The sequence below is a fragment of the Martinezella lusitana genome (genome assembly GCF_014207095.1).
Classification (GTDB): Bacteria; Pseudomonadota; Alphaproteobacteria; order Rhizobiales; family Rhizobiaceae; genus Rhizobium; species Rhizobium lusitanum_B.
Genome location: NZ_JACHBG010000002.1, coordinates 1 through 56006, shown reverse-complemented (window position 1 = coordinate 56006; position 56006 = coordinate 1). Strand labels below are relative to the sequence as shown.

57 protein-coding genes and 2 tRNA genes (1 of these 59 running past the window's edge) are annotated in these 56006 nt (G+C 60.1%); 21 read left to right on the top strand and 38 right to left on the bottom strand.

Annotated features, from left to right (window positions below; translation table 11 throughout):
* From GGD46_RS04860 to GGD46_RS04825, 8 genes are all read right to left on the bottom strand, one after another.
* On the bottom strand, positions 1-109 hold the beginning of the coding sequence (locus GGD46_RS04860; protein ID WP_184702358.1) for a MaoC/PaaZ C-terminal domain-containing protein. Its footprint begins 353 nt before the window's first position; the window shows 109 of its 462 coding nt (coding positions 1-109); the start codon lies at positions 107-109; its stop codon lies off the left edge, out of view.
* Between the two features lie 3 nt (positions 110-112).
* Positions 113-1186, bottom strand: a complete 1074-nt coding sequence (locus GGD46_RS04855; RefSeq protein ID WP_184702356.1) for a Gfo/Idh/MocA family protein — start codon at positions 1184-1186, stop codon at positions 113-115.
* Between the two features lie 174 nt (positions 1187-1360).
* The gene (locus GGD46_RS04850; RefSeq protein WP_184702354.1) at positions 1361-1690 is read right to left on the bottom strand and encodes an L-rhamnose mutarotase; all 330 of its coding nucleotides are present in this window, start codon (positions 1688-1690) and stop codon (positions 1361-1363) included.
* A 12-nt stretch (positions 1691-1702) separates the two neighbouring features.
* Positions 1703-2815: a mandelate racemase/muconate lactonizing enzyme family protein gene (locus GGD46_RS04845; RefSeq protein ID WP_184702352.1), complete on the bottom strand. Its 1113-nt coding sequence runs from the start codon at positions 2813-2815 to the stop codon at positions 1703-1705.
* An 11-nt stretch (positions 2816-2826) separates the two neighbouring features.
* Positions 2827-3924, bottom strand: a complete 1098-nt coding sequence (locus tag GGD46_RS04840; protein ID WP_184702350.1) for an ABC transporter ATP-binding protein — start codon at positions 3922-3924, stop codon at positions 2827-2829.
* Between the two features lie 5 nt (positions 3925-3929).
* Positions 3930-4796 (bottom strand): carbohydrate ABC transporter permease, encoded by an 867-nt coding sequence (locus GGD46_RS04835; RefSeq protein WP_184702348.1) that lies wholly within the window; start codon positions 4794-4796, stop codon positions 3930-3932.
* Positions 4797-4798: 2 nt separating this feature from the next.
* Complete coding sequence (locus GGD46_RS04830) at positions 4799-5692, bottom strand: carbohydrate ABC transporter permease (protein ID WP_184702345.1); 894 nt, start codon at positions 5690-5692, stop codon at positions 4799-4801.
* Positions 5693-5878: 186 nt separating this feature from the next.
* Positions 5879-7162, bottom strand: coding sequence for a sugar ABC transporter substrate-binding protein (locus tag GGD46_RS04825; protein WP_409527664.1), 1284 nt, complete (start codon positions 7160-7162; stop codon positions 5879-5881).
* A gap of 213 nt (positions 7163-7375) precedes the next feature.
* Here GGD46_RS04825 and GGD46_RS04820 point away from each other — a divergent pair, with 213 nt between their 5' ends.
* The 4 genes from GGD46_RS04820 to GGD46_RS04805 all read left to right on the top strand — a co-directional run bounded on the left by GGD46_RS04820 (position 7376) and on the right by GGD46_RS04805 (position 10805).
* Positions 7376-8167, top strand: a complete 792-nt coding sequence (locus GGD46_RS04820; RefSeq protein ID WP_184702341.1) for an IclR family transcriptional regulator — start codon at positions 7376-7378, stop codon at positions 8165-8167.
* 65 nt (positions 8168-8232) lie between these two features.
* The gene (locus tag GGD46_RS04815) at positions 8233-9069 is read left to right on the top strand and encodes an amidohydrolase family protein (RefSeq protein WP_184702339.1); all 837 of its coding nucleotides are present in this window, start codon (positions 8233-8235) and stop codon (positions 9067-9069) included.
* A gap of 31 nt (positions 9070-9100) precedes the next feature.
* Positions 9101-9646, top strand: coding sequence for a MaoC family dehydratase (locus GGD46_RS04810; protein ID WP_184702337.1), 546 nt, complete (start codon positions 9101-9103; stop codon positions 9644-9646).
* Position 9647: 1 nt separating this feature from the next.
* Positions 9648-10805: a CaiB/BaiF CoA transferase family protein gene (locus tag GGD46_RS04805; RefSeq protein WP_184702335.1), complete on the top strand. Its 1158-nt coding sequence runs from the start codon at positions 9648-9650 to the stop codon at positions 10803-10805.
* A gap of 100 nt (positions 10806-10905) precedes the next feature.
* Here the strand turns inward: GGD46_RS04805 and tal are convergent, their stop codons facing one another.
* Positions 10906-11871, bottom strand: a complete 966-nt coding sequence (tal, locus tag GGD46_RS04800; protein WP_184702333.1) for a transaldolase — start codon at positions 11869-11871, stop codon at positions 10906-10908.
* Positions 11872-12375: 504 nt separating this feature from the next.
* Here tal and GGD46_RS04795 point away from each other — a divergent pair.
* Positions 12376-13365, top strand: coding sequence for a sugar-binding transcriptional regulator (locus tag GGD46_RS04795; protein WP_184702331.1), 990 nt, complete (start codon positions 12376-12378; stop codon positions 13363-13365).
* A gap of 50 nt (positions 13366-13415) precedes the next feature.
* On the opposite strand, the gene GGD46_RS04790 is transcribed toward GGD46_RS04795, so the two are convergent.
* Positions 13416-14288 carry a bifunctional helix-turn-helix domain-containing protein/methylated-DNA--[protein]-cysteine S-methyltransferase gene (locus tag GGD46_RS04790; protein WP_184702329.1) on the bottom strand — a complete coding sequence of 291 codons (873 nt, stop codon included), beginning with the start codon at positions 14286-14288 and terminating at the stop codon, positions 13416-13418.
* A gap of 111 nt (positions 14289-14399) precedes the next feature.
* Entirely contained in the window at positions 14400-14903 is a 504-nt protein-coding gene (locus GGD46_RS04785) for a DUF2244 domain-containing protein (RefSeq protein ID WP_184703213.1), read from the bottom strand.
* A 22-nt stretch (positions 14904-14925) separates the two neighbouring features.
* Here GGD46_RS04785 and nth point away from each other — a divergent pair, with 22 nt between their 5' ends.
* Complete coding sequence (gene nth / locus GGD46_RS04780; RefSeq protein ID WP_184702328.1) at positions 14926-15705, top strand: endonuclease III; 780 nt, start codon at positions 14926-14928, stop codon at positions 15703-15705.
* Here nth and GGD46_RS04775 read toward each other — a convergent pair.
* Positions 15702-16424, bottom strand: a complete 723-nt coding sequence (locus tag GGD46_RS04775) for a sulfate transporter family protein (RefSeq protein WP_184702326.1) — start codon at positions 16422-16424, stop codon at positions 15702-15704. The two genes, nth and GGD46_RS04775, sit on opposite strands and share 4 nt — an antisense overlap.
* Before the next feature lie 254 nt (positions 16425-16678).
* Here GGD46_RS04775 and GGD46_RS04770 point away from each other — a divergent pair, with 254 nt between their 5' ends.
* Positions 16679-17530, top strand: a complete 852-nt coding sequence (locus tag GGD46_RS04770; RefSeq protein ID WP_246806229.1) for a MurR/RpiR family transcriptional regulator — start codon at positions 16679-16681, stop codon at positions 17528-17530.
* Between the two features lie 18 nt (positions 17531-17548).
* On the opposite strand, the gene GGD46_RS04765 is transcribed toward GGD46_RS04770, so the two are convergent.
* From GGD46_RS04765 to GGD46_RS04725, 9 genes are all read right to left on the bottom strand, one after another.
* Positions 17549-19132 carry an FGGY-family carbohydrate kinase gene (locus tag GGD46_RS04765; RefSeq protein ID WP_184702324.1) on the bottom strand — a complete coding sequence of 528 codons (1584 nt, stop codon included), beginning with the start codon at positions 19130-19132 and terminating at the stop codon, positions 17549-17551.
* A gap of 20 nt (positions 19133-19152) precedes the next feature.
* A complete protein-coding gene (locus GGD46_RS04760) occupies positions 19153-19827 on the bottom strand; it encodes an HAD family hydrolase (RefSeq protein ID WP_184702322.1) in 675 nt (224 codons plus the stop codon).
* 99 nt (positions 19828-19926) lie between these two features.
* Positions 19927-21408: a mannitol dehydrogenase family protein gene (locus GGD46_RS04755; protein ID WP_184702320.1), complete on the bottom strand. Its 1482-nt coding sequence runs from the start codon at positions 21406-21408 to the stop codon at positions 19927-19929.
* Positions 21409-21559: 151 nt separating this feature from the next.
* Positions 21560-22558, bottom strand: coding sequence for an ABC transporter ATP-binding protein (locus GGD46_RS04750; protein WP_184702318.1), 999 nt, complete (start codon positions 22556-22558; stop codon positions 21560-21562).
* A gap of 11 nt (positions 22559-22569) precedes the next feature.
* Positions 22570-23412 (bottom strand): carbohydrate ABC transporter permease, encoded by an 843-nt coding sequence (locus GGD46_RS04745; RefSeq protein ID WP_184702316.1) that lies wholly within the window; start codon positions 23410-23412, stop codon positions 22570-22572.
* A gap of 1 nt (position 23413) precedes the next feature.
* Positions 23414-24286, bottom strand: a complete 873-nt coding sequence (locus GGD46_RS04740) for a carbohydrate ABC transporter permease (RefSeq protein WP_184702314.1) — start codon at positions 24284-24286, stop codon at positions 23414-23416.
* 147 nt (positions 24287-24433) lie between these two features.
* Entirely contained in the window at positions 24434-25750 is a 1317-nt protein-coding gene (locus GGD46_RS04735) for a sugar ABC transporter substrate-binding protein (RefSeq protein WP_184702312.1), read from the bottom strand.
* A 145-nt stretch (positions 25751-25895) separates the two neighbouring features.
* A complete protein-coding gene (locus GGD46_RS04730) occupies positions 25896-26849 on the bottom strand; it encodes a sugar-binding transcriptional regulator (protein ID WP_184702310.1) in 954 nt (317 codons plus the stop codon).
* 42 nt (positions 26850-26891) lie between these two features.
* Positions 26892-27347, bottom strand: coding sequence for an RbsD/FucU family protein (locus tag GGD46_RS04725; RefSeq protein ID WP_184702308.1), 456 nt, complete (start codon positions 27345-27347; stop codon positions 26892-26894).
* Positions 27348-27573: 226 nt separating this feature from the next.
* Between GGD46_RS04725 and GGD46_RS04720 the strand changes: the two genes are divergently transcribed.
* The 6 genes from GGD46_RS04720 (at position 27574) to GGD46_RS04695 (ending at position 34018) form a co-directional block, all read left to right on the top strand.
* Positions 27574-28233, top strand: coding sequence for a response regulator transcription factor (locus tag GGD46_RS04720; protein ID WP_184702306.1), 660 nt, complete (start codon positions 27574-27576; stop codon positions 28231-28233).
* A complete protein-coding gene (locus tag GGD46_RS04715) occupies positions 28230-29582 on the top strand; it encodes an ATP-binding protein (RefSeq protein WP_184702304.1) in 1353 nt (450 codons plus the stop codon). Before GGD46_RS04720 ends, GGD46_RS04715 begins: the two co-directional genes overlap by 4 nt.
* A gap of 77 nt (positions 29583-29659) precedes the next feature.
* The gene (locus GGD46_RS04710) at positions 29660-30586 is read left to right on the top strand and encodes an ROK family protein (protein WP_184702302.1); all 927 of its coding nucleotides are present in this window, start codon (positions 29660-29662) and stop codon (positions 30584-30586) included.
* Positions 30576-31286: a copper homeostasis protein CutC gene (locus tag GGD46_RS04705; RefSeq protein ID WP_184703211.1), complete on the top strand. Its 711-nt coding sequence runs from the start codon at positions 30576-30578 to the stop codon at positions 31284-31286. The genes GGD46_RS04710 and GGD46_RS04705 overlap by 11 nt, the downstream gene beginning before the upstream one ends.
* A gap of 238 nt (positions 31287-31524) precedes the next feature.
* Entirely contained in the window at positions 31525-32442 is a 918-nt protein-coding gene (locus GGD46_RS04700; RefSeq protein WP_184702300.1) for a DUF6030 family protein, read from the top strand.
* Between the two features lie 124 nt (positions 32443-32566).
* Entirely contained in the window at positions 32567-34018 is a 1452-nt protein-coding gene (locus tag GGD46_RS04695) for a DHA2 family efflux MFS transporter permease subunit (protein ID WP_184702298.1), read from the top strand.
* A 27-nt stretch (positions 34019-34045) separates the two neighbouring features.
* Here the strand turns inward: GGD46_RS04695 and GGD46_RS04690 are convergent, their stop codons facing one another.
* From GGD46_RS04690 to GGD46_RS04630, 13 genes are all read right to left on the bottom strand, one after another.
* Positions 34046-35593: a SpoVR family protein gene (locus GGD46_RS04690; protein ID WP_184702296.1), complete on the bottom strand. Its 1548-nt coding sequence runs from the start codon at positions 35591-35593 to the stop codon at positions 34046-34048.
* Positions 35593-36864, bottom strand: a complete 1272-nt coding sequence (locus GGD46_RS04685) for a YeaH/YhbH family protein (protein ID WP_184702294.1) — start codon at positions 36862-36864, stop codon at positions 35593-35595. The genes GGD46_RS04690 and GGD46_RS04685 overlap by 1 nt, the downstream gene beginning before the upstream one ends.
* A gap of 18 nt (positions 36865-36882) precedes the next feature.
* Positions 36883-38829 carry a PrkA family serine protein kinase gene (locus GGD46_RS04680; RefSeq protein WP_184702292.1) on the bottom strand — a complete coding sequence of 649 codons (1947 nt, stop codon included), beginning with the start codon at positions 38827-38829 and terminating at the stop codon, positions 36883-36885.
* 339 nt (positions 38830-39168) lie between these two features.
* A tRNA-Phe gene (locus GGD46_RS04675) sits at positions 39169-39244 on the bottom strand.
* Positions 39245-39440: 196 nt separating this feature from the next.
* A complete protein-coding gene (yacG, locus tag GGD46_RS04670) occupies positions 39441-39656 on the bottom strand; it encodes a DNA gyrase inhibitor YacG (RefSeq protein ID WP_184702290.1) in 216 nt (71 codons plus the stop codon).
* Positions 39657-39660: 4 nt separating this feature from the next.
* Positions 39661-40281, bottom strand: a complete 621-nt coding sequence (locus tag GGD46_RS04665) for a Maf-like protein (protein WP_184702289.1) — start codon at positions 40279-40281, stop codon at positions 39661-39663.
* Positions 40282-40395: 114 nt separating this feature from the next.
* Positions 40396-40614 (bottom strand): translation initiation factor IF-1, encoded by a 219-nt coding sequence (infA, locus tag GGD46_RS04660; RefSeq protein ID WP_004117876.1) that lies wholly within the window; start codon positions 40612-40614, stop codon positions 40396-40398.
* Positions 40615-40756: 142 nt separating this feature from the next.
* A complete protein-coding gene (locus tag GGD46_RS04655; RefSeq protein ID WP_184702286.1) occupies positions 40757-41236 on the bottom strand; it encodes a low molecular weight phosphatase family protein in 480 nt (159 codons plus the stop codon).
* A 5-nt stretch (positions 41237-41241) separates the two neighbouring features.
* Positions 41242-41715 carry a UPF0262 family protein gene (locus tag GGD46_RS04650; protein ID WP_184702284.1) on the bottom strand — a complete coding sequence of 158 codons (474 nt, stop codon included), beginning with the start codon at positions 41713-41715 and terminating at the stop codon, positions 41242-41244.
* Positions 41716-41718: 3 nt separating this feature from the next.
* The gene (hisD, locus tag GGD46_RS04645) at positions 41719-43017 is read right to left on the bottom strand and encodes a histidinol dehydrogenase (RefSeq protein ID WP_184702282.1); all 1299 of its coding nucleotides are present in this window, start codon (positions 43015-43017) and stop codon (positions 41719-41721) included.
* 59 nt (positions 43018-43076) lie between these two features.
* Entirely contained in the window at positions 43077-43520 is a 444-nt protein-coding gene (locus GGD46_RS04640; RefSeq protein ID WP_184702279.1) for a DUF2948 family protein, read from the bottom strand.
* A 221-nt stretch (positions 43521-43741) separates the two neighbouring features.
* The gene (murA, locus tag GGD46_RS04635) at positions 43742-45034 is read right to left on the bottom strand and encodes a UDP-N-acetylglucosamine 1-carboxyvinyltransferase (RefSeq protein WP_184702277.1); all 1293 of its coding nucleotides are present in this window, start codon (positions 45032-45034) and stop codon (positions 43742-43744) included.
* Positions 45035-45195: 161 nt separating this feature from the next.
* Positions 45196-45429 carry a hypothetical protein gene (locus GGD46_RS04630; RefSeq protein WP_246806213.1) on the bottom strand — a complete coding sequence of 78 codons (234 nt, stop codon included), beginning with the start codon at positions 45427-45429 and terminating at the stop codon, positions 45196-45198.
* 156 nt (positions 45430-45585) lie between these two features.
* Between GGD46_RS04630 and GGD46_RS04625 the strand changes: the two genes are divergently transcribed.
* A tRNA-Thr gene (locus tag GGD46_RS04625) sits at positions 45586-45660 on the top strand.
* Here GGD46_RS04625 and GGD46_RS04620 read toward each other — a convergent pair.
* Entirely contained in the window at positions 45639-46025 is a 387-nt protein-coding gene (locus GGD46_RS04620; protein ID WP_184702275.1) for a hypothetical protein, read from the bottom strand. The two genes, GGD46_RS04625 and GGD46_RS04620, sit on opposite strands and share 22 nt — an antisense overlap.
* Before the next feature lie 390 nt (positions 46026-46415).
* Between GGD46_RS04620 and GGD46_RS04615 the strand changes: the two genes are divergently transcribed.
* On the top strand, positions 46416-47150 hold the full coding sequence (locus tag GGD46_RS04615) for a tetratricopeptide repeat protein (RefSeq protein WP_184702273.1): 735 nt from the start codon (positions 46416-46418) through the stop codon (positions 47148-47150).
* A 459-nt stretch (positions 47151-47609) separates the two neighbouring features.
* Here GGD46_RS04615 and GGD46_RS04610 read toward each other — a convergent pair whose 3' ends face one another.
* Complete coding sequence (locus tag GGD46_RS04610; RefSeq protein WP_184702271.1) at positions 47610-48248, bottom strand: outer membrane protein; 639 nt, start codon at positions 48246-48248, stop codon at positions 47610-47612.
* Positions 48249-48591: 343 nt separating this feature from the next.
* Between GGD46_RS04610 and GGD46_RS04605 the strand changes: the two genes are divergently transcribed.
* The gene (locus GGD46_RS04605) at positions 48592-49656 is read left to right on the top strand and encodes a D-alanine--D-alanine ligase family protein (protein ID WP_184702269.1); all 1065 of its coding nucleotides are present in this window, start codon (positions 48592-48594) and stop codon (positions 49654-49656) included.
* A gap of 39 nt (positions 49657-49695) precedes the next feature.
* Here GGD46_RS04605 and GGD46_RS04600 read toward each other — a convergent pair whose 3' ends face one another.
* Positions 49696-50043, bottom strand: coding sequence for a CAP-Gly domain protein (locus tag GGD46_RS04600; RefSeq protein WP_184702267.1), 348 nt, complete (start codon positions 50041-50043; stop codon positions 49696-49698).
* Between the two features lie 243 nt (positions 50044-50286).
* On the opposite strand from GGD46_RS04600, the gene GGD46_RS04595 reads away from it, so the two are divergent.
* Both GGD46_RS04595 and pdxA read left to right on the top strand, forming a co-directional pair.
* On the top strand, positions 50287-51468 hold the full coding sequence (locus tag GGD46_RS04595; protein ID WP_184702265.1) for a four-carbon acid sugar kinase family protein: 1182 nt from the start codon (positions 50287-50289) through the stop codon (positions 51466-51468).
* Positions 51465-52481 (top strand): 4-hydroxythreonine-4-phosphate dehydrogenase PdxA, encoded by a 1017-nt coding sequence (pdxA, locus tag GGD46_RS04590; protein ID WP_184702263.1) that lies wholly within the window; start codon positions 51465-51467, stop codon positions 52479-52481. Before GGD46_RS04595 ends, pdxA begins: the two co-directional genes overlap by 4 nt.
* On the opposite strand, the gene GGD46_RS04585 is transcribed toward pdxA, so the two are convergent.
* The gene (locus GGD46_RS04585; protein WP_184702261.1) at positions 52478-53398 is read right to left on the bottom strand and encodes a LysR family transcriptional regulator; all 921 of its coding nucleotides are present in this window, start codon (positions 53396-53398) and stop codon (positions 52478-52480) included. The two genes, pdxA and GGD46_RS04585, sit on opposite strands and share 4 nt — an antisense overlap.
* Positions 53399-53510: 112 nt before the next feature.
* On the opposite strand from GGD46_RS04585, the gene GGD46_RS04580 reads away from it, so the two are divergent.
* The 3 genes from GGD46_RS04580 (at position 53511) to GGD46_RS04570 (ending at position 55812) form a co-directional block, all read left to right on the top strand.
* Positions 53511-54257, top strand: a complete 747-nt coding sequence (locus GGD46_RS04580) for an SDR family oxidoreductase (RefSeq protein WP_184702259.1) — start codon at positions 53511-53513, stop codon at positions 54255-54257.
* A gap of 102 nt (positions 54258-54359) precedes the next feature.
* Entirely contained in the window at positions 54360-54833 is a 474-nt protein-coding gene (locus GGD46_RS04575; RefSeq protein ID WP_184702257.1) for a VOC family protein, read from the top strand.
* Positions 54834-55065: 232 nt separating this feature from the next.
* The gene (locus GGD46_RS04570) at positions 55066-55812 is read left to right on the top strand and encodes a metallophosphoesterase family protein (protein ID WP_184702255.1); all 747 of its coding nucleotides are present in this window, start codon (positions 55066-55068) and stop codon (positions 55810-55812) included.
* The last annotated feature ends 194 nt before the right edge of the window (positions 55813-56006 follow it).

Here is a 56006-nt window from a genome sequence, read left to right as displayed (position 1 = left end):
CTGTGTGACCGGCATGAACGACGAAATCGGTCTCGGTGATCGTCCGTCCGGTGGTCACCCTGACATGGCCGAGTTCGTAGTCTTCGAAATAGATGGTCTGTTCTGCCATTCCTCAAGCCTTCGGAAGTTCTGCAATCGGCGTCGCCGGCGCGGCGCTCGACCGATAAGCGGCCTCGACGAGGGCCATGGTCTGCCAGGCATCCTCAACGGAGCCGATCAACTCCTGATCTTCGCCGGATGCGAAACGCTGCAGGTTTGCCATGCGGTTGACGAAGGCGTCCGGGAACCAGGCGCCTTCCAACTTGACCTCGACCCAATCGCTGCCGCCTTCGGGGCGGATCCAGAGCTCGTCCGGCTCGCCACGCGGATAGTCGAGATTGACGCCGAGCTTGATATAGGCGGCGCCCTTGGTGCCGGCGATGCGAAACTCGCAGGCCTGGAACTTGCGGCCGAAATCATGGTCGTGATTGACCGAGAGCACGCAGCGCACCTTGTCGCCATAGTCGAGGATCGCCGCCGTCCGGGTCTGGGCGACTTCGTGATTGGGATGGCCGATGGTCTTGGCATGAACCCCTTGAGGATTGCCGAGCAGTCCGCGAACGAAATCGAGATAATGGATCGAGTGCATGGCGATCTCGATCCGCGGCAAGCCTTTCAGGAAGGGCCACACCCCCCAGGGTGTGGCAAGCGCCAACCAGGCATCGAAATCGACGACCTCGCCGAGATAGCCCTTCTTAACGGCATCGTAGAGCGCCAGCATCATCGGCGCGAAGCGGAGCTGGAAATTGACGGCCGCCTTGATGTCTCGCTCGCGGCAGACCCGCAGAATGTCGGAGGCGCCGGCGAGATCGCTGCCCATCGGTTTCTGGATCAGCGCGAACGAGCCGCGCGGCAATTTCGACAGGATCGGCGCATGGGCAGCCGGTGGTGTCGCGAGATCGAAAATGGCGTTCTCGACTGCCAATGCCTCAGCCTCGGAGGCAAAGGCGCGAATACCCCATTGAGCAGCCAGCGCCGCCGCTTTTTCAACATTCGGATCGTAGAGACCGGCAACCGGGAAGCCAGCTTGCTTGTAGGCCGGAAGATGCGCGTCGCCGACGATACTGCCGGCACCGAAGATTACGATCGGGCGGGGATTTGATGGCTTGGGCCACCATTGGCGAAGGGATGTGGGATCGAAGGTCATGACACCCTCCCCTTGAGGGGGAGGGTCGGACTAAAGGTCCGGGGTGGGGTGATCCCTCCTCGCGCGAAAACGGCAGCGCTATGCGCTGAGGTGGCCACCCCCACCCGCACATTCCGCGCGACCTCCCCCCTCAAGGGGGAGGTGAATGCTCCGCAGTCCGCCCTATTCCAATCTCTAGTCAAGGTGAAACACCTCCTCCATCATGGCCCACCACTCGCCCTCCTTGCGGGTCTCGAGCGGTTTCTGGCAGGGTATACAAACCGACCACCATTCCTGGTTCTTCGGGCTTGCGGCCATCTTGCGCATGTCGGCCTCGAAATCCGTGCCGACATATTCCCAATAGCCGAAGAGCAGGTTTTCCGGCTCTTTCAGGAAGATCGAATAGTTGGTGATGTTGCACTCGGAGATCAGCGCCAGGATCTCGGGCCACACCGCCGCATGAAGCGCCTTGTACTCCGCGATCTTGGCCGGCTCCAGGCCGATCACCATTCCCATCCGCTGCATGGTTAGTCCTCCTCAGTCGTGGATTTCCCGGGTGAATTCGCCGATCGAGCGCGCCTTCACCGCTTCCCAATCCCAGGCGATGCCGATGCCGGGCTCGGAGGGCGCAAGCGCCTTACCGTCGACGATCTCCATGCCCTTGGTGGTGAGGTCATCGAGCTGCGGGATATATTCGACATATTTGCCGTTCGGCACCGCGCAGGTGAGGCTGACATGCAGCTCCATCAGGAAGTGCGGGCAAACCGGAATATCGAAAGCTTCGGCCGCATGCGCCACCTTCAGCCAGGGTGTGATGCCGCCGATGCGGGCGACGTCGACCTGCACGATCGAGCAAGCGCCCTTCTGCATATATTCACGGAAATGCCGGATCGAATACATGGATTCGCCGACCGCGATCGGCGTCGGCGTCGACCGCGTCAACCGGATATGGCCATCGAGATCGTCGGCCGGCAGCGGCTCCTCGATCCAGGCGAGATCCAGTTCCTTCAGCCGTGCCGCCCGGCGGATCGCCTCATCGACGGTAAAGCCTTGATTGCAGTCAGTCATGATCTCGAAGCCGGAGCCGAGCGCCAGACGCATCGCCGCAAGCCGGTCGTAATCTTCCGAGCCGTGCGGCTTGCCGATCTTCACCTTCGAGCCGGAAAAGCCTTTGGCCTTCGCCTGCAAGGCGTCCTCGACCAAAGCTTCCTTCTCGATATGCAGCCAACCGCCCTCTGTCGTGTAGAGCGGGCAGCGATCCCTAGCGCCGCCGGCCAGCTTCCAGAGCGGCAGGCCCTGCTTCTTGGCCCGCAGGTCCCACAATGCCGTGTCGACGGCAGCGAGCGCCAATGCGGTGATCGGCCCGATGGTCGTCGCATGGGTGGCGAATTCGAGTTTATGCCAGATCGCTTCGATGCGATCTGCGTCCTCACCGATCAGAAGCGGCACCAGATGGTCGGAGAGCAACCGCATGACAGACGAGCCGCCGGTGCCGATGGTGTAACTGTAGCCGGTGCCGACGGCGCCGTCGCTATCGGTGATGGTGACGATCGGCGTTTCCTGGCTAACGAAGCTTTGGATCGCATCCGTCCGCTTCACCTTCGGCGGCAGGTCGACCATGCGCAGTTCTATTTTCTCGATACGTGCCACGGGTCGGATCCTTAATTTGCCAGGCTCTTGCCGGTTTCGACGGAGAAGAGGTGCGCCTGACTGAGGTCGAAGCTCATTTTCAGCTGTTCCCCGCTCTTCAGAGAGCGCGGATTGAGCATGCGCGACACCCATTCCCGTCCCGCGAATTCGACGAAGACGAGCGTTTCGTTGCCGAGTGGCTCGGTGATGGCGACCGGCAATGTCAGCTCGTAAACGGCCGATTCCGCGCCCGAATGCAGGCCGTGTCCTGTCGGGAAGATATCGTCGGGCCGCAGGCCGAAGGCGACCGTTTCGCCTTCATTGACCTTGCCGGCAAATTGGCCGGGCAATGGCAGCCGGTCGCCGTTCTTGAACACCAGTTCTCCCGCCTTCAGCGTCGCTTCTTCGATATTCATCGGCGGCGAGCCGATAAAGCCGGCGACAAAGCGCGTGGCAGGGCGCTTGAACACTTCATCCGGCGTGCCGACCTGCTCGATATGTCCGTCGCGCATGATGACGATACGGTCCGCCAGCGTCATGGCTTCCACCTGGTCGTGCGTGACGTAGACCACCGTCGACTGCACCTTGGCATGCAGTTTCTTGATTTCGGTGCGCATCTGCGTACGCAGCTTGGCATCGAGGTTCGACAGCGGCTCGTCAAAGAGGAAGACTTCCGGCTGGCGCACGATGGCGCGGCCCATGGCGACGCGCTGGCGCTGACCGCCGGAAAGCTGTGCCGGGCGACGATCCATGAGGGCTTCGAGGCTGAGGATGGCGGCGGCCTCGTTGACGCGCTTGTCGATCTCCGCCTGCGGCTGCTTGGCGATCTTCAGGGAGAAGCCCATGTTCTCGCGCACGGTCATATGCGGATAGAGCGCATAGGACTGGAACACCATGGAGATGTTGCGGTCGCGCGGCGGCAGGTCGTTGACGACGGTATCGCCGATCTCGATCGTGCCGCCGGAAACCTCTTCCAGGCCGGCGATCATGCGTAACGTCGTCGACTTGCCGCAGCCCGAGGGACCGACGAGTGCAATGAACTCCTTGTCCGCGATGTCGAGATCGATCCCGTGGACGATTTCCAGGGCGCCATAGCGCTTGACGAGTTTTTTGAGGGAAACCTGAGCCATAGAGATCAACCTTTGACCGCACCGAATGTCAGACCCGACACCAGATGCTTCTGAATGATGAAAGTGAGAGCGAGTGCCGGAATGATCATCACGACCGCCAGTGCGCACATGCCGCGCCAATCGATGGTGAACTCAGCCGTATAGTCGAGCAAGCCGACGGGCAGCGTCTTCGAATCGACGGAGCGCGTCAGCTGCGAGGCCAAGGCATATTCATTCCAGCAGGTGAGAAAGGCGAAGATGCCGGCGGAGGCGATGCCGGGGCCGGCAAGCGGGAATTCCACCTGCCAGAAGGCCTGCCAGCGCGTGCAGCCGTCGATCTGCGCGGCTTCGGCGAGATCCTTCGGCACCTGCCGGAAGAAGCCATCGATCAGCCAGATCGTGAAAGGCACGTTGAGCGCGACATAGGTGAGGATGAGACCGAAGTGCGTGTCGATGATCCCGAGCCGTGCATAGACCATGAACAGCGGCAATGAGAGCGCAACGCCGGGTACGGAGCGCGTCAGCATCAGCCCGAGGAACACGGCTGATTTACCACGGAACCGGAAGCGGGCGAAGGCATAGCCGCCGGACATGCCGATGACGAGCGCAATCGCGGTCGAGGTGATGGAGATGATCAGCGAATTGCGGAAATAATCCCAGACGGGAATACCACCCTGCCCCACGCCGCTGAACATGGCGCGATAGGCTTCCAGCGAAAGCTCCTGCGGAATCCAGACCGGCGGCTTCGCCATGATCTCCACGGTGGGACGAAGTGAGCTGATGATGATCCAGAAGCCGGGCAGGCAGATGATGAGCATCGCGAGGAAGAGGCCTATGAGATAGGCGATTTTCCACAAGCGGCGGTGCAGGCGTTGTTGAGCGTTGCGATCCATGATTACCACTCCGCTCCGATCTGGGTGCGGGCAAGCGCCAGCTTGCGGAAGAAATAGACGGTGAAGGCGATGGACAAGAAGATCGAGACATAGGCCATGGCATTGGCGAGCCCCATCTGCGCGTCCGCGTAAGCGGTGCGTCCGACCAGCGTCCAGATCAGCTCCGTGCGCCGCGCCGGCCCGCCATCCGTCATGATCTTGACGATGTCATAGGCACGGGCGACGTCGAGCGAACGGATGGTCATAGCGATGAAGGCGAAGGGCATCAGGAACGGCCAGGTGACGTAGCGGAAGGTCTGCCAGCTGGTGCAGCCATCGACCTTGGCCGCCTCGACCGGCTCCTGCGGCATGGCGAGCAAGCCGGCAAGGATGAGGATCGCGAAGACCGATGTGGACGACCAGACTTCGGCAATGACGATGGAGAGCAGTGCCAGATTGCCGTCGATGAGCCATGGTATGGCATCATGGGTAATGCTTAGCGACTGCAGCGCATTGTTGATGATGCCGACATTGTCGTTGAACATGAATTTGAACTGGAAGCCGACGAGAACAGGCGAAAACATCATCGGGAACATCATCAGCGTGCGCAGCGCGCGCTTGCCGTGGGTCGCCTTGTTGACCAGGAGAGCCAATCCGAGACCGAGCAGCATTTCCAGATTGAGCGCGATCGTCAAAAGCACCACGGTGCGCACGAAAGCAGCCAGAAACACCGGGTCCGTCAGGATGCGGATGTAGTTGCGCAGGCCGATGAAGGTGAAGAGCGTTGCCGGCCGCGTCAGGCGAAATGGCGTGAAGCTGGAATAGAATGAGAGAAGTAGCGGAAACAGTACCACCGCGACAAGGACGATAATCGCCGGAAGAAGAAGCAGGACCGGTGGAGATATTCTTTTGAGCATGGTTTGCACCTGTCGGCATTCCTCGGCAGCGTGGCCCGGACTGCGTGGAATGGATTGCTGGGGACGAGACCCGGCGCGAAACCGGCGGCACGGAGCAGTCCCTTGCGGCACCGACCAAAAGCCATTCTCAAAGTTAGATTGCGGAAGTCCCGCACTCTCCGGAGCGCGGGACTTCGATTGCATCGCTTAAAGTGCGCCGGCGTCCTTCAGGACATCGGTCGCTTTCTGGGCAGCAGCATCGAGCGCCTGCTTGGAGGTCTTGTCGCCGAGGATGGCGGCCTGAAGCTCAGGATAGACGACGTTGGAGATCTCGATCCATTGCGGCGTGCGCGGGACCGGGAAAGCGTATTTCATCGATTCCTGGAAGGTGCTCAGCACTTCCTTCTTGTAAGGGTCGGAAGCAGCCTGCTGGATGTCCCAGTCCCAAACCGCCTTGCGGGTCGGCAGTGTGCCGTTGGCAGCTTCGAGCTTCTGCGAGTCGTCGTTGGTCAGGAACCAGACGAGCGAAGCGGCCGCATCCTTGTGGGCGCAGGCTTCGGTGACCGAGAAGCCATGATGACCGGACCAGCCGGTGTGTTTGCCGGAGGAGCCGACGGGCTGCACGACGACGCCGACATTGCCGGCGATCTTCGAGGACTTCGCATCGTTGAAGTAAGTTGCCCAGCCCGGCCAATCGAGATCGAGCGCGATGGAGCCTGAAGCAAAGCCGGCGCCGAGGTCGTCCCACAGATAATTGGTCGTGCCGGCCGGAACGGCCTTGGCCTTGTACATGTTGACGAACCAGTCGAGCGCACGAACGCCAGCTTCGGAATTGAAGGCGGGCTTGCCGTCCTTGTCGAGATAGTCGCCACCTTCGGCCACCAGCATTTCAAAGAAGCGGCCGTTGATCGCCTCTTCCTTGCCCGGGAATTGCGTGCCGAAGAAGTTCGGCGGGTTCGAGAAGAAGATCGACTGGTCGGACACTTCCTTCCAGGTCTTCGGCGGCGCCAGATCGTAGCCATATTTCGCCTTGAAGGCCGTCTTTTTGGCTTCGTCGTTATAGAGGCTCTTCTGGTAATAGAGCGCCGAAACGTCGAACTGGGCGCGCGGCAGCATGATCAGGCGGCCGTCGATGGTCGAAGCCTGAATGGTGGAATCGACGAACTCGCCGATCTCTTCCTTGGGCAGAAGCTTGGCGAGATCGGTGTAGAGATCGGGATACTGAGGCGCGAAGGACGAGTGGTTTGAGCCGACGCACCAGGAGATACTGCCCGATGCCATGTCGGACTTGATTTCCTTGTCGAGCTCGAAGTGGTTCTTCTTGGACAGAATGTTGACCTTGGCGCCCGTTGTCTTCTCCCACTCGGCAATGCGCGCATAAAGCGGCTCATACTGCTGGCCGCCGATGAGCTTGGCATCGATCGTCACGCCCGAGAACTTGCCGGGCAGATCGGCAGCGAAGACCGAAGTGCCCGCAAGCAATGCCATCATGCCGGCAGCGAGACCGGCCCTCCAATTCCTCATCGAAATTCCTCCCAATAAGATCGGACCTCTTGTCCAATCGCCCTCTCGACCCAAATATGGATCAATGATTTATAAGTAAACATCTTATTCATTGACCGTCAAGCCGAGATCGCGCCCTTGAAAAGGTCGTTCATTCATATATGAATGATGAATCAGTTTCTTCGCATGGGGGACTTGCTGATGAGTGTAGAAGACGACAGTGATCGCTATCGCGCGCCGGCCCTGGACAAGGGGCTGGACATATTGGAACTGCTGGCGACGATCGACGGTGGTCTCACGCAGGCGGAAATCGCCAAGGCGCTCAATAAGAGCCCTAACGAATTCTATCGCATGCTCGATCGCCTTGTGCGGCGCGGCTATGTGCAGAGGCAGGACGGCGACCGCTTCTATCTGACGCTGAAGCTCTTTGGACTAGCGCATTATCATGCGCCGGTGCGCCGCCTCGTTTCCTTTGCAACACCGCTGATGCGCGAGTTCTCCAACCGCGCCGAGCAGGCCTGTCATCTGGCGATTTACGATCGCGGTTCGGTCGCCGTCATCGCTCAACAGGATTCGCCGACCTATTGGGGCATATCCATACGCGTCGGGGCGCAGATCAATCTCTACAATACCGGTTCCGGCCATATTCTCCTGGCATTCCGCGATGAAAAGCAGCGCCAGATGATGATCAACGAGCAAAGGCGCCAGGAGCAAGACCCGGAAGAGCCGCCTGCCGATCTCGAGGAGAAGCTGCTGGCCATCCGCGACAAGGGCTTCGAGACAATGAACAGCCTTCAGACCAGCGGTGTGTACAATATCTCTGCTCCCGTGCTCGCGATGGACGGCAACGCATTGGCGGCCCTCACCTGCCCCTATATCGAACCTGTGAACCCGAAGGCGCCGACGCGCGAACAGGTGGTCGAATATGTGCGGGAAGCGGCAAAGCAGATCTCCGAAACCGTGGCCGGCACCGTGGACAAGGCTGAGCTGTAATTTTTATTTGAATAAACTATTCTTCTGTGAGTATATGTTGAGCAAGCAGGTATGGGAGGAACGCCATGCTTTTCGACAGCCATTTGCACATCGTCGACCGGAAACGCCTCGCCTACCCCTGGCTGGCTGAAGCAGGTGCGCTCAACCGCGACAGCCTCTACGAAGACTATGCGCGCGAAGCCAAGCGGCTTGGAATCACCGACACGATTCACATGGAAGTCGATGTCGCCGAAGACAATATCGAGCGGGAGACGGATTACGTCAAAGAGCTGAGCCGCCAGCCCGGCAGCCTCTTGAGGGGCGCGATTGCCGCTTGCCGTCCTGAAAGCGCAAGCTTTCCAGCCTACCTGGAACGCGTGCTCGCAGACCCGTTCGTCAAGGGCTTTCGCCGGGTGCTGCATGTGGTGCCTGATGACGTCTCCGAGGGCGCACTTTTTCGCGAAAATCTGAATCGGCTCAGCAATACGCGGCTCACCTTCGATCTCTGCGTTCTGCCGCATCAGATAGCCAAGGCGATTGCGCTGATCGACCTCAATCCCGATGTCCGCTTCATTCTTGATCATTGCGGCGTCCCGGCGGTGAAGGATGGGCTTAGCGAAAGCTGGTCGTCCGGCATCAAGGAAGTTGCGAAACGACCGAATGTCATCGTGAAGATCTCAGGCGTCGTTGCCTATGCCGATCCGGACAACTGGTCGCCGGAAACGCTGCGTCCCTTCGTCGAACATTGCATCGCGAGCTTCGGCTGGGATCGCGTCATCTGGGGCAGCGATTGGCCAGTCTGCACGCTCGGCGGCAATCTCTCCACCTGGGTCGCCGCCACTCATGCCCTGATGCAAGGCGTAAGCGCTGACGAACGCAACGGGCTCTATCACCTCAATGCCAAGCGCCTCTGGTCTCTCTGAGGCCAGAGGCTTTCCACCGAAAGTGAATGCCATGACCGCCACCGTCGGCGTATCCAGCACCCATCCGAAAACTATGCCGGCCGATCACGCCGAGATCCCCGTCTGGAATTCGGAAAACTGGTTCTATGAGGATTTCGAGGTCGGCCACAAGATCCGCTCGCTGCGCCGCACCATCTCCGAGGGCGAATCCCAACAGTTCAACGCGCTGGTGCTCGACATGCACCCTTACGTCAGCGATCAGATCTTCGCCGAGACCGAAGGCCTGTTCGGCAAGCGGCTCGTCGCCGGCGCCTTCGTCTTTTCCGCTGGCCTGGGACTTGTCGCCACCAACTGCGTCAATGCCTTTTCCTATGGCTACGACAAGCTGCGCTTCATCAAGCCCACCTTCATCGGCGACACGATCTACACCATCCGCACCAATCTCGATAAACAGCCGAAATATGCCGAGCTCGGCCTGATCCGTTCCTCCTATGAAGTCTTCAAGGGCGAAGGCGAACTGGTGCTCTATTGCGAGCATATCCAGACCGTGCGCTACAAGAACGGCCGGCCTGCGGGCGCGCCGCCGCTGAAAGCCTGATATGAACAACAACGACGAAGAAGGCCTGCTCTCCGGCATCATCGTGCTGGATATGAGCCAGTTTCTTGCCGGTCCGATGGCGGCGCTGCGGCTTGGCGATCTCGGCGCGCGCGTCATCAAGATCGAGCGGCCCGACGGTGGCGACCTCTGCCGCCGGCTCTATCTCAGTGACACGGAAATCGGCGGCGACTCCACGCTCTTTCACGCCATCAACCGCGGCAAGGAGAGCTTTGCCATCAACATGAAGGACGAGAGCGATCTGCAGGAATTGCGCGCGCTCATCGCCAAGGCCGACGTCATCATCCAGAACTTCCGCCCCGGCGTCATCGAAAGGCTTGGCCTCGACTACGCCTCCGTGGCCGCAATCAATCCCCGCATCGTCTATGGCAGCATCACCGGCTATGGCCCGGACAATGAATGGCGCCACTTCCCCGGGCAGGATCTACTGGCACAGGCCCGCTCCGGCGTCATGTGGCTGAACGGCGAGGCCGATGACGGCCCCGTGCCCTTCGGCCTTGCCGTCGCAGACATGCTGGCCGGCAATCTCCTCGTTCAAGCCATTCTCGCGGGGCTGGTGCGACGTGGCGTGACCGGGCGCGGCGTGCATGTGGAAACGAGCCTGCTGGAGGCACTGGTCGATTTCCAGTTCGAAGTGCTGACCACGCACCTGAACGATGGCGGCCGCCTGCCGAAGAAATCCGCCGTGCGCAATGCACACGCCTACCTCGCGGCCCCCTATGGCGTCTATCGCTGCGCCGACAGCTGGCTGGCGCTGGCAATGATGCCGCCGGAAAAACTCGCGCCGCTGCTCGATCTGCCGGTGCTCGCCGACTACACGCCTGACGACACCTTTCAGCGCCGCGACGAGATCAAGACCATGATCGCAAGCCGCCTGCAGGAGAAGACGGTTCGGGAGTGGCTCGCCCTCCTGGAGCCTGCCGACATCTGGGCGGCGCAAGTGCTCGATTGGCCGAAACTGCTGCAAAGCGCTGCCTTCCGCCAACTCGATATGCTGCAGACCGTGAGCCGCGATGACGGAACGTCTGTACGAACGACGGCGAGCCCGATCCGGGTCAATGGCATTCGGGCCAAGAACGATCTTGCTGCGCCGAAGATCGGTGGTCATTCGGACGAGATCAGGGCGGAATTTCTTCGGTAGCTCATCGTGCGGCGCGCTCGATGCCGCGACCTGTCAGCGACATAAAAAAGGGCGCCGCATCCCTGCGGCACCCCTCTCAACATCGCAAACTTACATCACCTCAAGCAGCAGCGAGCTGCAGCTCCTTGCTGACCATGGCGCGCAGCGTGCCAAGATCCTTGGCGAAAGCGCGGATGCCTTCGGAGAGCTTCTCGGTTGCCATCGCGTCTTCGTTCATCATCCACCGGAAGGTCTTCTCGTCGACGGCGATCTTTTCGACCGAGCCCTTGTGCTCCGGCGAAAGCTTGCGCTCCAGCTTGCCCTGATCGGCAGCGAGTTCGTCGAGCAGGTTCGGGCTGATGGTCAGACGGTCGCAGCCGGCCAGCGCTTCGATTTCGCCGGTGTTGCGGAAGGAAGCGCCCATGACGATCGTCTTGATGTCGTTGGCCTTGTAGTAGTGGTAGATGTCGCGCACCGAGATAACGCCCGGATCTTCTTCCGCGGTGTAGTCCTTGCCGGTCGACTTCTTGTACCAATCAAGGATGCGGCCGACGAAGGGCGAGATCAGGAAGGCCTTGGCGTCGGCGCAGGCGATTGCCTGAGCCTTGCTGAAGAGCAGCGTCAGATTGCAGTCGATGCCTTCCTTCTGCAGCACTTCGGCGGCGCGGATGCCTTCCCAGGTAGAGGCGAGCTTTATGAGGATACGATCACGCTCGATGCCGCGCTCCTTGTAGGAAGCGATGATGGCGCGGGCCTTGGCAAGCGATGCTTCCGTGTTGAAGGACAGGTCGGCGTCGACTTCGGTTGAGACGCGGCCGGGAACGAGGCCGGAGAGCGCTGCACCGACGGAAATGGCCAGACGGTCGGCAACGGCATGGACGACGGCTTCCGACGTGCCGCCCTGCTTCTTGCCCCAGGCGACGGCTTCCTTGATCGCATCGGCGAACATCGGCGTGCCGAGCGCCTTCAGCACGATGGTCGGGTTGGTGGTGCAATCCACCGGCTTCAGGCGTGCGACAGCCTCGATATCGCCGGTGTCGGCCACGACCGTGGTCATAGCGCGGAGTTGGTCAAGCTTGGAAGTCATAGCAGGTATCCTTGTTGAATGAGGCCCATGGGGAAGCGGAGATTTGGGGCGGCGTGTCTCGTCCGGTCGGCGGACGGCTTGAAGGCATCAGGCAGAATACGCCCTTCCTTCTCCTATGTATCGGTAACGGGGTAAAAAGCGCGAAAGTTCCATTTCCGGTGAACGGCCGAGCGGTGAAGAAACAACCCTCCGGAAACAGGCTTTTCACCGGCACGGGGCGCCCTATGTGAACCCCTGTCCGGCTTGGCATCTGCTCGGAGCAACACTCGCACATTGTCCTCCTCGATTGGACAAGACCGAATTCCTCAGCACCGACTATCAGCAATCTCACAATGAAAAGTCAAGGACATTTGTGCAATTCAATTGACATAAGTTTCATGTCATAGAATATCGGCGACAGAAGAGCCGACCTCGCCTGCTCCCGTCATCTAACATCGCCCCGTTTCATTCTCCGGGGTGATCATGACCCTAAAAGGCGCATGCGACAATCTTGCCGGAGGACCTGTGGCCAAACTGAGACGCGGGACGCACACCGCCTATTCGGAAACCTCGTCGCTGAGGCTTCGCGCCGCGTGGCTCTACTACAATCAGGGCCTGACGCAGAAGGACGTTGCAGAACAGCTCGGCATCAGCCGCACGACGGTCATTCGTCTGCTGGATGAGGCCATGCGCCGCAGCGAGGTGCAGATCTGGATCACGGAGGGCATCGACGACTGCGTCGAACTGGCAATCAAACTCGAACGCACCTATGGGCTCGATGAGGCCATCGTCGTTCCCGAGCCTGCAGGCAGCGACGTCAATGCCCAGGCAAAGAGCGTCGGCCTGGCACTCGGCCAGTTCCTGACGGAAGCCATCCCCGATAACTATACGATCGGCGTCGGCTGGGGCCGGACGATGACAGCCTCGCTGGCGAGCTTCCGTCCGACCCGCCGTGACAATTGCAAGGTGGTTTCGCTGCTCGGCGGCATCGTCGCCGTCCATCAGACCAACCCGATCGATTATACATGGCGCCTGGCAAGCCAGCTCGGCGCGGAATGCTATATGTTCCTGGCACCGCTGCTCGTCGACTCCGTCGAAACCAAGCGCAATCTCATCGAGAAATGCGGCCTTGAGGCTATTTACAGGCTGGCGGAAAATCTGGACCTCGCCATCGTCAGCTGCGGCGACATCGGCCCGCAATCGACCTCATTGTCGGAAGGCTTCATCTCGAAGCGCGAGCTGGAAGAGCTGATCGAAATGGGCTGCGTCTGCGATACCATGTTCAACTTCCTCGACGCCGAGGGCAATTCCGTTGATCACCCGATCAACAAGCGGGTCATGTCTGTCGATCTCGACACGTTGAAAAAGGCAAAGCACATCGTGATCTCCTCCGGCGGCGCACACCGGGCTCAGGCGATCAATGCCACGATCAAGCGCATCGGCTGCAACACGCTGATCACGGATGAAAGCGCCGCCAAGGCGCTGCTGCAGATGGCGATGGCGAAGGCGGCTTGAGGGTGGGCTATCAGAATCCCCGAGTCCGCTGAACTTTCGAATGCAATCCCTCAAGCATCCCCCGATTCCCAACCCAGCATCGCCCGCTTGCGCGTCAGCCCCCAATGATAACCCGTGAGCTGACCGTTCTTGCCGAGCGCACGATGGCACGGCACGACGAAGGAAATCGGGTTGCGGCCGACGGCTGCACCCACCGCCCGCATCGCGGTCGGCTGGCCGATATCCTTGGCGATGTCGGAATAGGTGACGGCCCGACCCATCGGGATCTTCAACAGGCTTTCCCAAACGCGAAGCTGGAAATCCGAGCCGATCAGCACCACGCGCAGCGGCTGGTCGCTCGACCAGTTCGAGCGTTCGAAGATGCGCGCCGCGTAAGGCGCGGTCGCATGCGGATCCTCGATGAACTCGGCATTGGGCCAGCGGCAGGTCATATCGGCGAGACAGGCCTTCTCATTGCCGGAATCGCTAAAGGCCAGGCCGGCAAGACCGCGATCCGTGACCATGATCAGGGCGAGGCCGAAGGGCGAGATGTGAAAGGCATAGCGCATCACAAGGCCGTTGCCCCTCGCCTTCCATTCGCCGGGAGACATCGCCTCGTGCGTCACAAAAAGATCGTGCAACCGGCTCGGACCGGAAAGACCAACCTCGAAGGACGTCTCCAGAAGCGGCATATCCTCCTTGCGCAGAAGCCGCTTGGCGTGATCGAGCGTAACGGCCTGAAGGAAAGCTTTGGGCGACAGTCCGGCCCAGCGCGTGAACGTCTTCTGCAATTGGGTCGGCGACTGGCCGAGCCTTTCGGCAAGCATCTCCAGCGACGGCTGGTCGCGATACTCCTCGGTGATGAGCTCGATGACCTCCCGCACGGTCTCGTAGTCCTGACCTGCCGGGGTGATGTCTTTCTTCAGCTGTGCAATCGCATTCATAATTTTTCTCCTTGGAAAGGAGAAAACCACGGCAAGAGGGCTAAAACCACCCGTTTCTTGCGCAAGCGGTCTCCTTGCGAAAACGCAATGCCGTTGATTTGGGCAAGCCGGTCATATCCGTTGCGTAACGGTCGCCAATGCGCGCTTGAAGGCTTGGGCAAAGCTCTCGCGGTCCTCAGGATTGAGGAATGAACCTACATCGGTATCGTGGCTTCTGTCGCGGACATGCATAGAGACAACCCCGATCTCGGGATGACGGCGAACCAGGAACCGCGTCCAGAACGGATTGAAATCATGTGCCACCATCCGCCCGGTCGGCGAGAATTTGCGGATCGAAACATTGGTGCGCGACACGGTCACTTCTTCCCACACCCGCCCGGAGCGGTAGTTCAGCCAGAAGGCGCCGTAGAGCAACAGGAAGTCTGCGCCAAAGAAGATCCCGATCGGCCAGGCGCCACGCGTGACGAAGAGAACACTGTAGAAGAAGCAGACGGCACCAGCCAAGGCCAGCATGATCCTGAACCCCTTTCGCGGCAGCGAGCGATGGGGAAACAATTCGGCGGCAAAAACCGGCCTGTTGCCGTCTGCTGCCGTATCGGCGTTGCGTTCCGTCATAGGACTTGAGTATAGGTCGTTCATGGCAAATCCCAAGATCAAATCCAGCGCCCAAATCGCGAAAAAGTCAAATGCGACCGCAGGCCGCAAGCCGGCGGCAAAAAGCCTCTATTCCAAGGCAGACCTGGAAGAAATCTTCCGCCGCTTTTCCATCCAGCGGCCGGAACCGAAGGGCGAGCTTGAGCACGTCAATCCCTTCACGCTCGTCGTCGCCGTAGCGCTTTCGGCGCAGGCGACCGACGCCGGTGTCAACAAGGCGACCCGCGCCCTCTTCGCCGTTGCCGATACGCCGCAGAAGATGCTCGATCTAGGCGAGGAGCGCATACGCGAGTACATCAAGACGATCGGCCTCTACCGCAACAAGGCAAAGAATGTCGTGGCGCTTTCGGAAAAGCTGATCACCGATTTCGGCGGCGAGGTGCCGCGGACCCGCGAAGAACTCGTGACCCTGCCGGGTGTCGGCCGCAAAACCGCGAACGTCGTGCTGTCCATGGCTTTCGGTCAGGCGACGATGGCCGTCGATACGCATATATTCCGCATTGCCAACCGGCTACTGCTGGCCCCCGGCAAAACGCCCGACGAAGTCGAGCAGCGGCTGATGAAGATCGTCCCCGATGAATACCTCTACCATGCTCACCACTGGCTGATCCTGCACGGGCGCTACTGCTGCAAGGCGCGCAAGCCGGAATGCGAGCGCTGCGTCATCGCCGACATCTGTCGCTCGCCGGAAAAGACCTGGGACATACCCGCGCCGCTGGTCGAACTGCCGGCGCAGATCGTCGGGGCGAACACCTCAAGCTAGGAGGCTTGGGCCTGCAACCCGCTCTCCCGCCGCGAAATCAGCTTGTGCAGATGCACCATCATCCCGGCGGCAAAGAGTGGCGTCAGCAGATTGAGCAGCGGAATGGCGAGGAAGGCAGCAATCACCAAACCAGCCAGAAAGACCGTAAGGGCGTGTTTGACCCGAAACTCCCGCGCTTCATCCGGCGAGCGGAAGCGCATGGCGGCGAATTCGAAGAATTCCCGGCCGAGCAGATAGCCGTTCACCAGGAAGAAGGCGATCAGATTGACGCCCGGTATGAACAGCAGGAACAGCGCCACGATATTGCCGACGATGACGACGCCGAGAAACTGCAGGGAGCTTTTCATAGCTGCAGCGATCGGCATCGCCGTTCCCGGCGCATCGGAGGGATAGTCGCGCTTTTCCACCACGTCAGCGACATCGTCGAGAAACAGGCCGGCAACCAGCGCCGTGACCGGCGATATCAGCAGCGCCATCGCCAATGCCAATGCAATACCCGCGAAAATGGCGAGGAAGAGCGTAAGCCAGCCCGTCCAGTCTGCCGTGGCCGGCATGAAACTTTGCAGCCAGGGCAAGACGAAGGAATTGAATGCGCCACGCAGGGCGAACCAGACTATGGCGAGCGCCAGCAATGTCAGGCCGAGAACCTTCCAGAAAACACTACGCGTTTCGGGCGCAAAAAGATTTTCAAAAGCAAGGCGGGCAGCAAGGACGATCATGCGGTCGAGCTCTCGTGGCGGATAATCCGACACCTAGGGAGCGATCGCGCCGATATCAATATCCCCAAAAGATATGCGAGTATGCTCAATTAAAAAATTGCGTGATTGTAATAAAGTTCAGCCTAATATATTTTATAAGCCTTGCTGCTAACAACAACCAAAACAACAACGGCGGCCTTATGAGTTTTGTGTACCCGATTGTTCCACCAATTGGTGCACTCGAACATCAGAAGGACCGTCAGGGGGGCGCAAATTTGGAAGACCTTGGCCAGAAACTCAGAGAATATATTAAGGTTGGCACGCCGGCCGAGCGGCGTATTGCAAAGTATTTCTCAGAACATCTGAATGAGCTGCCGTTTGAAACCGCCTCCTCCGTCGCCGACAGGTTGGAGTTGAGCCCCATGACGGTGGGACGCTTCCTGCGCTCCCTCGGCTATCATGGCCTGGACGGCATCAAGGTGCACCTGAAGGAAAATGCACCTCCGGTTGGGTTGCAATTGCCTAATATCCTCGAACGGCTTCAGAAGGACGCCGGCGAGAGCCGCCCTTTGGCGGCACAGATCGTCGAACAGGTCGAGATACTGCAGCATATCTACAATCTCGCCAATCAACCGCAATGGCACGAAGCGGTCTCGACGATCCTGTCTTCCGCCAACGTCTTCATCGCCGCCCATCCCGGCCTTGCAGGGCTCGGGCACCACTTCTGCGACCGGCTGACGCTCGCGCGCGATCACGTCCTCTTCCTCGATGGCGCCAATGGCAGCTATATACAGATGTTTGGCGCACAATCGGAAAACAACCTCACTATCATCATCGATTCACCGCGCTTCGTCGCCTCGCGGTTGCTGGCGCGCACGGCCCGCCGCGCCGGACACAAGGTTCTTCTGGCAACCGGTCAGTTTACGGAATGGGCGCATGAATTCGCCAACATCACGCTGTCTTTGCCACCGCAACGCGCCAACAGCAACGATAGCCTTTCGGGGATGATGGCATTGCTCGAGCTGATCTCATTGGCCGTCACGCAGGCCGCCGGCGAGGCAGCCAGGAACAGGATTCGCCGGATCGAAGAATTGCAGGCGATGTTCGCTCCCGCACCGCTGCGATAGCCGATACAGGGCAAACGCCTATTCCATGGCGTCCAGTTCGGCACGATGCCGATACATGGCCAGAAAGCGCCGATAATCACGATCGTAGAGCGCCTTCCTGCCCGCATCCGGCAGCCGTTCAAGACCACCGGGATACATCGCAGCCCCAGCAACACCCAGGTTTTCGTGGATGCCGCAGGCGACGGAAGCGGCAATGGCCGTGCCGAGAAGCACCGTCTCGTTCATCTTCGGCATCACGACCTTGCAGCCGGTCACATCGGAATAAAGCTCCATCAGCACCGAGTTCTTCACATGGCCGCCGGCAACATGCAGCGTGTCGAGTACGTAGCCATAGTCCCGCATCCGCTCCAGGATGTGGCGGATGCCGAGCGCAATGCCGACACTGGTGCGCCAATAGAGCCGGCAGAGACCATCGAAGGAGGAGTCCAGCGTCATGCCGCTGATAACGCCAAGAGCGTGCGGGTCGGCGAGCGGCGAGCGGTTGCCGTGAAAATCGGGCAGCACATGGATGCGCCCGCCAAGAGCATCACCCTCGACAAGCCTGAGTTCCGCGATGCGCCGGACGATACGGTCGTGCAGCACCGCCGTCGGCGGGCCGCCGGCCGCATGCATGCTGACGATATGGTCGAGGAGCGCACCCGTGGCCGACTGTCCGGCCTCGGCAAGCCACATGCCCGGGAAGACGGCCTCATAGTAAGGTCCCCACATGCCGGTGCTACGCTTGCGTTCGCGCGCAAAGGAAACGACGCAGCTCGATGTTCCCGCGATCAGCGCCAGTTGATGCTCCAGCGCGGCGACATCACCGGCATGGCCGGCAAGCGCGCCAAGCGCGCCGGCATAGGCATCGATCATGCCGGCGCCGACATGACAGGCGGGGTCGAGGCCAAGCGCTGCTGCTGCTTCAGCCGTCAGCGTGCCGATGCTCTTGCCGACGGCGACGCTCTCTTCAGGCAGGCTGCCGCGCTCGCGCAGATCGCCAAGGCCGATCACGTTGAGAAAATCAGCCTGCCAGCCCTGCTCGCGGTGGGCGAGATAGTTCCATTTCGCCACCAGCGTCGAGCGCGATCGAGCAACAGAGCCGCTCGCCTTCCACGTCATGAAATCGGCAAGATCGAAGAAATAACCCGCCTCAGCCCAGCTTTCCGGCAGGTTCTCCTTCAGCCACATCAGCTTCGGCATTTCCATTTCCGGCGACATGAACTCGCCGGAATATTCGAGAACCGCATGCTTGGTCGCCGTGCAGTAATCGGCTTCGGCAAGCGCCCGATGATCGAGCCAGACGATGGTATCGAACCGGCTCTCTCTGCCGGTGGAAACCGTCAGCTGTCTCCCTTCCCTGTCACGCACGACCAGCGAGCAGGTTGCATCGAAGCCGATCGCGCCGATGACGGAGGCATCGATGCCCGCAGCCTTCACCGCACCGCGAACGGCGGTGCAAACGGCTGCCCATATATCTTCGGAATCATGCTCGGCGTGGTTCTCACGCGGGCGATGCATCAGGATCGGATGTTCGCTTTTTGCCAGCAGTGAGCCGCTCGCCGTGAAGACACCGGCGCGCGCGCTGCCTGTGCCGATATCGACCGCAACCACGTGATCACGCATGCAAAAGAGGTCCCGACCACTTATCTCGTGTTGCGGACAAGTTGTAACAATTCCGGCATCGCGTCAAACACGACTTCCGGCGAAAGCTGTTCCAGCTCCGCCCGATAGCTCGGCGAATGGGCATGGGAACCGCCGGTGAAGGCGAAAACCGTCATGCCAGCCGCCCGAGCCGCCGTGATGCCGGCCGGGCTGTCTTCCACGACGATGCAATCTTTCGGCGGCACACCCATTTTTTCGGCGGCATAGAGGAAGAGATCCGGCGCCGGCTTGCCGCGCTTGACCATGCTGGCGCTGAAAATATTCGGCTCCAGCCTGTCCAGAAGGCCGGTGACGCCAAGCGAAAGACGGATGCGCTCCAGCTGACTTGAGGACGCGACGCAGCGTGGAAGCGGCAGCGCGTCCAGCGTCGCAGCAATGCCGTCCGTCGGCTTCAACTCATGCTTGAAGCGCTCATAGAGATTATTGCGCACCCCATCCAGAAACGCCTGATCGATGAAGACATCAAACTCTGTCTGCATCGTGTCGACGAGCGTCGCCAGGCTCTTGCCGAGGAAGCGGCTGTAGACATCCTCTTCGGTCATATCCACGCCGATATCGTGCATCGCCTGGATGAGCACACTGACTGACAGCGGTTCGCTGTCCACAAGTACGCCGTCGCAATCGAAGATTACGAGCCCCTTCTCCGCATCGGTCATCGTAGGTCCAACCTGAATTCTGTTGCCGTCTCGCCCATACGATACACAGGCTTAATAATGGAAAACGGCCGGAACAGGAGAATTCCGGCCGTTTGAAAATTATTCCGCGAGTTTGTTATCCAAGTATAGCTGCAGGGTGACGCGGGTACCCTTTTCCCACAGCGTTTTCAGTGCATGCGCGAAGCGCTTGCGGAAGAGATCGGACTTGGCGACATCACCAAAAATATCGTCGAAGACAAGGAAAGCCGCCGGATCGTCCTTCGCCTTGAGCGCAGCCTCATGCAGCCGATCGGCGCTGGCGTCGTTAAAGACGATGTCCTTGCCGCTGTCGCTCTTGCCGGCGAAATAACGGCACCAGAGCGCGGAGACGAGCGCGAGGCCGACAATATCCTCACCGCGGCGGAGACGATCGGCCGTGGACGGCAGAATGAACTTCGGCTGACGGTTCGAGCCGTCCTGCGCCAGGCGCGGGATGGTGTCGGCGATCTTCGGATTGGCGAAGCGCCGTTCGATCAGCTTGAAGTAATCGGCAAGCACGGTGTTCGGCACCGGCGGGATGACGGGGATGATCTCATCGTTTTCGAGCTTGGCAAGGAAGGCGCGGATCAGCGGCTCCTCCATGGCCTCATGCACGAAATGGATATCCATCAGCGCTGCCGGATAGGCGATCGCCGCGTGGCCGCCGTTGAGAATGCGGATCTTCATGTGCTCATAGGGCGTTACGTCGGGCACGAAAGTCACGCCGACCTTTTCAAGTGCCGGGCGTCCCGCCGGGAAATTGTCTTCCAGCACCCACTGCTTGAATTCTTCGCAATAGACGGGCCAATTGTCTTCGATATCGAAGGCTTGCTTCAGGAGATCGATCTCGCGTGCACCCGTTGCCGGTGTGATGCGGTCGACCATGCCATTCGGGAAAGCAACATTTGCGGCAATCCAATCTGCAAAAGCCGGGTCGGAAAGCCGGGCCGTGCCAACGACGGCAGCTTTGGTGACGCCGCCATTGTGGGGAATGTTGTCGCAGGACATGACGGTGAAGGGTTGCAGGCCAGCGGCGCGGCGCGCCTTGAGACCGGCAACGATCAAGCCGAACACGGTTTTCGGCGCATCCGGGTTCTGCCCGTCGGCAACGATCGCCGGATGAGCGGGATTGAACTTGCCCGAGGCGTCGATGAAATAGCCGCCCTCGGTGATCGTCATCGAGACGATACGGATCGCCGGATCAGCGAGCTTCGCAATGATGGCCTTGGCATCGCCGACCGGCAGAATGTCGATCATCGGCGCTGTCACGCGGGCAGCCGTGCGATTATTGTCCTGCTCGACCACCGTCGTCAGAAAGTCCTGCGCTGCAAGCTTTTCCCGCATCGCCGCATCCGAAGGCAGCACGCCGGCGCCAATGATCGCCCAGTCATGCGCCTCGCCGGCATTGAAAAGATCGTCGAGATAAACGGCCTGATGGGCGCGATGGAAATTACCGACACCGAAATGCACGATACCAGCCGAAAGCGACTTCGGATCGTAAGTAGGAATGACCGCCTTTGCAGCCGCCTGCTGGAGAGTTGCGAGCGATAATTTGCACGTCATGTCTCTAGTCCTTCTGAAAGGTCTCTGGCTCCGGGCGTCCTCGAAAGACAGCGCCGGCTGGTATGCCCGCCCGCCCAGCGAGATCGATGGATGCGGAACGGCAAAAATGCGTTGGCGCGCGCGATAGACGCGTAGGGCCTTGGCTTTTGGCTCAGATCGAAAGCCCTTCGGCATTGAACCGGTGAATATGCGTCTTGTCCGGCGTCAGGTAGACGGTGTCGCCGGCCCTCGCCGGGAAATCACCCGAGCCGCGCGCCGTCACCGTGCCGATCCCGTCGACGTCGATGTGCAGGAAAGTGTCGGAGCCGAGATGTTCTGCAACCAGCACCCTGCCCTGCCAGTCGCCGGAGGTGGTCGACAGCAGCACATGCTCCGGCCGCACGCCGATCGTGTCGGCGCCGAGCGTCTGAGCTAAGGCACCCTTGACGAAATTCATCTTCGGCGAGCCGATGAAACCGGCGACGAAGAGATTGCGCGGGCTGCGATAGAGTTCCAGCGGCGAGCCGACCTGCTCGATATTGCCGCGATTGAGCACCACGATCTTGTCGGCCATGGTCATGGCCTCGACCTGATCGTGCGTCACGTAGATCATCGTCGTCTTCAGCTGCTGGTGCAGCTCGCTGATCTCGAGGCGCATGTTGACGCGTAACGCGGCATCCAGATTCGACAAAGGCTCATCGAAGAGGAAGGCCGCCGGCTGGCGCACGATGGCGCGGCCGATGGCGACGCGCTGGCGCTGGCCGCCGGAAAGCTGGCGCGGCTTGCGCTCCAGATAATCCGTGAGATTCAGGACGCGCGCGGCATCGGCGACTTTCTTGTCGATCTCCGCCTGCGGCATGTTCGCCATCTTCAGCGGAAAGGCGATGTTCCTGCGAACGCTCATATGCGGATAGAGCGCGTAGGACTGGAACACCATGGCGAGACCGCGGTCGGACGGCTTTAGATTGGTGCCGTCCTTGCCGTCGATCATGATCTGGCCGCCGGAGACGTCTTCGAGGCCGGCGATCAGGCGCAGCAGCGTGGACTTGCCACAGCCTGACGGGCCGACGAACACCACGAACTCGCCATTATCGATCTCGAGATCGATGGAAGGGATGACCTTGGCTTCGCCGAAGACCTTGGAAACTTGTCTGAGAACAATGCTACCCATGCTTGTCTTCCTTATTTAACCGCGCCGAAGGTCAGGCCGCGAACGAGTTGTTTCTGGCTGAACCAGCCGAGGATCAGGATCGGAGCGATCGCCATGGTCGATGCCGCCGAAAGCTTGGCATAGAACAGGCCCTCCGGGCTGGAATAGGAGGCGATGAAGGTACTCAGCGGTGCGGCGTCGACAGCCGACAGGTTGAGCGTCCAAAAGGCCTCGTTCCAGGCGAGGATGATGTTGAGCAACATCGTCGAGGCAAGGCCGGGGATCGCCATCGGCGTCAGGACATAGATGATCTCCTTGGCAAGCGTCGCGCCGTCCATGCGGGCCGCTTCAAGGATCTCGCCGGGGATTTCCTTGAAGTAGGTGTAGAGCATCCAGACGATAATCGGCAGGTTGATGAGCATCAGCACGACGACCATGCCGACGCGGCTGGCGAACTGGTTGTTCAAAAGGCCGAAACCCTGGAACAACAGGTAGATCGGGATGAAGGCGCCGACCGGCGGCATCATCTTGGTGGACAGCATCCACATCAAGACATCCTTCGTGCGCTTGGTCGGCGAGAAGGCCATGGCCCAGGCGGCGGGAACGGCGACGAGCAAACCAAGGATCGTGGAACCGAAGGCGATGATGACCGAGTTGCCGAAGTGGAGGAAATAATCCGAGCGCGACTGCACCTCGAAATAATTCTGCAGCGTCCAGTGGAAGAAGAGGAACTGCGGCGGCGAGGCGATGGCGTCGCCCTCGGTCTTGAAGCTCGTCAGGATCGTCCACAGGATCGGGAAGAAGATGAGGATTGCCACGATCCAGGCGGCGATCGATACGACGATCTTGCGTTGCGTGGTGATTTTGCGTGCCATCTCAAGCCTCCAGATTCTTGCCGACTGCGCGCATCAGGAAGATCGCGACGATATTGGCAAGGATGACGGCGATGATGCCGCCTGCCGATGCGCCGCCGACGTCCTGCGACAGAACGATCTGCGAATAGACGAGATAAGTCAGGTTCGTCGTCGCCGTGCCCGGACCGCCATTGGTGGTGACGAGGATTTCGGCGAAGGCGGAGAGCAGGAAGATCGTCTCGATCAGGATCACGACGGTAATGGCGCGGGCCAGATGCGGCAGGATGATGTAGATGAACTTCGAAACCGGGCCGGCGCCGTCCATTTCGGCAGCTTCCTTCTGCTCCTCGTCGAGCGACTGCAGGGCCGTCAGCAGGATGAGGGTGGCGAAGGGCAGCCATTGCCAGGCGACGATGATGATGATCGACAGCAGCGGAACCGTCTCCAGCCAGGTCAGCGGATCAAGCCCGAAGAACCGGAAGAGATGTGCCAGGAGCCCGTTCACCGGGTTCATGAACATGTGCTTCCAGATAAGGGCCGCGACCGTCGGCATCACGAAGAAGGGCGCAAGCACCAGCATGCGCACGATGCCCTGGCCGAAGATCGGCTGATCAAGAAGGAGTGCCAGCGCAATGCCGCCGATGACGGTGATCAGCAATGCACCGCCGACGAGCAGCAACGTCACGAACAAAGAGCTGATGAAGGCGGGATCGGTGACGAAGTATTCGTAGTTGAGAAACCCGAGGAAATCATGCGTGCCGGGGTTCAGCAGATTGTAGTTCAGCGTCGAGAAATAGATCGTCATCACGAGCGGGACGATCATCCACGCAAAGAGAAGCAGAACCGAAGGCGCCATCATGACGCGGGCAGTAGAACGAGTGTGCAACGTTGCCATGGCAAGTACCGACCTATCTTTGAACAGGGGGAGTTGGCCGCGGACCGGCTGAAACGAAAAGGGCCGCCAAGGGCAATTCGGGCGCTCGGCGGCCTAGGGGAAAGCAGCACTCGAGAGGTGTGCCGCTTTCCGTAGTTTCAAAGGCCCTTACTTCGGGTAGCCGGCCTTCTTCATTTCGCGTTCCGTCAGCTGCTGTGCAGCCTTCAGAGCCTGATCGACAGAGATCTGACCGGCAAGAGCGGCCGAGAACTGCTGACCGACAGCCGTGCCGATACCCTGGAATTCAGGGATAGCGACGAACTGGACGCCGACATAGGGAACAGGCTTCACGGTCGGGTGCGTCGGATCAGCCGAGTTGATCGAGTCGAGCGTCATCTTGGCGAAAGCCGCTGCCTTCTGGTAGTCCGCGCTCGCGTAGAGCGACGTACGGGTGCCGGGAGGTGCGTTCAGCCAGCCTTCCTTCTGGGCGACCAGGTTGGTGTATTCCTTGCTGGTTGCCCAGGAGATGAACTTCTCCGCAGCTTCGGTCTTCTTCGACGAAGCCGGGATGGCGAGGTTCCATGCCCAGAGCCAGTTGCCGCGCTTGCCCAAACCCTTGTCCGGAGCCAGAGCAAAGCCGACCTTATCGGCGACCTTGGATTCCTTCGGATCGGAGACGAAGGAAGCGGCAACCGTTGCGTCGATCCACATTCCGCACTTGCCGGACTGGAACAGAGCCAGGTTTTCATTGAAGCCGTTGGAAGAAGCACCCGGAGGGCCGGCGTCCTTCATCAGCTTGACGTAGAAGTCGAGCGTCGCCTTCCATTCCGGCTGGTCGAACTGTGCCTTCCATTTCTCATCGAACCAGCGAGCGCCGAACGAGTTCGACATCGCCGTCAGGAACGCCATGTTTTCGCCCCAGCCTGCCTTGCCGCGAAGGCAGATGCCGTAGACTTCATGGTCCTTGTCGGTGATCTTGCGGGCCGCATCGGCAACGAAGTCCCAGGTCGGCGCGTCCGGCATCTTCAGGCCGGCCTTGTCGAACAGGTCCTTGCGGTACATCACCATCGAGCTTTCGCCGTAGAACGGTGCCGCGTAGAGCTTGCCGTCAGTGGTCAGACCGCTGCGAATGGCCGGGAGAAGGTCATTCACGTCGTAGTCCTTGTCGGCGGAAAGCTTGTCGAGCGATGCGAGCCAGCCGAGTTTGCTCCAGATCGGCACCTCGTAGGTGCCGATGGTCAGTACGTCGTACTGGCCGGCCTTGGTAGCGATGTCGGTCGTAACCTTCTGGCGCAATACGTTTTCTTCAAGCGTAACCCATTGCAGATCGATACCGGGGTTCTTGGCTTTGAAGTCGTCCGTAAGCTTCTGCATACGAACCATGTCGCCGTTGTTGACTGTCGCAATCGTCAGGGTTTCAGCGGACGCCAAGCCGGCAAACATCAGCGCCGAGCAGGCGCTCAGCAGTAAAGTTTTCAATTTCATATCTTCCTCCCAGAAGACTAAAATGAGCATTCGCTTTGCTCGTGAGCAATTACTCACTCATTGCGACAAAATGTCAATGCGAATTCGTTGCTGCATTGCCGAGCAAGCAACCTATCATTTTGTTTTTACGGATTAAATTTTTTGCTCAATTCCTGAGCAAAAACTCAGCAACTGCCTCGTCGGTGATCAAACCATTGATTTGGCGGCCGGTGACCGCTGCCTTGATCGCCTCGAACTTGCGTTTTCCCTTGGCGATTCCGATGACGGAAGACGTATCGCGCGACGGGATCGGCGCGCTTGCCACGCGCTCGTTGACGTCGTCTGGTATGAGCTTGCCCTCACCATCGAAGACCCAGCCGCAGATCTCGCCGGCAGCACCGCGCTGCATCAACGCAAGCATCTCGTCTCTCTCGAGAAAGCCGTCGAGACAGAGCGGCGCTTCGATGCCCATTTCACCGATACCGACAAAGGTCACGTCAGCCTGGGCGCTGATATCGAGCGTCGAGCGGACCAGTGCCTGCGCATGCAGCAGTTCGCGTTCTTCCGCCGAAGACACCAGCACGGGCAGCGGCATCGGGAAATGCCGCGCCTTGACGACATCGGCCATGCTGAAGATGACGTTGTAGTAGGCAGCCGAACCGTCCGGGCCGATATTGCCGGTCAGCGACACCACGCGGTGCTGCAGACATTCGATCGCCGGCAGCTGGTCGACCGCAGCCTTCAGCGTGCGGCCCGTGCCGATCGCCACCACGATCGGATCGCTGCGCTTCAGCCAGCGTTCGATTTCGGCGGCACCCGCCTGGGCAATGCCGACCGTCGAGGATGCCCCGTCGGGATCGCTCGGCACAACTTCGACATGCTTGAGATCGAATTTCCGTTTCAGCGCCGCAGCATATTCCAGGCAGGCGGCGATCGGATGATCCAGCCGAACCTTGATCAGCCGCTCGGCAACGGCCAGCGACACCAGCCGCTGCGCCGACTGGCGAGAGATTCCCATAGCAGCCGCGATCTCGTCCTGCGTGCGCCCGGCGACATAATAGAGCCAACCGGCGCGCGCCGCATCATCGAGCCGCCCTTGGGAATCCAGCTTCTTCGCCATTGCATTCCTTTATCGAAACAGCGCTTTCGTCCGACGATCGGATTATTCAGTTTCCGGTGGGATGACACCCTTGGTCAAGGTGAAACAGCCGTAGAAACGGCGCTCGCCGGTCTGGATGATGCAAAAAGCATCCTTGGCACGCTCGTAGAAAGCGAAGCGTTCGACCGGCGACAGCGGCCAGTGCTTGCCTTCGGCCTTGTCGATCACCGCCTGCACCTCTCGCTGCACCTGCGGCAGCTCGTCCGGCGCACCAACGACTTCCATACGCGTCGCCGCGTCATCGATGAAAGTATCGAGAGGCATCAACGACAAAATGGCAGAAACGGCGTCAGCCGCCGGCACATTGTCGATGCGCAGCAGCTCGCCGAGAACCGTCTGGCTCGCAATCGCTTCGGCCGGAAAATTCGTGTCGACCACGACGAGCATGTCGCCATGTCCCATCGATTTCAGCGCATAAAGCACATCCGCATTCAACAGCGGCGAAATTCCCTTCAGCATGACCGAACAACCTCCAATGGCTTGTTGCGGCAATCTCCTGGCCGCTTCGTTCCGGAGGCAAAGAAGTAACCACGGCGTTCCTGTCTGTCCATAGGCGCCGGGCGCGTTTTCCGCGAAGGCGCGTCGCCTTGAAACGCATATCTCCACAAGGCCTATTTTGGCCGTTATTGACCCGATAGGTTCGTCGGCATTAACTGACGCGCAGTCAACGGTTGAGAGGATAGCGGTGCGGATTCTTCTTGTGGAAGACGATGATACGATCGGCAGCGCTGTTCGCGATCATATCGCGGCAGGGACCCATGCCGTGGATTGGGTAAAAAACCTGGCCGATGCCGACGAAGTGACCAGCGCCGTCAACTATGGCCTGGTGTTGCTGGATCTGCAGCTTCCGGACGGCAGCGGCATCGAGTTTCTCAAGCGCCTGCGCCGCAAGCCCGACGAGACTCCGGTCATCATCCTCACGGCCCGCGATCAAATCTCGGATCGTATCGAGGGGCTGAACAGCGGCGCCGACGATTACCTCGTAAAACCCTTCAATCTCGGCGAGCTCACCGCTCGCATTCTGGCGGTGGCCCGCCGATACACGGGCAGCCCGCAGCCGACTATTCGCTTTGCCGACCTTGAGATCGATCAGCCGCAGCGGCTGGTTCGGCTCGAGGGCAAGAACATTATCCTGACGGGCCGCGAATGGGCCGTTCTGGATCTGCTCGTCGCACGACCGGGCGCTATCGTATCGAAAGACAAGATCGAGGAGGCGCTCTATGCCTTCGGCTCCGAAATCGAGAGCAACACGGTCGAAGTCTATGTCAGCCGACTGAGAAAGAAGATCGGTAGGGATCGAATCCGGACGGCCAGAGGCGTGGGCTACAGCCTGGGTGATCGATGACGGATCGCAAGGAGCCGAGCCGCGCGAGCATCACCTGGCGTCTGATCGCCGCGCTCACCGGCACCGTCGTGCTTTTCTGGCTGGTCGCGGTCGGCATCGGCGTCTATGTCGTCAACAAGGAACTCTCCGAGACCTTCGACGGCGCGCTGCAGGAAACCGCGGAGCGATTGCTCCCCTTGGTGCTCGACGATCTGGCCAATCGCGATCATTCGGGCGATCCTCAGAGTCTCGAACAGCTCAACAAGGGGCTGAATCGCGAATATCTCACCTATCAGGTGCTCGACGCCAACGGCAAGGTGATCCTGCACTCGCACGACGCCCCGCCGACCGCCTACGAAGTGCCGCTGGAAATCGGCTTCCACAACACGCCGCGATACCGGATCTATACGGAATCGTCGGCCGACGGCACGATCTTCCTGCATGTCGCCGACGCCTTCAAGAACCGGCGGGAGGCATCCCGCGAAAGCGGCGTCGCCCTGCTCTGGCCGCTGCTGGCGCTTATCCCAGCCAGCATCATCGCCATTGGCCTCGTCGTCGGCCGTTCACTGCGCCCGATCGATCGCCTGCGATCGCAAATCGCCACCAAGGACGGCGGCAATATGATGCCACTGGACAGCGAAACCCTGCCGCTCGAGCTTCAACCGATCGCTCGTTCCGTCAATCTGCTGCTCGATCGCCTGCGGCTGGCCCTCGAAGCCGAGCGGGAATTCTCCGCCAACAGCGCTCATGAGCTGCGCACGCCGATTGCCGGCGCGCTGGCGCAGACCCAGCGCCTGCTTGCCGAGCTGCCGCCGGGGCCACAGGCCGAACGCGCCGCCCGCATCGAAACGTCGCTCTCCAATCTCGGCCGTCTGGCTGAAAAACTGCTGCAGCTCTCCCGCGCCCAGGCGGGCATCGGTACCGGTGAAAAACCGATCGACCTGGTCGACATCATCGAAACCGTGATCGGCGACTACGATCGCGACACTGGTACCGCCGGCCGCGTTTTGTTGGAAGACGACACCAAAGAGAGACTGATCCGCAACATCGATATCGATGCCTTCGCCATTGTCATACGTAACCTGATCGAAAACGCTTTGATTCACGGACCGGTAGATGACGAGGTGACCGTTCGCGTCGATGACCATACCGTCCGCGTGGTCAACGGCGGCGCCATGCTTTCGCAGGAGGAGCTTGCTGGCCTGAAAAAGCGCTTCTGGCGCGGAAAAACAAAGGCCGCCGGCTCGGGTCTCGGCCTTTCCATCGTCGAGCGCATCGTCAATCAGATCGGCGGCCGCGTCGATCTCCTGTCGCCCGCCACGGGAAGATCGGACGGCTTCGAAGCGAGAATCACCCTGCCGCGCGGTTGATGGCCGCAAGGAATAGCCTTGCAAAGACCGGCAAAGGGTGCGAGCAAGTGCCGCATGTTTCCTCCAGGTCTGTATTCATGATCGTTTCCTTCGACATCGGCGGTAGCGCCATCAAAGGCGGAATCGCCCGCTCCGTGACCGACATCGTGCCGCTCGCGCGGCGGCCTACCCCAAAGGATAATTTCGGGGAATTCGTAGCAGCCCTGCGCGGTGTGATCGCTGAGGCGGGAGAGAAGCCGGCCTGCCTTTCCTTCTCCATCGCCGGCGTGGTGGATCCCGATACGCAAGCGCTGACCTGCGCCAACATACCCTGCATCCACGGCCGGCACCTCGCCGCCGATCTGGAAAGGGAGCTGGGCTACACGGTGCTGATCGCCAACGATGCCGATTGCTTCGCCATGGCCGAGGCCATGTCCGGTGCGGGCCGCGGCCATCGCATCGTCTTCGGCGCCATCCTCGGCACCGGTGTCGGCGGCGGGCTGGTGGCCGATGGTCGCCTCGTCAATGCCGCCGGCGGCTTTGCGGGCGAATGGGGCCATGGCCCCATTATCGCATCCTTTGCCGGCAATCCGCCCGTCGCAATTCCGGCCTATCCCTGCGGCTGCGGCCAGAAGGGCTGTGTCGACACCGTCGGCGGCGCACGGGGCATCGAGCGCCTGCACAAGACGCTGCACGGCGTCGAACTCTCCAGCGAAGAGATCATCGGCCATTGGCTGAAGAGCGATCAGCAGGCGCAGCGCACCATCGACGTCATGATCGATCTGGTTGCCTCGCCGCTTGCTCTGACGATCAATATAACCGGCGCCACCATCGTTCCAGTCGGTGGGGGACTTTCCAACGTCGAACCGCTCCTGGTACGGCTGGATGAGGCGGTGCGCGATCGCACCCTACGCAAATTCGGCCGGCCGGTCGTGGTTCCCAGCCAGTGCAAGCTGGAACCGGGACTGATCGGCGCCGCCCTGCTGGGACTGCAACATGTCGGAGAACACGACCATGCTGCTTGAGATCTGCGTTGACGATATTTCCGGCCTCAAGACCGCCATCGCCGGCGGCGCAGATCGCATCGAGTTGTGCAGCGCGCTCTCCATCGGAGGCCTCACCCCGAGCGCCGGGCTGATCGCCGCGGCGGCAGAGCTGCCCGTTCCCTCCTACGCCATGATCCGCCCCCGCGCCGGCAGCTTCATCTATTCGGCCGATGAACTCGACGTCATGAAACGCGATATCGACGCATGCCGCGACGCCGGCCTGCCGGGCGTGGTATTCGGCGCCTCGCTGCCCGACGGGCGGCTGGACTTCGACACGCTCTCTGCACTGGTGGAGCATTCAGGCAGCCTCGGGAAGACATTGCATCGCGCATTCGATCTCGTTCCGGATATTGCAGAAGCGATCGAAATGGCCGTCTCGCTCGGGTTCGAGCGCATCCTGACATCGGGCGGTGCAAAAACGGGCGCAGAAGGCGTCGCCGTGCTGGAGCAGGCGATTACCCTCGCCGCTAGCCGTCTCTCCATCATGCCCGGCGCAGGCGTCTCACTGGCGACGGTCGGCCAGCTGTGGCCGCGACTGCCGATCAGTGAGATCCACTCCTCCGGCGCCGTCACGGTGACGGAGAGCGACGAGCGCCTGGTTGATCTCGGATTCTCGACACCATCGGCTCGCCATACCGATGCAGCGACAGTCAAAGCGCTGAAGGCTTACTTCGCTTAGACGGTTCTGCTCTTCACAGAATCTCCGAACCGCTGCATCCTCTATTTGGCGCTGCTGCGGACGCAAGACGGCTGCGCACTTTTCCTGGTTTTGCTCTGAGCAACATCATGAATTGACAAAGAAACATTAGAATGATCAATCGTTCATAAACGCATATGCTGTAGGCGTGGACTAGCTGTGCAACATTTGATCGTTGCAACAAGGCGGGTTTCCTCGGGAGTAGCTGTAGATCTCAATCATGTCGGTGGCGCCACCTCGCAAGAAAAGCTGGGCTGTGTTCTGGATTGCGGCTGTGGTCATCGGCTCGATCATTCTTGCGACCGCATTGCTTGCCAACGACATGCGTAACTTGAGGGCGCTGGACCGCCGCTATCACCTCAACCTGTTCCCGGCGCAGGACCAGCAGCCGGCACCTGCACCGCCACAAAATGCCGAAAGCAAAGGGCCGCCCACCGCGGCGGCAACTGCCAATACGACGGTCGGGAATGCCGCAGCCCCACCGACCGACAGTCTTGCTCGCGGCGCCAGGACGCGTCCGAAACCGACGGCCGCCAAGGTATCCTCTGCCAGCAAGGCATCCCCCGCCAGGATCTCGCATCTGTTCGATGAACCTGTCGACGCGCTGCGGAGCGCCTTTGTGCGCAGCTGGAGAATATCCGGGCAGAAGCTTTGCGCCGATCTGGTGACGTTCGGCCTGTCGGTCGGCGAATGGCGGTCGAGCGAGCTGGGGGGCGGCACATCCGAATGCAGCTACGCCGACCAGAAGGGCGCCTACGGTGATCCCAAGGCAGCGTCCTTCTTCATCATTGCCCGCGGCAAACCGAACGGCGACCTCGATACCATTCGCATCAAGGTCATCATGCCTGACAATGCCGACGGCAAGGCCATCGCCAGCACCTTCGTCGACACCGTAGTCCTGCTGCTAAACGAAACACGCTGGCTGGACTTTCAAACGGCGCTGGATGCGATCGGCTCGCTGCAGGACGTGACGCTGCAGGCCTTTGGCGCCAAGCTTAGCTTCTTCAAGGAATTCCAGAGCAACAACAGCTTCAATCTTCAGCTGGAGCTGCGACGAACCTTGCCGGAGCAGATCCGAACGGCCATCGTTTTCGACAGGGCGCGCTGGACGCTGCGCTCTCCAGACCAGACCAACTAGGTCCAGGCACGGAACGCTCCCCGCAAGCCCTTCCGCTTCGGTTTTTGTTGCTCTGCGTCATGGATAATGATCCTATGATTATGAAACGCCTGCCCCCCTCAGGCGATGAAAGCCATTACATTCCATGGATTCGACAGATCCCTATTCGCAAGGCCAGACTTTCGCCGTCGAACGCAACCCCCGCCTGCGCTACATCATCCCAGCTGTCGTCGCGGTGGCTTTCCTGATGGAGCAGCTCGATTCGACTATTCTCATCACTGCTGTCCCGGATATCGCCAAGAGCCTCGGCACGACGCCGGTGCGTATGAATCTGGCGGTGACGACCTATATTCTGACACTGGCAATGTTCATTCCGGTCAGTGGCTGGTTCGCAGACCGTTTCGGCGCACGTCGCATTTTCGCCCTATCGCTTTTCATCTTCACGCTCGGCTCGATCCTGTGCGGTTTGGCAACCAGCCTGCCGATGCTGATCGCCACGCGCGCGCTGCAGGGCTTTGGTGGCGCGATGATGACGCCGGTCGGGCGTCTCATTCTCATTCGCAGCTTTCCGCGCAGCCAGCTTGTGACGGCCATGACCTACATGACTCTCCCAGCCGTTATGGGGCCGGTGATCGGGCCGGTTCTGGGCGGTTTCCTGACCACCTATCTCTCCTGGCGCTGGATCTTCTGGGTGAACCTGCCCTTCGGCCTGATCGGCATGGCCATGGCGCTGCGTTATGTCGAAGACACCGGGCGCGACGAGAGCATCAGGTTCGATTTCCCCGGCTTCGTCATGGTCGGCCTCGGCTGCGTCCTGCTGCAATACGGCATCGAGAATATCGGCCGCCCGACTATTCCAGTCTGGGCCATTATCCTCACTCTCGCCGCCGCCGGCCTGCTGCTGGTCGGCTTCATCCGCTATGCGCGGACGGCGAAATCGCCGGCCGTTGATCTCACACTGTTCAGGCTGCGCACCTTCCGCATCGGCACCCTTGCCGGCGGCATCTGTCGCGTCGGGCTGAACGGCGTTCCCTTCCTGCTGCCGCTGATGCTGCAAGTCGGCTTCGGCCTGAGCCCGATCGTCTCAGGCACCCTGACCTTCGTCAGCGCTCTGAGTGCGCTTGCCGTGCGGCCGGTCTCGGCAAAGCTGCTGAAACTCTACGGCTTCGACCGCATGTTGACATGGAGTGCCGTATTCGGCGCCGTCGTCGTCGCCGGTTTCGCGCTGATCACGCCGGACACGCCGCATTGGTTCATCATCATCTACGTCTTCATCTTCGGCCTGGCACGAGCCGGACAATTCATGACGTCTAACACCCTCTCCTATTCCGACACCCCGGCCTCCCAGCTGAGCCGCGCCACCAGCCTTGGCGGTGTATTACAGCAACTGAGTGTCAGCTTCGGCATCTCCGTCGCCGCCATGCTGCTCGATCTGATCACGCTGGATGGATCGCCGCTGACGCCGGAGAAATTCCATACGGCATTTCTGCTGATGGCAATCATTCCTCTGCTCGGCATACCCGGCTTCCTCAAACTTCAGCCCGAGGATGGCGTGCAGGTGAGCGGTCACCAGCGTCGGCCGAAAAAGCCGTCGTAAGGCGGAAGACTCCGAAATAGAGGGCGTTTACGCCGCAAGCGCGGAAGCGCGGGGATGGACCAGATGATCGCGAAGCACCGTGCCGGAACGGTCGACCTCCTGCATCAGGACATCGTAGCTCCAGAGGTCGGCCAGATGCTGCAACACGCGCTTGGCGTCCATATCCTCAAGCAGCGCCCCATTCAGTACCGTGTGCCTGAGCAATAGCTTCCTGTCGCCCGCTAGGTCAACATCGACGATCTCGATATGCGGATCGATCCAGCCGACGTCGTACTGCCGCGCCAGCTCCCGGCGGATGCGCCGATAACCGCGCTCATCATGGATCGCAGCGACCCTCAACCCCTCTTCCTCTTCGGGATCGTCGGTCAGCTGGAACATCCGCATCTTGCGCATCAGATGCGGGCTCAGAAATTGCGATACGAAACTCTCGTCGCGATAATTGGCCCAGAGGTCGCGCAGCACCGCCATGGCATCGCCGGTGCCTGCAATCTCCGGGAACCACTGGCGATCCTCATCCTTCGGCCGTGTCACGATGCGCTCGATGTCCTGCATCATGGCAAAGCCGATCGCATAGGGATTGAGGCCGGAATAGCGCTGGTCGTTGAAGGTCGGCTGGAAAACCACGTTGGTATGCGATTTCAAGAACTCCAGGAAATCGCCGTCGCTTATGCCGCCAAGCTCATGCAGCCGCGTCATGATGCGATAGTGCACATAGGTCGCTGTGCCCTCGTTCATCACCTTGGTCTGGCTCTGCGGGTAGAAATATTGGGCGACATGCCGCACGATGCGAATGATCTCGCGCTGCCAGGGCTTCAGCCGCGGCGCCATTTTCTCGAGAAAATATAAGATGTTCTCTTGCGGCAGACCGGCCAGCGAGCGCCGGCGCTCCAGATCGAGATCAGGTGCCTTCTTGCCCGACCCCGCCGGAAGCGTGCGCCAGAGGTCATTGAAAATCTTCTCGTCATATTCGCGCCGTTCACGCTCACGCTTCTCCTCCTCGCGCAGATCCGGCGTCTTCTTGCCGGCATAGCGGTGAACGCCATGCGACATCAGTGCGTGCGCCGCATCCAGCGTTCGCTCGACGGCGGCGTGGCCATATCGCTCCTCGCAGCGTGCAATATAGCTCTTGGCGAAATTGAGGTAGTCGAGAATGCCTTCCGCATCCGTCCAGAGCTTGAAGAGATAATTGTTCTTGAAGAAATGGTTATGGCCGAAGGCGGCATGGGCAATCACCAGCGCCTGCATCGTCGCCGTGTTCTCTTCCATCAGATAGGAGATGCAGGGGGAGCTGTTGATGACGATCTCATAGGCAAGGCCGCGCAGCCCCTTGCGGTAAAAGGCCTCGTGATGAGCGAAATGCTTGCCGAAGGACCAGTGCTTGTAAAATAGCGGCATGCCGATCGAGGAATAAACGTCGAGCATCTGCTCGGCGGTGATGATCTCGATCTGGTTGGGATAGACGTCGAGGCCTAGCTCCTCGACGGCAATCTTCTGGCAGGCATCGTGGATTCGCTGGATGGTGGTGAAATCCCAGTCCGCACCTTCGAAAAGCCGTTCCATCGATGCCTTTGCCATTATCCGCTCCTTGTTTCCGCAGTCCGGCGCTGGAAGAGATCGTGGAAGACCGGATAGATCTGGCTGCGATCGTTCACGCGCCGCATCGAGAGTACCGGCCAGGCCACCTGCAGCCGCTCATAGAGCGACCAGATCGCCGAGCCCGAGGAAATCGCGACACCGCGCGATTCGCCCACTTCCAGATAGGCGAAATACTGGCAGACCGGCAGGATCTCGCCGGTCAGCAGCGCCGCCGTGGTGGCATTATCGGAATAGGCATTGTCGCCATCCGATGCCTGGGCGGCATAGATGTTCCAGTCCGACGCCGGGAAGCGATCATGCACGATCCGACGCATGGCTTCGAGCGCACTCGAAACCTGCGTACCGCCGGTCGCCGGGCTGCGGAAGAAGGTCTCCTCATCCACTTCCTCGGCGACATCCGTGTGCCGGATGAAAACGATCTCGACGCGGCGATATTGCCGGGTGAGGAAGATGTAGAGCAGCATATAGAACCGCTTGGCGAGGTCCTTCATATGCTCCGACATGGAGCCGGAAACGTCCATGAGGCAGAACATCACTGCCTGCGCTACCGGCTTCGGCTCATTCTCGAACCGTCGATAGCGAATATCGATCGGATCGATGTAGGGGATACGCCGGACCTTGGATTCGAGCAGCTTGATCTCCGCCTCGAGCTCCGCCCGACGCGTCTCGTCCTTGCACTCCTCCGCCTCCTCGATGAGCTTGGCGACCGTTTCCGGCTTCGGCCGATGCAGGGCGACGCGCCGCATCATCGCCAGCCGCATGGTGCGGTTGATGGCAAGATTGGCGGGAGACCCTGTCACGGAATAACCGGAGCGCACGGGGTTGATCTGGTCCGCCGACATCAACCGCCGCTTGGCAAGGTCAGGCAGTTCGAGATCGTCGAGGAAGAGATCGAGGAATTCATCGCGTGTCAGGATAAAACGGAAAGCATCCTCGCCGGTACCGTCGCCGCCTGCCTGCGGCCTGCCGCCGCCGCCCTCGGGACGCGGGAGAATGTCCCCCTCGAGGAAGTCCTTATTGCCGGGAAGAATATGCTCCTTCAGCCCCTCAGGGCCGCGATGGAACCGAGGCTCCTCGGTTCCATCCAGTGGAATGCTGATTTCGCCACCTTTCAGAATGTCCTGAATGTCGCGTTTTTGAGAGGATTCAAAGACCGCTCTCTGCACCAGCGCTTTTGCTCTTCGCAAAAATCGTTGACGATTTTCTAGACTTTTTCCGCCTGGGTTCAGGCGTCTGTCAACAATGTGCATTCCTTCTTCCTTGGTGGCTCATCCCGCCTGTTTTACACGCATGTACCATTCCACAAGCCGCCGAACCTGCCGCTCGGTATAACCCCGCGCGACCATTCGCTCGACGAATTCGCCATGTTTCTTTTCGGACTCGCCGTCCTTCTTCGACCCGAAAGAAATAACGGGCAAAAGATCCTCCACCTGGGAGAACATCCGTTTTTCGATGACTTCGCGGATCTTCTCGTAGCTCGTCCAGGAGGGGTTCTTGCCGCCGTGGCTCGCCCTTGCCCTTAGGCAGAACTTGACGATCTCGTTGCGGAAGTCCTTCGGGTTGGCGATGCCGGCCGGCTTCTCGATCTTGGTCAGTTCCTGGTTCAGAAGCTCACGGTCCAGGAGCTGGCCAGTGTCGGGATCCTTGAAGTCGACATCCTCGATCCAGGCGTCGGCATAGTCGACGTAGCGATCGAAGAGGTTCTGGCCGTAATCGGAATAGGATTCCAGATAAGCCTTCTGGATCTCGTGCCCGATGAACTCTGCATAGCGCGGCGCCAGCTCGCTCTTGATGAACTCGATGTAGAGCTTCTCGGTTTCGAGCGGCAGCTGCTCCCTGCGGATCGACTGCTCCAGCATATACATCAGGTGCACCGGATCGGCGCCGATCTCGGTCGTATCGTAGTTGAAAGTCGCCGCCAGCACCTTGAAGGCGAAACGGGTGGAAGCCCCGTCCATACCCTCGTCGACGCCGGCCGTATCGCGATATTCCTGCACGCTGCGCGCTCTCGGATCGGTCTCCTTCAGGCTTTCGCCGTCATAGACGCGGAGCTTGGAAAAGGCCGTCGAATTCTCGTGCTTGGAAAGTCGCGTCAGAACCGTGAAGCGGGCGAGCGTCTCCAGGGTCGACGGCGCGCAGGGCGCGTCGCTGAGCTCGGATTCCTCGATCAGCTTCTCGTAGATCTTCTGCTCTTCGGTGACCCGCAGGCAATAAGGTACCTTGACGACGCAGATACGGTCGATGAAGGCCTCATTGTTCTTGTTGGCCTTGAAGGTCTGCCATTCCGACTCGTTGGAGTGAGCCAGAATGATGCCGGAGAAGGGAATGGCGCCGATATTCTCGGTGCCGATGTAGTTGCCTTCCTGCGTTGCCGTCAGCAGCGGATGCAGCATCTTGATCGGCGCCTTGAACATCTCGACGAATTCGAGAATGCCCTGGTTGGCACGGTTCAAGGCACCCGAATAGCTGTAGGCATCCGGGTCGTTCTGCGCCAGGCTTTCGAGCTTGCGGATATCCACCTTGCCGACCAGCGAGGAGATGTCCTGGTTGTTCTCGTCACCCGGCTCCGTCTTGGCGACGGCAATTTGCCGCAGCCTGGAGGGCTGAATCCGGACGACGCGGAAGCGGGAGATGTCGCCTTCGAACTCTTCCAGTCGCTTCAGGCACCAGGGGCTCATGAGCCCCGTCAGGCGCCGGCGGGGAATGCCGTAGCGTTCCTCGATCATCGGCCCCATGGTGACGGGATCAAACAGACTGAGCGGGCTTTCAAAGACCGGGCTCAACTCGTTTCCGGCCTTGAGCACATGAATGGGATGGACTTCCATCAATGATTTCAGCCGCTCGGCGAGTGAAGACTTGCCGCCGCCGACAGGTCCGAGCAGATAGAGGATCTGCTTTCGCTCTTCCAGCCCTTGCGCCGCATGGCGGAAGAAGGCGACGATGCGTTCGATCGTCTCCTCCATGCCGAAGAAACCCGAAAAAGCCGGATAAGTCCGGATGGTTCGGTTCATGAAGATGCGCCCAAGTCTCGTGTCCTTGGCCGTATCGATCAGCAGAGGTTCTCCCATGGCCGCCAGTAGCCGCTCTGCCGCATTCGCGTACATGAGCGGATCGTCCCGGCACGCCTCCAGGTACTCGGAGAATGACATTTCGACTTCGCGCCGTGCTTCGAAAGTACGGGCGAACGTGTTGAATAGAACATCGTTGTTTGACATGGCGCCCCGTTAGCTTGCTATTGCAAATAAACGCTGGACTTAACGAGATCACTTGATCCCGCTAGTATCTAAGGTGCGGTATCAGTCTCTTCGAATCAATAGGTGACCCGTACAATAATTCGTACGCCTGATTGCAAATGCCATCAACATCTTGAAGTACTCGTACACCGAATTAATGAAGCGCAACCTTCAAGTTGTCGTGATGACAAAGAACTCATCATAGGATGCATATTCTCACTATGGAACTTCCACAGGCTTTGCCTGTGAAAACCCGCTCTCAACGAGAAATGGTCGAAGCCAGCGTCGGGTTCCATTGTCAGCACGATTTGGGAGAAAAGATGGTGCCCAGAGCCGGAATCGAACCAGCGACACGCGGATTTTCAATCCGCTGCTCTACCAACTGAGCTATCTGGGCATCCAGGCTTCGCGTCGAAAGAAGAACCTTGAGAGGCGCTGGGCGGTTGGTTCGCCCCGGAAGCGAGCGGGGTTATAGCATCTTGTTCGGCCATGTCCAGCAGCAAATGACTCTTTTTTGACAGGAAATGGAATTTTGGTAATTCGCGAACAAAATGAAAGGGTTCGTAAGCTCAGGCAACGCGGGAAAACCGCGTTCAGCCCTGATCGGAGCCGTCGGCCTTCGTCTCATCCTCTGTGACGGGGATGGCATAGGAGCCGTTCAGCCAGCGCGAAAGATCGAGCGAGCGGCAGCGATCCGAACAGAATGGATAGTGTTCGCGCACCGAAGGCTGGCCGCATTCGGCGCAGGGGCGCGTCTTGCGCAGCGGCTCGACCTTCGAGCCCACCTTGATCTCTTCGATTTTCGCCATGTCGCTATCCTTCCTGCCATCCGGCGTGAACATCGAAGCCCTCGCCCGCCAGCAGAAGCATGGTTTCATAAAGCGGCAATCCGACGACATTGGTGTAGGAGCCGACAAGTTTCTGCACGAAGGAGCCTGCAAGCCCCTGAATGCCATAGGCTCCGGCCTTGCCGCGCCACTGGCCTGACGCCAGGTACATTTCGATGTCGAAGCCCGAAAGCCGCTTGAAGCGTACCTTGGTCTCGACGACCTTCTGGCGCAGCTTGCGATCCGGCGTGATCAGGCAGATGCCGGTATAGACCACATGACCGCGACCGGAGAGCAGATGCAGCGCCGACGAAGCCTCGTCGACGAATTCCGCCTTCGGCAGGATGCGACGCCCGACCGCCACCACCGTATCGGCCGACAGGATATAGCTGCCCTGCCAGGCGGCATCGCTCTTGATGGCCGCGTAAGCCGCCTCGCCCTTCTCAGCCGAAAGCCGCCGCGCAAGCGAGCGCGGATGCTCAGACTTCTTAGGTGCTTCGTCGATATCCATCGGCATGAGGCGCGCGGGTTCGATGCCGGACTGATGCAACAGTTCGACGCGACGCGGCGATCCGGAGGCCAGTATCAGCTTATGTTTCAACGCCATCAGACCTCGACCTGTCATGCGGGAATGAAAACGCGCTCCAGAGCATGATGCCGAAAAGTGTTAGAGGATTTCGGACGACATCATGCTCGACTTCTTTGAACAGAGCGCGGCGAACTACTTGAAACGGTAGGTGATGCGGCCCTTGGTCAGGTCGTAAGGGGTCATTTCCACCAGCACCTTGTCGCCGGCAAGAACGCGGATGCGGTTCTTGCGCATGCGGCCCGCAGTGTGGGCGATGATCTCATGCTCGTTTTCCAGCTTCACGCGGAAAGTCGCGTTCGGCAGGAGTTCGGTGACGACACCGGGAAATTCGAGGACTTCTTCTTTCGGCATTAAAGCTTCTTTTCCTGTCGGTTGGGGTCGGCGCCCATGGCAGAAAGCCGGGGGTCGCCGGAAATTGCGCGGAAACTACACAATCGCCGCGGTTTTGTGAACCTCGTTGATAAGGGTTTCTGCATTTGTTTCATCGGCAGCTCTAAAGCGAACCGCGATGCTCCACAAGTCGGCTTTCAATCAGGCCCAGCAGATGGTCCCGAACGCCGCGATAGGCATCGAGAACCTGGTCACGCGTGCCATCGGTCGCAGAGGGGTCCATGGTCGGCCAATAGATGACCTCTATGGCGTTCGCCCGCGTCAGCTCAAGCGCCGCGTGATGCGCCTCCGGCGAGAGCGTGATGATGACATCGAAGAAGTCGTCCTCCAGCTCCTCCAGGGTTTGCGGCTGCCGGCGCCCCAGCGAAAGCCCGATCTCATCGAGCACGACGTCTACGAAGGGATTACGCTCGCCGGCACGCACGCCGGCCGAGGCGATATAGGTGCCCTGCGGCAGCATGCTGCGCGCAATCGCTTCGGCCATCGGCGAGCGGATGGCATTGAGCCCGCACATGAAGAGGATGGCGCCGGGCGCTTTGCCGTTGTACTCGCCCCCCTGCCTCTGCTCCTGCGGCTGCTCCATGCCGGTCACCCGCGCCAATGGAGTACGCAGACGAGCGTGAAGAGCCGGCGGGCCGTGTCGAAATCGACGGTAATTTTGCCGTCCAGCCGGTCCATCAGCGTTTGGGAGCCTTCATTGTGAATGCCGCGCCGGCCCATGTCGATCGCCTCGATGCGGCTTGGCGTGGCCGAACGGATCGCCTCGTAATAGCTCTCGCAGATCATGAAGTAGTCCTTCACGATGCGTCGAAACGGCGTCAGCGACAGAATATGCGTGGCGACGATGCTGCCATCCTCGATGCGGATGTCGAAGACGAGCTTCTGGTTGACCAGCGAGAGGTTGAGCAAATAGGGGCCGCCCTTGTGCCCAACGGGCTGGAAGCTGTTTTCCTCGATCAAATCGAAGATGGCGACGGCGCGTTCGTGCTCGACGTCCGGCGTCGAACGGCCGATCGTGTCGTCCAGGACAACATCGCTCAGCCGGAAGACGCCCTTGGCCATACCTTACCCCTCGAGATTAAGGCGGATCGCAACCGACCGCGCATGTGCGTCGAGCCCTTCGGAATTGGCAAGCGCGATCGCCGCCGGTCCGAGCGCGCGAAACTGCTCCGGACCGAGCCGGAGGATAGACGTACGCTTGACGAAATCCAGCACGGAAAGGCCGGAGGAGAAGCGAGCGGAGCGCGCCGTCGGCAGCACGTGGTTGGAACCGCCGACATAATCGCCGATCACTTCAGGCGTATGGCGGCCGACGAAGATCGCGCCGGCATTGCGGATACCGGCCAGCAGCGGCTCCGGATCGTCGAGTGCGAGTTCCAGATGCTCGGCCGCGATGCGGTTTGCGAGCGGAATGGCCTGCTTGAGATCGGAAACCAGAATGATGGCGCCAAAATCCCGCCAGCTGGCTGCCGCCGTCTTCGACCGGTTCAGTTGCTTGAGCTGGCGCTCGACAGCGCCCTCCACCGCCTTGCCGAATTCGGCATCGTCGGTGATCAGAATCGACTGTGCGCCTTCATCATGCTCGGCCTGCGCCAAGAGATCCGCGGCAAGCCAGTCCGGATCATTGTTCTTGTCGGCAATGATAAGCACTTCGGAAGGGCCGGCGATCATATCGATGCCGACAGTGCCGAAGACATGGCGCTTGGCGGCGGCGACATAGGCGTTGCCGGGGCCGGTGATCTTGGCGACCGGTGCGATCGTCTCGGTGCCATAGGCAAGCGCCGCGATCGCCTGCGCGCCGCCGATGCGGTAGATTTCCTCGACGCCGGCGAGGCGAGCAGCCGCAAGCACCGCCGGATTGATGGCGCCGCCCATCGTCGGCACTGCGATGACGATGCGGTCAACGCCAGCGACCTTTGCCGGTACGGCGTTCATCAGCACGGAACTCGGATAGCTCGCCGTGCCGCCCGGCACATAGAGGCCGACGGCTTCGATCGCCGTCCAGCGCGAGCCGAGACCGACGCCGAGATCGTCTTCGTAGATATCGTCCTTCGGCAGCTGGCGGCGATGATGCGATTCGATGCGGGTCGCAGCGACCCTCAGCGCGCCGAGCACTTCGGCCGGAACAGCCTCGATCGCCGCATCGATCTCCGCTTCGCTGACGCGCATGGGTGTGGTTGCGAAATCGATGCCTTCAAACTTCTTGGAATAATGCGCAAGAGCCTCATCGCCGCGTGTCCGCACATCGTCGATGATGCCGCGCACAACGGCGTTCACATCCTCGGACACTTCCCGCTTCGTCGTCAGGAAAGCGGCGAACTGCTGCTCGAATCCTTCCGACGCCTGATCCAGCCAGATAGCCAACGCTGATATTCCTCTTTCACTGCAGCCGCCTTTGGCGGCGAAAACCTAACCGCCGTTACCTATTCGCCGGCATCCGGATGTCGCGGCTTATGCGCCGTTTCCCACGCCCCGCCGATATCGGCAAGCTGGGCCTCGATGCATTCGACATCGAGCACGATGGTGGCATTGCCGGCAAGCGCCAGTTCGATCGTGCCGTCGGGGCCTTCGCCCCTCTGCTCGAAGCGGATGGCGAGCAGCGACAGCACGTCATCGCGCTTGCGCCGATCGATGCCGTTGGAGCGCACCGCCTGCACTCGCTTGAACACGAGCGCGGCACGATGGCGCTCGTAGGACTTCTTGCGCTCTTCCGAGCGTGCCCAGTCGAAACGATTGGCAGCAAGCGAGAATTGCTCGAGCTTCGGCGCGAAGGACATGTCGCCGACCTTGAAAACGCTATCCTGCATATGCGCGGAGATGACGGCCAGATCCTCGTTGTCGAGTGCCATTAGCTTGAGATTGCTCATTCGCTCCTTAATCCCCGATCGCGCCAGCAAACGCCGTCTCCGACATTTCTCTTCTGTGGACATAAGATGAGAGCGCCAAAGACGCAACCGAAGAAAGCGGGCTTGCCCGCTCTCTTCACGACAAGAATTGGAATTGACGCATCTTGCAGGGCCATTCGCCGCCATATCGCGGCGAAGGCTGGCCATGCATCAAAGGCACCGGCCCGACAGAGCGGATGACCTTAGTCGCTGATGCGCTCGACGATGGCGCCGCAACGGGTCAGCTTGTCTTCCAGCCGCTCGAAGCCGCGATCGAGGTGATAGATGCGCGACACCAGCGTCTCGCCTTCGGCGGCAAGGCCGGCGATGACGAGCGAGACGGAAGCGCGAAGGTCCGTCGCCATGACAGGCGCACCCTTCAGTTTCTCGACACCCTCGATGCGGGCCGTCTGACCTGACAGAGAGATCTTGGCGCCGAGGCGGGCAAGCTCCTGCACATGCATGAAGCGGTTTTCGAAGATCGTCTCGGTGATGTGCGAAATGCCGGACGAGCGCGTCATCAGCGCCATGAACTGCGCCTGCAGGTCGGTCGGGAAGCCGGGGAAAGGATCGGTGACGACGTCGACGGGCTTGATGCCGCCGCCATTGCGCATGATGCGGATGCCATTGTTGGTCTGCGAAACGTCAGCGCCGGCCCGGCGCAGGCTTTCGAGCGCCGTATCGAGCAGCGCGATGTCGGTGTTTTCGAGCGTGACGTCGCCGCCCGTCATGGCGACCGCCATGGCATAGGTGCCGGTCTCGATACGATCCGGCAGCACGCGATGACGGGCGCCGGAGAGCGAGGTGACGCCTTCGATGGTGATTGTGCTGGTGCCGGCGCCGGAAATCTTGGCGCCCATGGCGATCAGGCAGTTGGCGAGATCGACGACCTCAGGCTCACGGGCGGCATTGCCGATCACGGTCGTGCCGCGGGCAAGCGTCGCCGCCATCATCAGCACATGCGTCGCGCCGACGGAAACCTTCGGGAAGACATAGCGGGCGCCGATGAGGCCGCCCTTCGGCGCGGTGGCGTTGATATAGCCGCCGTCGATTTCCATGGTGGCGCCGAGCGCCTCGAGACCCTCGATGAAGAGATCGACCGGACGCGTGCCGATGGCGCAGCCGCCGGGCAGCGAGACGCGCGCCTGGCCCTCGCGGGCAAGCAGCGGCCCGATGACCCAGAAGCTCGCGCGCATCTTGGCGACCAGCTCGTAGGGCGCTGTGGTATCGACGATGGTACGGCAGGTGAAGTGGATCGTGCGGGAATAGCCGTCTTCCTGGCGCTCGCGACGGCCGTTGACGGCAACGTCAACGCCGTGATTGCCGAGGATGCGCATCAGAAGCTCGACATCGGCCAGATGCGGCACGTTTTCGAGCGTCAGGGTATCGCTGGTCAGAAGCGAGGCGATCATCAGCGGCAGGGCGGCATTCTTGGCGCCGGAGATCGGAATGATACCGTTAAGCTCATTGCCGCCGACAATCCTGATACGATCCATATGTGTAATACGGGCGAGGCCCGCCTTTCCTGAAGTTCCGTGCGCCAATGTCCACGCGCTTAGGGAAAAAGCGCTATTTAGACGAAATAGATTAACGCATCAATTCGTTTGATGATGGACGACATGAATCAACGCGATTCGTCCAATTTTGCGGCAGCGCCCTAGTCATCCCCTGCTTTTGCCGCCGGCAGCCCATCCGTCTCGTCGGCCTGGCCGGCGCGGCGCGCCCGCACCTGCTGTTTGCGTCGCGACAGATTCTCCCTGAGCTTCTGCGCCGCGCGCTCCCGCCGCCGATCCGCCTCGGTGATCTGCTTCACGCCTTCGCCCGCCTCGCCGGGCGTCGAACCACCCTGCAAAGCCTGCCCTTCATCGATTTTCGTCTTGTCTGCGCCCATGGCTTTTCCATAGCCGAAAACACCGCCTGTCAAAAGACCGACACATTTTTTCCAACGATCTTTCACAGAACTTGCAATTTGCGACTTGCACTCGGCCTCCACCTATGGCAATAGCCGCCTCGCCCAATACGGCGCACTTGAGTGGCGCCACGGATTGCTGCTATAGCTCAGGGGTAGAGCACTCCCTTGGTAAGGGAGAGGCCGAGAGTTCAAATCTCTCTAGCAGCACCAGTTTTTCCATTACATATCATATATTTGTCAGTTGCCATCATCGGGATTAGGCGTGCGCAAATTGACGTAATTGCACAGAAACTAGCCTGAATAGCAAAGGTGATCGGTGCAAAATCCGTGCACAATGTTCTCGGTTCTGCGCCTTTGTCTAAGACTTTGGGGACATGGTGAATGACGTTAGGCAGCATTTCAATGGCATACGCCGCGATCTGCAGCTTTGTTTCCGGCCTTGCTGGCGCTTGGTACTGGCTAAGTCCAGCCTCATCGAATTCCATCCATACAAAGCTGGCTTTGAACCGGTAATAGATGAACAGCGAACGATGGCATGGATAACTGAGATCGTTCAGGTTTCCATAGAAAATCACGCCTCAACAAGATCTCCGCAAGATGGACGGCAGTGGCGACGGCGTTTGGGGCGATGGCGACGCTTTTGCAGACGTTCCTTCCGTAGAGCATCAGCTTGGGAAGCTCGACTTATTGTCTTTAGCACAAAGGCCTAGCTGTAAAATTCGCCCATTCGCATTCAAAAAGCTGCTTGGGATCAATGGGAGTGTAAAACACGACACTCAGAACGATTTGATATTTCGTTAGGTTTTTTCGCAAACGGCGTCTCAGAACCGGCCCTTTATTTTGACGCAACCTAGGGAATGATCATCTTCCCTTCCGCGAACGAAGGCAAAGATGATAATCTGACGTTTGAACAGGCTATAGTCCGCGCGGCAGAATGAATTCCTTCTAAGTCCGGGAGCTTCCCAATGTTTCAAGTTGCCTCACCCATTTTGTCCCGCACTCGTCGCGGCGCGCTCCTGCCGTTGCTATTGTTGTTCTGGATTCCTGACATGGCTTTGGCCGAACAGAATTCAACAAGCATTGAAGCCGAACTAGAGAAAAAGCTCTGCGACATCGGAATTAAGACAGAATGTGTGGTGCTTGGGCTTATGTACGCGAGGGGCAACGGGATACCACAGAACTACGCCATCGCCGCACAGCTCTTACAAAGGGCCTGTGATGGCGGAGAGATGACAGGTTGCGGAGGACTCGGGATCATGTACATGGATGGTAAGGGCGTGGCGCAAGATTACGGTATGGCGGTATCTTTATACACAAAGGCGTGTGATGGCGGAGAGATGCAAAGTTGCTTCAACCTTGGAGTATTCTCCCAAAACGGCAGAGGCGTGTCACAGGATTACGCCACCGCTGCACGGTTTTACAAACAGGCGTGCGATGGCGGAGAGATGCGAAGTTGCAACAATCTCGGGCAGATGTATTACGCCGGAAGAGGTATATCACAAAATTATGCCATCGCCGCACAGTTCCACAAACAGGCGTGCGATGGTGGAAACATGACGGGCTGCAACAACCTTGGTGCGATATACGAACTTGGCCAAGGCATGCCACAGGACTTTACCACTGCCAGACGGCTTTATAAACAGGCATGCGATGGCGGAGTGACGCAAGGTTGCGAGAACTTAAAGCGGATGTACGAATAATTTCAATCGACGGCAGCTACTAGCTCTCTCCAAATAAATCAGTAATTTAGCATGTTTTCGTGACGGAGCCGATGCACATCACTACGTAATTGCACGGACTATCCGACAAATCCAAAGGATATCAAAAGCTACTTTGCCAGTCTGCCCCGAAGACCGTGCGTAATGAACCTGAGCTGTGCATGTAGCCCGGCTTTCACACATCCAACGGTTGGCCCACGAGACAGAGAGATTCAAACCAACAAGAAACCGGGACTGAATAGTTGGGTTGCGCACAACCGTCTCACCTCGTCGATCGCCCTCTGATACGCTTCCCGCTAGCTTATAGCCGACGGCGATGTATCGACTGCCCATTGCGACAGCAGCATCGCATCTGCAGCTCATCCCGGTGCGTTTTCCCACAGTAAAAAGCCCCGCCAGCAAATGCCAGCGGGGCTCTCCAAATCACACCACTCCTAAATCTTAGAACTTCACGCCGACGCCGACGGAGATGACGTGTTGGTCGAGGTCGGCCTTGATGCCGTAGAAGTCCTTGTCACCGAAGCTGCTGAAGCGGTATTCGGCGCGGGCGAAGATGTTGTTGGTGAAGGCGTAGTCGACGCCGGCGCCAACGGTCCAGCCGTTGAAGGTTTCGGTTTCCTTGTCGCCCAGAGCCTTGACGAAGCCGCGCGTCGCGGTCCAGCCGCCGGTTGCATAGACGAGCGTGCGGTCGAAGGCATAGCCGACGCGGGCGCGAACGGAGCCGGCGACATCAGTGCCGACCTTTACCTTCGTGCCGAAGAAATCATAGTTGTTCGAATTCCAGTTGTAGTTGAGATCGCCCTCGACGCCGAGGACGACGTTGTTGCTCAACTGGTAGTTGAAGCCGGCAAAGCCGCCAATGAAGCCGCCGTTGAACTTATCCGACGTGCTTGCGCCGGGAACGCTGAAATCGCCGTTCAGCCAGCCTGCGCCACCGTTCACGCCGAGATAGCCGCCGGTCCAGGAAAAGCCGGCTTCGGCAGGGGCGGCAGGGGCGGTCGGCGTTGCGAGATCGGCAGCATGGGCAGACACGGCCAGAGTTGACGCAATCACCGCCACAGACGCGAACAGGAATTTCATTCTGCATTCTCCTCAGTTTTCATAGCGCTACGTTAAATCGTAGTTGCCGGCTACATACAACCGTAAGGGAGGGAATGCTGTGCCGGAATTGCCACACTCTCCGCAATTAACAGGGGAAAATAGGATGAAACCATTTACTTTTCCGAGCGGTCGCCATGCAACCATGCCGGTTAGATTCGGATGAAATGCCGCGAGTATAGCGAAAAGGCCCGCAAACGCAGGAGATGTAAGGCAGGACGCAAAACCGCATCATCCATGAGCGCGCTCCTCCGTAATTCCGCTGCAATCCCCCGTATAACCCCTTCTCCCATCACATCCATCTTGCCCCGGGAGAGAAGCCTCTATGTCGAAACTACGCGTCGCCGTTCTGTTTGGCGGTCAGTCCAGCGAGCATGAGGTTTCCGTCATGTCGGCCCGCAATGTCGTCAAGGCGATCGATGGCGGCAGATATGAGATCGTGCCGATCCTGATCGATCGCAGCGGGCGCTGGCTGCTGACGGAGGAAAAGGGCGGCGCCCTGCCGGAGCCGATTGCCTATGAAGGCACGGAAATCTGCCTGGTTCCGGGCGGCAAGGGACGGCTGATGGCGCTGGAAGGTTCTTCCGCGCGCGAGTTGCCTGCGGTCGACGTGCTGTTTCCGGTGCTGCATGGGCTGAACGGCGAGGATGGCTCCATTCAGGGCCTCGCCCAGATCGTCGGCCTGCCCCTCGTCGGCTGCGGCATTCTCGGCTCGGCCAACGCAATCGACAAGGATATGGCGAAGCGCCTGCTGCGCGAGGCCGGCCTGCCTGTGGCGCGCTCCGTCACGCTGACGCGCGGCGACAAGCCTGATTTCGATGAGATCGTGAGCGCGCTCGGCTCGCCCGTCTTCGTAAAACCCACGCGCCAGGGCTCGTCGGTCGGCGTCAGCAAGGTGCAGGATGCCGTGGCGTTCGAAGCTGCACTTGCCGAAGCTTTCCGGCACGACCGCAAGGTGCTGGTGGAAGAATTCGTGCGCGCCCGCGAGATCGAATGCGCCGTGCTGGAACAGCCTGACGGTTCGCTCTTCGTCTCCGTGCCGGGCGAGATCGCGACGGCCGCGACCCACGGCTTCTATTCCTACGAGGCGAAATATCTCGATCAGGACGGCGCCGTCGTCACCGTGCCGGCGGATATTCCGGCTGAGACGGCAGAAACACTGAAGCGCATGGCGGCGGATGGCTTCCGAGCGCTTGGTTGCGAAGGGCTGGCGCGCGTCGATTTCTTCTTGGCGCCGGATGGCAGCGTCGTCATCAACGAGATCAACACCATGCCCGGCTTCACCAATATCAGCATGTATCCCAAGGCCATGGACGCCTCGGGCATTTCCTATCCGGAACTTGTCAGCCGGTTGATCGAACACGGGCTTGCAAGGGCGCGGCAGGCCTAGCTCAGAGGGGCGGCAGGCTACAGTGCAGCCCGCCTGCCATCAGACCTTTTCCTTCTTCTTGGTCTTGACCTTCGGCTCGGCCGGCGCATCCGGTGTCGGCGCGAGCAGCTGTCTGAGCGATGCGATCTTGTCCTTCACCAGCGGGCGGAAGCGGCTGGCGCGATAGGGCATGTCGGCGGCGCCGTAGCCCTCCGGGCCGTCATCATTACCGCGATGGATTTCCTCCAGCTTCACGCCGATGAAGGTGCCGTCGACATAATGCGTATATTCGCCGACCCAGCGGATGGTGTAGATCGTTCCCTTGCGGATCAGCTGGTCGATGCTGACATGCTTGAACGTGTCGTTGATGCAGACGACCTTCTGGCCCACATGGAAATCGTAGCTCACCCCTGCCCTCCTTCAAGCAGCGGGAGCAACCCGCTGCATCGTTCAGATACAAGCATATTCGTATATGCGCCACGGAGTAAACTCAACGAATGTCGCAGCCCCGATCAATGAAGCGGTGATAAAGCAACCCGTTGACAAGCCTTCCGGAAGACTGAACAGTGCCCTTCGTTTGAGCAGCCGTAAGGCCTTGCTTCCATGTTCATATCCGATACCCGCAAGGCCCGCTGAAGGCGCTTTAAGTTCATGCCCACCCTCCGCCTCATTGCCGACGATCTCACGGGCGCACTCGATACCGCAGTCGAATTCGTCGGCGTCTACGGGCCGATCGAGGTGTTGCGGGAAGACGCGCCTCCCGCAAACCTGCCGGATTGTCTGGCGATCGATAGCGGCACCCGCGAGAAATCGGCCGCCGAAGCAGAGACGATCGTCGGCGGCATCGCTCCGCTGCTGGAGGGCGCAGATCTTGCCTTCAAGAAAGTGGATAGCCTGTTTCGTGGTCCCTGGGCCGCCGAACTTGCAGCTTGCTTCCGGCTCGGCCACTGGCGGCACTGCATCCTGGCGCCGGCCTTTCCGCATCACGGGCGGCATACACGAGGCGGGCGGCAGGTGCTGTTTGCCGGCAAGGACGCCTGGCGCGACGTCAGCGGCGATCTCGTCACGCATTTGGGAGCCGAGGGATTGCCGGCCTTCAATACGACCCTTGATGGCGCTGAAGACCTGCCCATTCCGGATGGCATCCATGTCTTCGATGCTCACACAGATGATGATCTGGATGCCGTCATCGCATGGGTTTCATCGCGGCTCGAGGGACCGGTCCTCTGGAGCGGCACCGGCGGCCTCGCCCGCGCCTTGGCGCGCAATATCGATCTGGCGACGCATCATCGGCCCCGCGAAGCAAAAATCCCAGATGGACGCCCGGCGCCATCAGTCCCGATTTCGCGCAAGCTGCAGAGACCGGTACTCGGCCTGTTCGGCTCCGACCAGCCAATCACTTTGGCGCAACTCCAGGCCTGCGGCCCCAACTGGCTAAAGCTTGCGGAAGGCGCCGATCCTAATGCCGTCCGTCATCAGATCCAGCAAAGCGGCGTGGCGATGGTCAGCCTCGACCTGCCGACAGGGCTCGATCGCGACGATGCAGCCAAGCGCATCGCCGCGACCTTCGGCGGCACAGCCAGGGCACTCGCGGCCCCCGGCACATTGATCGTGGCCGGCGGCGAGACCCTGCGCAATCTCTGTTCGGCGCTCGGTGTCGCAGCACTCAGTATCACGGGTCAGGCAGCACCCGGCCTGCCGCGCTCGACGATCGTCGGCGGCCCCTGGGAGGGCACCACGGTCATCTCCAAGTCAGGTGCATTCGGCGGCCCGACCTTGTGGCGCGATCTCTTGAGTGAAAACGGGCTGATTGCCGGAGGAGAAGAACCATGACCCGGCATTTGGCGATCACCATGGGCGACCCCGCCGGTATCGGCCCGAAGATCATCATCAAGGCCGCAGCTCGCCTGAAGGACAGGCTTGCAGAAGGTAAGCTAAAACTAACAATAATCGGCAGCGGCCCTGCCCTGCGCTTTGCGAAAAAGCAGCTTGGCCTCGATATCGAAATCCCGGAAGCGCAGATGGAGGGCGACTGGCCGAACCTCTGCCTCATCCAGGCCGATGCCGAGGGTGAACCGATCCTGCCGGGCAGGCTTTCCGCCGATGGCGGCCGCATGGCCTTCATGGCGATCGAGAAGGGTGTTCAGCTCGCACTATTGGGCAAGGTCGGCGGTATCGTCACGGCGCCGCTCAACAAGGAAGCGCTGAACAAGGCCGGCTTCCATTATGCCGGCCACACCGAGCTGCTGGCGGAATTGACCGGCGCGCGCGGCTCGGTGATGATGCTGGCCCACGGCAATATGCGTGTCAGCCACGTAACCACCCATGTCGCTTTGGAGGACGTGCCGAAGCGCCTGACGCCCGAGCGGCTGCGGCTCGTCATCGACCTCACGTACAAGGCGCTCAAAAATCTCGGCATCGCCAGCCCGAAGATTGCTGTGGCGGCGCTCAATCCGCATGCTGGCGAAGGCGGCCTCTTCGGCCGGCAGGATATCGATATTTCCGCGCCGACCATCGCCAAGGCTGTATCCGACGGTTTCGATGTCGTCGGCCCTGTTCCCGGCGACACTGTTTTCGTCAAGCTGCGCGCCGGCCAGTATGACGCCGTCATCGCGATGTATCACGACCAGGGGCATATCCCTGTCAAGCTGCTCGGCTTCGAAATCGATCCGGCAACGGGCAAATGGATGGATCTCTCGGGCGTCAACATCACGCTGGGCCTGCCGATCGTACGCACCTCGGTCGACCACGGCACCGCTTTCGATATCGCCGGCAAGGGCATTGCCAATGAGCGCAGCCTGATCGAGGCGATCGAATTCGCCGAAAGGCTTGCGGCCGCGCGTTAGGACCCGGGGGCCGCCGATGTCTCGCCAAGCAGCGAATCGGTCCGCTCGGCTAGGAGCGCCAGGAACGCTTTCGTCCGGGCAGCCGGTCGCGGCCCCGGCGGATAGATGGCATGCACTTCCACTCGCTTGAACTCATAGGACGGCAGCACGGGAGCCAGCCTCCCTTCGGCGATCTCCCGCCCGCAGACGGCCGCAAACAATGCGCCTATTCCCCGCTCGGCCAGCACCGCCTCCATCAGCGGCCTCCAGTGATTGACGCGCCACTTGGTGTGGATGAGCGCTTCCACAGGTTCACCGTCGGGGCCAATCAGAAGCAGCCGCTCGTCTGCCGCGAAACCAGCGACCCTGATGAACGGATGTGCCGCTAACTCCACGGGTTCCCGCGGCAACCCGTGCCGCTCGATATAGCCGGGAGCGGCCAGCATGAGCCGTCGCATCGCCCCCAGCCGGCGGGCGATGAAATTGCCGCTGCCGATCTCACCGATGCGAATGGAGAGATCCACGCCTTCGGTCATCGGGTCGACGAAGCGATCGTTCAAAGTCACGTCTATCGCAAGGTCCGGATGCAATCTCTGGAATTCGACGAGCAGCCGCGGCAAGGTCATCTCTCCGAGCCCGTGCGGCGCCGCGATCCTAAACGTTCCGGTCAGCGAAGTCTCCGCCGAAGCAACGGAAGCCTCCGCTTCCTCGGCGGCTTCGATGGCACGCTTGGCATACTCATAGAAGCGTGCTCCCGCATCGGTTGCCTGCACCGAGCGGGTCGTGCGGTAGAGGAGCCGCGCGTTCAAGTGCTTCTCCAGCTTTTCGACGCGTTCGCTGACGGTGGGTTGGCCGAGGCCGAGGTCACGCGCGGCAGCCGAGAGGCTGCCGCGTTCGACGACACGAGTAAAAATGCGCATGGCGGAAAGCATATCCATATCAGCACCCTATCGTCTTTTACGATAAATGACATCGCTATTCGCTTCCTTCCAAAGCATATGCCGATCAACGATCTTCAAGCCGGTCAACAATCCAACCGGAGAACCAGCCTTGCAGACCAGCACTATTCCAACCGAAAATACGCAGTCCCACTCGTTCCAGGGACAGAATATCGTCATAATCGGCGGCTCCTCGGGTATCGGCCTGGCAACCGCCAGGCTGGCCAAGAATGACGGCGCGAACCTCTTTCTGGTATCGCGTAATCCTGAACGTCTTCGAGACGCTGCCGAAGCGATCGGCGGCGCGACCCAGATCGTTGCGGACATTGCGGCCCCGCAGCCGACGATATTTGCCGGGATCGACAGGATCGATCATCTGCTGATCACGGCCGGAACGGTGCACCTGCAGTCGCTCAAGGATCAGTCGGAAGCGGATCTCTCGAAGGTCATCAGCGAGCGACTGACCGGCCCCCTACTCGCCATCAAGGCCGCTCTTCCGCTTCTCCATCCCGCAAGTTCGATCACGATGACCTCAGGACAATTCGCCACCCGCCCAGCCGCGATCGGTGCCGTCGTGGCAGCCGCGGTCGCCGCGGTCGAGAGCACCGTTCGCGCCCTCGCTCTCGAATTGTCGCCGATGCGCATCAACGCGGTATCGCCGGGATGGGTGGATACACCGCTGCTCGACGGATTGATGGGCGAAGCCAAGCGACAGGTTCTTGAACAAACCGCCTCGACCCTGCCAAGCCGCAATATCGGCAGGCCCGAGGATATCGCCCAGGCAATCCTGTTCCTGATGGCAAACCGCTTCATGACGGGAGAAGTCTTGCATATCGATGGTGGCGGACGCCTAGTCTAACAGCCCGGCGGCCGGCAAGGATTCAAAAAAATTCCGGAACCTTGTCGGCCTCATCGCTCTTCCTTCGTCCTAAGGACATTCAATCGGAGAGAGGAGCACACCATGTCCAAGATTGCCCCATGCCTTTGGTTTGCGCGAGAAGCGGAGGAAGCAGCGAATTTCTATGTCTCGCTCTTCCCGGATTCCCGGATCGATCATGTGCAGAAGAACGTCATCGACACGCCCTCCGGCAAACCCGATCAGGTTCTGGTCGTCAGCTTCACGCTTGCCGGCCAGCGCTTCATGGCGCTGAACGGCGCTAGCCATGTCGAATTCAACCATTCGATTTCACTGGCGGTGGATTGCGCCGATCAAGCCGAAGTCGATCGTCTCTGGAACGGCCTTGCCGATGGCGGAAAGCCTGTGGCATGCGGCTGGATAACGGACCGCTACGGCGTCTCCTGGCAGATCGTGCCGACGATTCTCATCAAATATATTGCCGATCCGGACAAGGCCAAGGCAGCCCGCGTTATGCAGGCAATGATGCAGATGGTCAAGCTCGACATCGCAGGCCTCGAAGCCGCCTATCGCGGCTGAGCGTTGTGGCCAATCGGAGGGTGCGCAAGAGGCGTGACTTCTGAATACGTCGATGAAATCTGCCGCCATTTCATCCTTTGCGATCAACGCTGCCGCCAGCATGACTTGCGGCCGGCAGCAGCTTGGAATACCGTCACGTGCAGACTCGCCCAAGGCGGGTTTCTCAAAACTATTTCAAGCAATTGAACCGCCTTGGCCATCAGGCTCAACCCGGCGGGAAACGGTCGATTTCATGCAACATCAACGGGATCGTATAGACCTCACCGGGCGCGATTATGCCGCGGTCTATGCAATGAGCGATATTCACGGCTGCTACCACGACATGGCGAAAGCTCAACAGCGCATCGTCGAGGATGCCCGTGGCATTCCTGGCCGGAAACTGCTGATGTTTCTGGGCGATTATATCGATCGCGGCCCGCATTCCAGCGATGTGCTGGCCCATCTCTGCGCGCCGCCGCCAGAGGGCTTCGACCGCTACGCGCTTTGCGGCAATCACGACGACGTCTTCCTGCGCTTTCTGGAGGACCCCGACGCCAACAGCCGCTGGCTCGAGTTCTTCGGCGCGCCGCCGACGCTCGCTTCTTATGGTGTGGACGCGAACGAGATCCTGGGCGCCCGAGGTGGCAGCCTGACGGAGCTGCGCGACCTGACGCTCAAGGCGATGCCGCCGGCGCATGTCGATCTGCTGCGATCTCTTGCCGGAGCCGTCACGCTGGGCTCGACCCTGTTCGTCCATGCCGGCATCAGGCCGGGCATACCGCTGGCAGATCAGACCGACGAGGACCTGATGTGGATCCGTGAGCCCTTCCTGTGGGATGGCCCGCAATTGCCGCTGCTGGTGGTTCACGGTCACACGCCAGGCCCTGAGCCGGTCTTTGGCCAGGGCCGCATCGGCATCGACACGGCCGTCTCCATGGGTGGAACATTGACGGTTCTCAAGATCGCCGACGGCAGGCAAACAATCCTGCCACCATTCTAGAGCCTTTCTGCTTTTCTTCGAATCGCGAAAATGCTCCATCTTTTTGTTATCACGCAATTCCGGACGGAAACCCGCTGCGCACTTTTCCTGGAATTGCTCTAGAGCGTTTCATGTTTTGACGGAAGCGTAGCCTGCGTTTGAGAAGTAGTTGGCGCACTCTTCTGGCTTGATGGTGTTGGCGAGTATGCCCAGAT

Excerpts from the sequence above, each read along its gene's own strand:
- GGD46_RS04760 (WP_184702322.1), bottom strand. The coding sequence starts at position 19,827 with ATGACCGATGCGGAGAAGGGGCTCGTAATCTTCGATTGCGACGGCGTA.
- GGD46_RS04855 (WP_184702356.1), bottom strand. The coding sequence starts at position 1,186 with ATGACCTTCGATCCCACATCCCTTCGCCAATGGTGGCCCAAGCCATCA.
- pdxA (WP_184702263.1), top strand. The coding sequence starts at position 51,465 with ATGACCCGGCATTTGGCGATCACCATGGGCGACCCCGCCGGTATCGGC.
- GGD46_RS04850 (WP_184702354.1), bottom strand. The coding sequence starts at position 1,690 with ATGCAGCGGATGGGAATGGTGATCGGCCTGGAGCCGGCCAAGATCGCG.
- GGD46_RS04735 (WP_184702312.1), bottom strand. The coding sequence starts at position 25,750 with ATGAAATTGAAAACTTTACTGCTGAGCGCCTGCTCGGCGCTGATGTTT.
- GGD46_RS04715 (WP_184702304.1), top strand. The coding sequence starts at position 28,230 with ATGACGGATCGCAAGGAGCCGAGCCGCGCGAGCATCACCTGGCGTCTG.
- murA (WP_184702277.1), bottom strand. The coding sequence starts at position 45,034 with ATGGATCGTATCAGGATTGTCGGCGGCAATGAGCTTAACGGTATCATT.
- GGD46_RS04835 (WP_184702348.1), bottom strand. The coding sequence starts at position 4,796 with ATGGATCGCAACGCTCAACAACGCCTGCACCGCCGCTTGTGGAAAATC.
- GGD46_RS04755 (WP_184702320.1), bottom strand. The coding sequence starts at position 21,408 with ATGACGTGCAAATTATCGCTCGCAACTCTCCAGCAGGCGGCTGCAAAG.
- GGD46_RS04680 (WP_184702292.1), bottom strand. The coding sequence starts at position 38,829 with ATGTCAAACAACGATGTTCTATTCAACACGTTCGCCCGTACTTTCGAA.
- GGD46_RS04710 (WP_184702302.1), top strand. The coding sequence starts at position 29,660 with ATGATCGTTTCCTTCGACATCGGCGGTAGCGCCATCAAAGGCGGAATC.
- GGD46_RS04610 (WP_184702271.1), bottom strand. The coding sequence starts at position 48,248 with ATGAAATTCCTGTTCGCGTCTGTGGCGGTGATTGCGTCAACTCTGGCC.
- GGD46_RS04685 (WP_184702294.1), bottom strand. The coding sequence starts at position 36,864 with ATGCACATTGTTGACAGACGCCTGAACCCAGGCGGAAAAAGTCTAGAA.
- infA (WP_004117876.1), bottom strand. The coding sequence starts at position 40,614 with ATGCCGAAAGAAGAAGTCCTCGAATTTCCCGGTGTCGTCACCGAACTC.
- GGD46_RS04575 (WP_184702257.1), top strand. The coding sequence starts at position 54,360 with ATGTCCAAGATTGCCCCATGCCTTTGGTTTGCGCGAGAAGCGGAGGAA.
- GGD46_RS04695 (WP_184702298.1), top strand. The coding sequence starts at position 32,567 with ATGGATTCGACAGATCCCTATTCGCAAGGCCAGACTTTCGCCGTCGAA.
- GGD46_RS04725 (WP_184702308.1), bottom strand. The coding sequence starts at position 27,347 with ATGCTGAAGGGAATTTCGCCGCTGTTGAATGCGGATGTGCTTTATGCG.
- GGD46_RS04810 (WP_184702337.1), top strand. The coding sequence starts at position 9,101 with ATGACCGCCACCGTCGGCGTATCCAGCACCCATCCGAAAACTATGCCG.
- yacG (WP_184702290.1), bottom strand. The coding sequence starts at position 39,656 with ATGGCGAAAATCGAAGAGATCAAGGTGGGCTCGAAGGTCGAGCCGCTG.
- GGD46_RS04595 (WP_184702265.1), top strand. The coding sequence starts at position 50,287 with ATGCCCACCCTCCGCCTCATTGCCGACGATCTCACGGGCGCACTCGAT.
- GGD46_RS04820 (WP_184702341.1), top strand. The coding sequence starts at position 7,376 with ATGAGTGTAGAAGACGACAGTGATCGCTATCGCGCGCCGGCCCTGGAC.
- nth (WP_184702328.1), top strand. The coding sequence starts at position 14,926 with ATGGCAAATCCCAAGATCAAATCCAGCGCCCAAATCGCGAAAAAGTCA.
- GGD46_RS04570 (WP_184702255.1), top strand. The coding sequence starts at position 55,066 with ATGCAACATCAACGGGATCGTATAGACCTCACCGGGCGCGATTATGCC.
- GGD46_RS04830 (WP_184702345.1), bottom strand. The coding sequence starts at position 5,692 with ATGCTCAAAAGAATATCTCCACCGGTCCTGCTTCTTCTTCCGGCGATT.
- GGD46_RS04605 (WP_184702269.1), top strand. The coding sequence starts at position 48,592 with ATGTCGAAACTACGCGTCGCCGTTCTGTTTGGCGGTCAGTCCAGCGAG.
- GGD46_RS04775 (WP_184702326.1), bottom strand. The coding sequence starts at position 16,424 with ATGATCGTCCTTGCTGCCCGCCTTGCTTTTGAAAATCTTTTTGCGCCC.
- GGD46_RS04750 (WP_184702318.1), bottom strand. The coding sequence starts at position 22,558 with ATGGGTAGCATTGTTCTCAGACAAGTTTCCAAGGTCTTCGGCGAAGCC.
- GGD46_RS04705 (WP_184703211.1), top strand. The coding sequence starts at position 30,576 with ATGCTGCTTGAGATCTGCGTTGACGATATTTCCGGCCTCAAGACCGCC.
- GGD46_RS04765 (WP_184702324.1), bottom strand. The coding sequence starts at position 19,132 with ATGCGTGATCACGTGGTTGCGGTCGATATCGGCACAGGCAGCGCGCGC.
- GGD46_RS04785 (WP_184703213.1), bottom strand. The coding sequence starts at position 14,903 with ATGACGGAACGCAACGCCGATACGGCAGCAGACGGCAACAGGCCGGTT.
- GGD46_RS04615 (WP_184702273.1), top strand. The coding sequence starts at position 46,416 with ATGTTTCAAGTTGCCTCACCCATTTTGTCCCGCACTCGTCGCGGCGCG.
- GGD46_RS04745 (WP_184702316.1), bottom strand. The coding sequence starts at position 23,412 with ATGGCACGCAAAATCACCACGCAACGCAAGATCGTCGTATCGATCGCC.
- GGD46_RS04630 (WP_246806213.1), bottom strand. The coding sequence starts at position 45,429 with ATGGGCGCAGACAAGACGAAAATCGATGAAGGGCAGGCTTTGCAGGGT.
- GGD46_RS04805 (WP_184702335.1), top strand. The coding sequence starts at position 9,648 with ATGAACAACAACGACGAAGAAGGCCTGCTCTCCGGCATCATCGTGCTG.
- GGD46_RS04700 (WP_184702300.1), top strand. The coding sequence starts at position 31,525 with ATGTCGGTGGCGCCACCTCGCAAGAAAAGCTGGGCTGTGTTCTGGATT.
- GGD46_RS04790 (WP_184702329.1), bottom strand. The coding sequence starts at position 14,288 with ATGAATGCGATTGCACAGCTGAAGAAAGACATCACCCCGGCAGGTCAG.
- GGD46_RS04690 (WP_184702296.1), bottom strand. The coding sequence starts at position 35,593 with ATGGCAAAGGCATCGATGGAACGGCTTTTCGAAGGTGCGGACTGGGAT.
- tal (WP_184702333.1), bottom strand. The coding sequence starts at position 11,871 with ATGACTTCCAAGCTTGACCAACTCCGCGCTATGACCACGGTCGTGGCC.
- GGD46_RS04825 (WP_409527664.1), bottom strand. The coding sequence starts at position 7,162 with ATGATGGCATTGCTTGCGGGCACTTCGGTCTTCGCTGCCGATCTGCCC.
- GGD46_RS04740 (WP_184702314.1), bottom strand. The coding sequence starts at position 24,286 with ATGGCAACGTTGCACACTCGTTCTACTGCCCGCGTCATGATGGCGCCT.
- GGD46_RS04840 (WP_184702350.1), bottom strand. The coding sequence starts at position 3,924 with ATGGCTCAGGTTTCCCTCAAAAAACTCGTCAAGCGCTATGGCGCCCTG.
- GGD46_RS04650 (WP_184702284.1), bottom strand. The coding sequence starts at position 41,715 with ATGGCCAAGGGCGTCTTCCGGCTGAGCGATGTTGTCCTGGACGACACG.
- GGD46_RS04585 (WP_184702261.1), bottom strand. The coding sequence starts at position 53,398 with ATGGATATGCTTTCCGCCATGCGCATTTTTACTCGTGTCGTCGAACGC.
- GGD46_RS04730 (WP_184702310.1), bottom strand. The coding sequence starts at position 26,849 with ATGGCGAAGAAGCTGGATTCCCAAGGGCGGCTCGATGATGCGGCGCGC.
- GGD46_RS04665 (WP_184702289.1), bottom strand. The coding sequence starts at position 40,281 with ATGGCGTTGAAACATAAGCTGATACTGGCCTCCGGATCGCCGCGTCGC.
- GGD46_RS04640 (WP_184702279.1), bottom strand. The coding sequence starts at position 43,520 with ATGAGCAATCTCAAGCTAATGGCACTCGACAACGAGGATCTGGCCGTC.
- GGD46_RS04815 (WP_184702339.1), top strand. The coding sequence starts at position 8,233 with ATGCTTTTCGACAGCCATTTGCACATCGTCGACCGGAAACGCCTCGCC.
- GGD46_RS04655 (WP_184702286.1), bottom strand. The coding sequence starts at position 41,236 with ATGGAGCAGCCGCAGGAGCAGAGGCAGGGGGGCGAGTACAACGGCAAA.